The following is a 56,137-nucleotide window of genomic DNA, read 5'->3' as shown; positions in this document are numbered from 1 at the left end:
AGATCCGCCCAAGGCATACGACCTTGCTGCGCTCGGAAGGCCTTCCGCTCATTGGGCTGCCAGCGCTTTCTCTGTGATCTTGTCGAAATAATAGAGCCTCTCCGCTGGAGCATGGAGGGTCAGACGCTCGCCGATCTGGGGGATTTGCCGGCCCGGTGCGGAGCCGATGACGGTCTGTCCCGCGCTTTCGATATGGACGAGGGTTTCAGACCCCAGGGTCTCCACCACGGCAACCGTGCCCGACACTGTCAGACCCAGCGAGCCTGAAACAGTTGGAACGAGGTCCTGCGGGCGGATTCCGACCAGAATCTCGGAAGTCGTTGCCGACGAATACGGGACCTGAACCGAGCCGCCGGTCGGAAGATCCGCTCCGCCGTCCCTCAGGGAGGCCGGCAGCAGGTTCATGGTCGGGCTGCCGATGAAGCGTGCGGTAAAGACGTCAACCGGCTTGTCATAGAGTTCCAAGGGCGTGCCGACCTGAAGAATCCGCCCGTCGCGCATCACCACGATTCTGTCGGCCATGGTCATGGCCTCAACTTGATCGTGGGTAACGAAGACCGACGTGGTGCCAAGCCGGTGATGGAGCCGCTTGATCTCGATACGCATTTGCGTACGCAGCTGGGCGTCGAGATTGGAGAGCGGTTCGTCGAACAGAAACGCGGCTGGATCCCGGACCATCGCCCGGCCAATCGCGACGCGCTGTCGCTGGCCGCCCGAAAGTGCCGAGGGGCGGCGCTCCAGAAGTTGAGACAGGCCGAGCGTCGCAGCGACTTGCTCGACCCGTTGACGCTTCTCGCTTTTCGACAATTTGGAGCGATAGAGGCCGAAGGCAATGTTATCGGCCACGGTCATGTGCGGATAGATGGCGTAGTTCTGGAACACCATGGCGATGTTCCTGTCTTTCGGCTGTAGGTCGTTGACGACGCGTCCGTCGATCCGGATCGCGCCGCCGCTGATTTCTTCAAGTCCCGCGATCATCCGCAATGTCGTGGACTTGCCACACCCCGAAGGGCCGACCAGAACGACGAATTCGCCGTCCCGGATCGACAGATCGATCCCATGGACGACCGTTGTCTGCCCATAACGCTTGACGAGGCGATCAATTTCAATGGTCGCCATTAGCGATCTCCGAGAAGTGAGTTGAAGCGAGCCTGAAGATCCTGGGCGGACATCTCTTCTCGCTTCCGAGAGTCCTGCATCCGTTCGCGGATATTGCCGATGTCGTCGCGATATCCGGCAATTGCGTCAGACAACGCCCTTGGAGCAGGACCGCCGAGCCGGTCGCGAACGGCGACAAAGTGCTCCGGCGAGACGATCTCGGCGAATTGGGCTGTATCGATTGTCGTCTGGTGCCCCGTACAGCGTTCGAAGGCCTCCTGAAAAGCCTTGTAGCCATCAGCCGCGATCTCACCCTCAATCGCAACGACCGCACGCGAGACTTCGGCCGCGATCTCATGCGCTTCGCGGAAGGACAATCCCTCCCTGCGAACCAAGCTGTCGGCGAGTTCGGTGACTGTGATGCAGCTGCGGCGGATGTTGTGGCGTACCCGATCCGAGTTGATGCACAGAGCCGGGACAAGAGCCGTCAGCAAGTCGATGACGCGTCCGCCGCTCTCGAAGGCGCCATAACCGAAGCCTTGGCTTTCGCCCTCGCTGTCGTTCATGTCCGTGAAGGGCGTGTTGTGCATGATGGTGAGCATGGCCTGCGCACGCCCGACGGTCTGAGACGCCAAGTGCCGCATATGCTCGATGGGGACGGGGTTGCGCTTCTGTGGCATGATCGAGCTGATCTGCACGAAGGCGTTGGGGACGTAGACTTGGCCGACCTCAAAGCTCGTCCAGAACTGCAGATCCTGTATGAACCTGCCGAGATGCAGGAAGATCAGTTCGATCGCGGAATAGGTCGAGGTGATGTAGTCGATGGATGCGATGCATCCATAGGAATTCTGCAAGGGACGGCTGAAACCGAGCAGGGAAGCCATCAGCTCGCGATCGATGGGAAAACCGCTTGTGGTGATAGCTGCTGCTCCCATGGGGCTGCGATCGACGATATCGCGGGTTGCCTCGAGCCGGGCAATATCACGCAGCAGAGTCTCAAGAACAGCCGACAGATAATGGCCGAAGACGGTTGGCTGTGCCGGCTGACCATGGGTGTAGGCTACGATCAGGGTCTTGCTTTCCCGCTCTGCGACTGACGCCAGGGTCTCGGCCAAGTGGACCAAACGTCCCAGCAGAAGATCGATCCGAGCTTTCAGACCGATTTTGAACAAGGTGTGGTCGATATCGTTGCGTGACCGCGCCGTGTGAAGGCGCCCCGCAAGATCCGGCCCCAGGCGGGTGCGGAGCTCCTTCTCGATCAGGAAGAAGAAATCCTCGACTTCACCAGTGTAGGTAAGCGTGCTGACGTCGACGTCACGGTCGATGGCCTCGAGAGCCTGGGCAATGGGGCGAGCCTGCTCGATCGTCAAGATCCCGGTCTCGTGCAACATGACGAGATGGGCCCGATCGATAGCGCGAAACCCCGCTACGTGATGGTTCTTCGCTCCATCGAAGAGCGGGCGAAGAACGGTCTCCTTGTAGACCGAATCCGGGAAAATGGAGGTATCTTTGAAAGTGTCTGCGGTCATCGACTTTTAGCCTTTAAGTCCGGCCAGCATCACGCCTCGGACGATGTAGCGTTGAAGGAACAGGAAGATGACGAGTGTCGGAAGGGTCGCGATGCTCGCGCCCGTCATGATCTTTTCCCACTGGATCGACTGCTCGACCGCGAAGCTGGAGAGGCCGACAGGCAGCGTGTAGAGGTCGGCGCTCGTGGTTACGATGAGTGGCCAGAAGAAAGCCGTCCAGTTGCCTAGGAAGGTAAAGATCGCAAGCGCCGACAGGGCAGGGGTGACGAGCGGCATGGCGATTTTCCACCAGATGGTGAACTCGTTAAGCCCGTCGATCCGCGCGGCCTCCAGGAAGTCGTTCGGAACGCCTTCGAAAAACTGCTTCATCAGGAAGGTGCCGAAGGCGGTCATCATGCCCGGGAACATGATGCCCCAATAGCTGTCCAGCCAACCGAACTGGCTCGCCATGAGATACCAGGGCAGAACCAGCATCTCCGTTGGGATCATCAAGGTGGACAGGATCGCGATGAAGACGACATATCGGCCCCTGAAGCGGAACTTGGCCAGCGTATAGCCGACCAAACTGTCGAAGAAGACATTCGAAAGCGTGACGATCACTGCCACGACCATCGAATTGACGAACCACCGTGTGAAGCGCCCGTCGCCGAGAATCTCGATATAGTTGTCGAGCGTCGGCGTGGCTGGAATCACGCGCAGGTCATAAACCTGTGAGGCGTCCTTGAGAGACGTCGACAGCATGAACAGGAGGGGCGTCACCATGATGACGCCGCCGATGAACAGGAGCGTCCATGCGACGATCCGGCCGGGCCTCATCCGCGGCATGGTCAGTCCTTGAGGAGATGCGGCATTTGTCATCAGCGATCTCTCATGAGGCGCAGTTGGACGAGGGAGATGACGAGCAGGATCAGGAACAGGACGACCGTCTGAGCCGCTGCATAGCCCATCTCATAGGAGCTGAATGCCGTCTGATAGATCATCAGCACGAGGGGCTTGGTCGAATTCAAAGGTCCGCCGGGATCGTTCGTATTGATGTTGTAGACCTGGTCGAAGATGCGCAGGAAGCCGATCGACGAGAACACGACGAGGAAAACCAGAGTCGGCTTGAGCAGCGGAAGGGTAATCTTGCGGAGGATCGCGCCCTCCGAAAGTCCATCAATGCGCGCAGCTTCGTAATAGGTAACAGGGATGGCCCGCAAACCGGCGAGAAAGATGATGATCTGGAAGCCGAGGCCCGCCCAGACCGCGGGAGCCAGAACGGCAGGCAGCGCCTGTGTAGTCGAGCGCAGGAACGGCTGCTGAGCAATGCCGAAGCTCGAAAGGATGTCGTTGATTACGCCGATGGGAACCGGCTGATAGAACCAGCGCCAGACCCACGCCATCGCTGCCGCCGTCGTCAGGAACGGCAGGAAATACAGCGCGCGAATAAACGAATGCATGAAGCGCACGCGGTCGAGATAATAAGCCACGACGAACGAGATCAGCAGGCTGATCGGCGTGCCCAGGATCAGATACATGAAGGTGTTTCGGAACACCTGCCAGAAAAGGAGATCCCCAAACAGCCTCCTGTAGTTCTCAAGCCCGACAAAGGTGGCTGGCCGCGTGATGCTCCAGTCCGTGACCGACAGGTAGAATGCCTGGAAGGTCGGCCAGAAGCGGATCACCGCATAGAAGATCAGTGGAACCGCGAGGAAGCCCCACGCCCATATCACGTGTTTCTGGCCGAGGCTCATCCTCGACCAGAGGCCGCCTTGGGCGGCCTCCCGATGTGCGACAACGGACATTGGTTCGATCCTCGCGGATTTCGTCTTAGCGCTTGGCGCGGTCGATGATCGCCTGTTCGTCCTGGGCTGCCTTGGTGAGCGAGGCCTTTGGATCCTCGCCGCCGATCAGGACGCGATTGACCATGTCGATGGCCACCTGCCGTTGGGCCGCCTCGTCTTTGAACATGGTCGTATGAGCATATTCGAGACCCTTGAGGAAGGGACCATAGATCGGGTGAGCGGTGTTCTCGGGCGTGAGAGCTGCCGCACGGCGAGCCGGTAGTTCACCAACCACTTCCATCCAGATCTTCATGGCTTCGGGCGAGGAGACATAGGCGAGGAACTTCTCGGCCGCTGCGAGTTTCTCGCCCTCCGCCTTCGTGGTGATCGCGTTGGCGAAATAGCTGGCATAGTTGCTGCGCAGGCCCTGAGCGTTGGCAGGCAGCTCGGTCACGCCCCATTCGAAGCCCTTGATCGTGTTGAAGGAGCCTAGACGGAAGGTGCCGTCGATGGTCATGGCGGCAAGGCCAGCCCTGAAGGCCGCCTGTCCTTCGTCCATGAAGCCGACCTGGCCGACCTTATGCTTCTGCTGGAGATCCGTGTAGAAGGTCAGGGCCTTCAGGCCGGCCTCGTCGTTATAGGTGACCTTGGTATCGTTATCCGTATAGGGAGCGCCGTCGAACTGACGGATCAGCACTTCGCGCCACCATTGATGGTCCTGTCCGGCCATGTCGAGCGTCATGCCGGCGGAAACGATGTTGCCGCTGCCATCGCGCTTGGTGGTTTTCTCGGCCGCGGCGACGAGCTCGTCGAGCGTCTTGGGCGGATTGTTGGGATCGAGGCCCGCGTCCTTGAAAGCCTTCTTGTTGTAGAACAGCGCCAGCGAGCGCACCGCCGTCGGCAGGCCGTAATAGTCGTTTCCACGCTTCATCGCGCTTACGATCGGGAAGAAGTCGCGCTCAATATCAGCAGCCGGGAAAGCTTCCGCGCGCAGGGGACGGATCATCTTGCCCGCGATGAAATTGTCGGTCCACCCATAGAAGAGCTGCACCACGTCCGGCCCCTGACCAGCCAGGATCGCGGCCGCGACTTTCGTCTGGTAGTCCGCGTAGGGGAAGGTGGTCTGCTTGACCTTGATGTCCGGGTTCGCCTCCTGGAACTTGGTGATCAGCTGGTTCATCGCTTTGACGCGAGTGTCAAACACGTACTGCCAGTATTCGATCTCGACAGCCTTGGCGCCGAACGCCGTCAGGGTGGCGCAGCCCATAGCGACGCTCGCGAGCAGATGACGAAAACGCATATCCCTCTCCATTATTGCCCGGCGCTAAGCGCCGACTTTTCACCGGTGGCGGTTCAGGACCGTCCCCGTGTTCAGGCTCACCCAAGTGCCGGCGGCCTGTCAATAACATAATTCACTTGAGTTATTCTTTTCGGCGCGTCATCGTAATATGGTGGAGTGTCGGAGATGCCGAGAAAATCCAGCACCGGTTCGTCGTCGACGATCGGAAGCAATCCGGAGCGCAACCGCTCTCATAATCGCCGCGTGGTGTTGGATGTCGTGCGTCAGCTAGGTCCCGTCGGGCGGATGGAGATCTCGCGCCATGCGCATCTGAGCACGCAGGCGGTCTCGAACATCGTCGAGGATCTTGTCGCGGACGGCCTTCTCATCAAGACCGGTCGGCTTCGGGCAGGCCGTGGCCTCCCGCCGATCCAGTTCGCGGTCAATCCGAACGGCGCCATGACCGCAGGCGTTGAAATCGCCGCGGATCATATCTCCACTCTTCTGGTCGATCTCGGCGGTTGCGTTCGCGCTCAGCGGACCCTGCCGATCCAACGGAACGATCCCGATGCGGTGCTCCCCATCATCAAGGCTGAAATCGAGGCGGCTCGGGCGCAACTGAAGCCTCCCGTCCCGCAGCTTCTCGGGGTCGGGGTCGTCATGCCGGGCCCGTTCAATGTCGAGGGCATGACATCCGTTGGGCCGACGACCTTGTCGGGATGGCTGGACTTCGATGCCGTGAGCGGGATCGGGCAAGTGCTGGGATCGCCCATTACCCTTGAGAACGATGCCACCGCCGCGGCCGTCGGCGAGCGGCTTCACGGAGCCGCCAAGGACCTGAAGAATTTTGGCCTGATTTTCTTCGGCCAGGGCCTGGGGCTGGGGATCATGATCGATGGCCGCCCGTACCGGGGAGCCAACGGCAATGCGGGCGAGATCGGGCATGTGCTCGTCGAGAAAGGCGGGCGCCTCTGCTCGTGCGGCCAGCACGGATGTCTCGAGGCCTATGCCTCCATCCACGCCCTGACCGAACGGCTGAAGGCAGCCGGGCTCCAGGGGATCGATTATGCGCGCCTGGAGCAGCTTCATCGTGACAGGCACCCTGTCGTCGGTGCGTGGATCCAGGAGGCTGCCGGGTATCTCGCGCCGCAGATCGCCATGCTGGAAAACCTCTTCGATCCAGAGGCGGTCGTGATCGGCGGTGCTCTTCCGCCGAGTCTGCTGGAGGATCTCATTCAGGCCATGCAGCCGCTCCCCCTGTCGGTCGCGCGTCGCAGGAACCGGAGCGATGCACGCCTGGTTCAGGGGCGGACAGGCCGGTTCACGGCCGCGCTCGGCGCAGCTGCCTTGCCGCTCCTGGAAACAATGACGCCCCGGCTCGACACGGCTCAGGCAGCTCACCGGGAGCAATCGAACGAGGAGGCCTCTCGTGCTGAGTGACCACGATCGTCTTGCGCGTGCTGTCCATCAACCGGCGCTTGTCCGCCTGCATCGCGCTTTGAGCCGATTGCGGTCCACCGTCACGGTCATGAATACAGGGGCGCATCCGGACGACGAGATCAACGGCATGCTGGCAGCCTTGAGGTTTGCTTACGGCATGCGCATCGTCGTGGCCTGTTCCACAAGGGGGGAGGGTGGCCAGAATGCCCTCGGGCCGGAGCGGGCAGCCGCCTTGGGCGTGCTGAGAACTGCCGAAATGGAGGAGGCCGCCCGCCGCATGGATGCCGACGTGGCATGGCTCGGCCACGGACCGGAGGATCCGGTTCATGATTTCGGCTTCTCCAAGAACGGAGACGATACGCTCAAGCGATGGGGCGAGGAACGCATCGTCGAGCGGCTTGTCCGGGCTTATCGGCAGTACCGGCCGGATATCGTCATCCCAACCTTCCTGGATGTGCCGGGACAGCATGGCCACCACCGGGCCATGACGCGGGCAGCCGAAACGGCATGGGCCTTGGCCGCCGACCCGTCGGCCTTCCCGGAACACGCGAAACTGGGTCTTCTGCCCTGGCAGGTGTGCAAATTCTATCTCCCGGCGTGGTCAGGTGCGGGCTATGCGTACGATGATGAAGTGCCGCCACCACCCGCGACGCTCGACATCCAGGTTGCCGGGGGCGACGATGTCACCGGTCTGGCCTACCGGCAGCTCGGCGAGTGGTCCCGGGCCGCGCATGCGTCCCAGGGCATGGGCGTGTGGCGCGACAACCCGACCGATCGGTGGAGCCTTCATTTGAAGCTTCGGTCCGGTCATGCGCCGAAGTCTGAACGCGACATTCGCGATCACTTGCCTGCAACCCTTGCCGACCTTGCCGCAGCGCCGGGACTGTCACGCGCTGCGGCTGATGCTCTGCGGGACGCGCAGGAGGACATCGATGCGGGCATCGCCGCATTCCCGGAACGTACGCGGATCGGCGGAGCGCTCGCTCGGGCGGCGCGCCTGATCGAAACAGCCAAAAGCGACCTGGATCGGGAGATCGCGGACCGAATGGGACATCGTCTCGACCGCAAGCTGCGGGAGATCGATGCCGTCCTTTTTGCGGTCCACGCGCGTTCGGCACGTGCAGTCTTCAAGGGCGCAGGCCATCCGGGAGCACGGATGGCCTTCGACATCCGCATCGACGCCCCTGATCTTGCGAACCTTGCGGTCTCACCCCGTCTTCCCGAAGGAATGGACGTGATCGGGAGGAGCGAAGAGATGGCGCATGTCGAATACGCGCTCGCGGTTTCGGCTTCGGCATCTCATACGAGCAATTACCCTGAAGCCTTCGATCCCATGGGAGGCAATGGCGCGGCGGGAGCCGTCGTCTCGGGCGATATCGACGGACGCACCATCAGGGTCGATCTGGACCCCGAGGAGCCGCTGAGGATCGGCCCCTTGCAGTCCTTGTCTTTCGATCCGGACATGGCTGTCATCAGGGCTGGAGCTCGCCCATCCGGTATTCGGGTCCAAGCCATGGGGGCTCGTCCCACGGAATGGCGGACGCCGGACGGCTGGACCGTTCGAGCGGATGACAACGACTGGATCATCGATCCGCCGCAACGCGCGATCGCCGGGATCGCAAGGCTCATTCCGATCGTGGATGGCAGACCGGCGAGTCGAGTTCAGACGGTTGCCTATCCTCACATCCGGCCTTCCGCCTTCGTTGCTCCGGCGGAGGTCAAAGTCCTGACGCTCGATGTCGCTCTTCCGGCCGGTGCACGGATCGGATACGTGGGAGGCGGAAGCGACAATGTCGGCATCCATATGCGTCGCCTCGGCCTTGACGTGACGGATCTCACACAAGCCGATCTGACAGCGGGCTCTCTTTCCGAGTTTACGACCATCGTCATCGGCATCTTTGCGTTCGGACTTCGGCGGGACCTCCAGGCCGCGAGCGGGCGCCTTCATCGCTTCGTGGAGGAGGGCGGGCACCTGGTGACCCTCTACCACCGCCCGACGGACGGTTGGGATCCCGATCATACGCCGCCGCGCCGCCTCGTCATCGGTTCGCCATCGCTCCGCTGGCGCGTGACCGATCCTTCAGCTCCAGTGACGGTTCTGAATCCGAACAATCCCTTGCTGACATATCCGAACCGGATCGAGGCGGATGACTGGCAGGGCTGGGACAAGGAGAGGGGGCTCTACTTCGCGGCAGAATACGACACGTCCTATGAAGAGCTTCTCGCTCTCAATGATCCGGGAGAAACGCCTCTCAAGGGGTCGCTCATTTCGGCCCGCATCGGGCGGGGGCGCCATACCCATGTGGCGCTCGTGCTGCACCATCAGCTGGACAGGCTGGTTCCCGGCGCCTTCCGGCTGCTTGCGAATCTGACTCAGCCTGCATGACGACCCGTGAGAGGACATGGCGGCTCCCCCTGAACCCGACCCATCATCGCCTCCGATCCCACTGTGGCGGAGCGCGGGGTGGCTGTTGCTCGACATGGCGCTGGTCACGACCATGCAGGCCATCGTCAAGGCCGAAGGTGAAACCTATCCAGCCGTCCAACTCGTCTTTCTACGCTCACTTGTCGGGTTCATCGCGGTCGCGCCGCTGATATGGCGTCACCGCGCCAAGCTGACGAATCTGTCGAACATCCGCGGCCATCTCACACGGGTCGGATTCAATTCCATCGCGCTGACATTCAACTTCGCCGCTTTCGCGGCGCTGCCCCTCGCGCTGGTGACCGCGATCGGGTTCACCCGGCCGCTCGTGCTCCTGGGCATGGCCGCCCTCATGCTTGGGGAGAGTGTGAGCAGAACACGTTATGTCTTCACGGCCATCGGCTTTCTTGGCGTCGTCATCATGGTTCAGCCGGATGCGATCCCTTGGAACATGGGACTGGTCGCGGCTTTCGGATCGGTCTTCTTCGGATCTCTCGCGGTTGTTCAAACGAGGCGCCTCGCCGGCGAAAACACCGTCGTGCTCATGCTCTTCTACACGGTTGGCCTGACCGTGCTGACGTCGATCCCCGCAGCTATCGTGTGGGTGCCGATCCCCTGGACCGAGGCGCCGAACATCATCCTGGTCGGCGTCCTGGCGCAGTTGGGGCAATATTGCTGGCTTCAGGCTTACCAGAAGCAGGAGGCGCGGCTGCTGGCTCCGATCGGATATCTGTCGATCGTCTTCTCGGGACTGGCAGGTTGGCTCTACTTCGGTGAAGTGCCGTCGTTGGCGCTGTGCCTCGGCGCGGCCATCGTGGTTCTGACGACGATGCTGGCGACACCGGCGGAACGTTGGCTTCGGAGCAAGAGGAGGACGTGACGCTCAGGCCTCTCTTTCTTCAGGTTGAGGATGTCCTGATGGCCGATCGCCGTCAGGAGACGTTCTTTCAGGTCCCCTGATGCGTTCGTGGCTCTGCGAGGGCACCGTGAATCCTGCCTGCACGCCGGAGCGGTCTTGGCGGTTGCGCAGCACGAAGGCGGCTCCTGCGCGCTGGAGCGCGGCGTCGACGATGGCGAGTCCCAGCCCGCTGCCGACAGCGCTGCGATTGCGTCCTCGGAAGAACCGGTTCGTCACAAGGCCGATCTCGTCCTCCGGAATCCCGCACCCTTCGTCTTCGACGACGATGACCGGCGGCGTCGCCCTTGTGTCGAGACGCCATCGCACGAGGCCGCCTTCCGGCGAGTGCTGCACCGCGTTTTCATGAAGGTTGCGCACGACAAGATGGAACAGCTCGCGATTCATGGGAATGTTCATGCGGTCAAGGGCTGGATCGACCTCTACGGTGATGCCGGCCTTGCCCGTTCCGAGATCCGTCGTGATGTCCGAGACGGCACACCCGACCGGGATGCTCTCTACCTTCCCATCATCTGCCGTAGCATCGAGGGCCGACATGGCCAGGAGCTGGCGAACAAGGCGGCTGGTGCGATCAACGGCCACAAGCGTCTGCTGCAGAGCTCCCTGTCGTACTTCCGGATCCCGCGCCGCAAGCGCCACCTGAACCTGCGTTCGAAGACCGGCGAGAGGCGTCCGGAGCTCGTGCGCGGCAAAGGCCGTAAAGCTGCGCTCATGCTCGCGCGCCGCCACGACCTTGCCCAAGAGGCTGTTCAGGGCCTCAACGGCCGGTCGGATCTCCGAGGGCGGATTGCCGACGCTCACTGGGCTCAGATCCTCAGGCCCTCGCGCCTTGAGGCTCTGCGTCAGGCGGCGCAGAGGGTGCAGTCCACGCCCGACGCTGGCCCAGATGAGGAACGCCAGGACCGGAACGATCAAAGCCGCGGGCAGCAACAGGCCACGCACGAGATCCGTCACAAGGCGATCCCGTAAGCCGAGCCTGTCGCCGACGAGCACCCGAATGCCCTTGTCACTGTCGGCGACCGCATAGACGCGCCATGGTTCTCCGCCAACCTCCTGATCGGAGAATCCGCTGGTCTGATGCGAGAGCTCCGCCTCGGGCGCGCCGCTGGAGCGGCCGATCAGACGGCCATCGAACGACCAGATCTGGCACGACAGCTGACGCTCGTAGCCCTGATGGGCCACAATCGGCATGGGAACCGACACGGCCGGAGCGTCGGCCCGGCTTGCGAGCGATATATCACCGCTTGCGACCAGCGAGCCGACCATCCGGGCGGCCTCCATCAGGCGTGTGTCGAGAACATGTTCCAGCTGGCGTTTGGTATCGACGTAGATCCAACCCACCGCCGAGAGCCAGATCAGGCTCGTGGCCGAAATCAGAATGATGAAAAGGCGGGCGCGGATCGAGTTCACGTCAGACGCTCCGGAGGCGGTAGCCGAGGCCGCGCACCGTCTCGATGGTGTCGCGGCCGATCTTGTCGCGGAGGTGATGGATGTGGACCTCGACGGTGTTGCTCTCCACATCCTCCTGCCAACCATAGAGGCGCTCGGCAAGCTGGTCTTTGGACAGGACGATGCCGGAATGGCTCATCAGCGCCTCGAGAATCGAAAATTCACGCCGGGACAAACTCACGGGCTTGCCATCGACCTCGACGGTGCGGCGCCCCGGATCGAGCTCGATCCCGTTCCAGGACAAGGTCGGCGTCGCCCGCCCGCCAGCGCGACGCGAGATGGCCCGCAGGCGGGCGGCGACCTCGTCGAGATCGAACGGCTTGCCGAGATAGTCGTCTGCCCCGCTATCGAGGCCGTCGATCCGGTCCGCTACCGTGTCTCGGGCCGTGAGCAGAAGCACCGGGGTGGCATCCCGACGCTGGCGAAGCTCGCGCAGGATATCGAGGCCCGATCCGTCGGGCAGCATCAGGTCGAGGATGATGGCGTCGAACTCGGCTGTGGCAAGCGCCGCGCGGGCATCGCCGCAGGAGGCAACGCCATCAGCCGTCAATCCATGCAACCCGAGGCCGACCGTCAGGCCGTCGAGCAATACCGTATCGTCTTCAACCACGAGAACGCGCATTGGGAACCTCCTCGACTTCGCTGACCCGCTATCCTTAAGGCTGCCTTAAGGTCGATTGTAAGCTTGGGCGCGTGCCGTCCCAGCTGCGAGGGTTCGCTTGTCCTACAATCTTATCCGAATTGTGTTCTCCCTTGCGGCCGTCGCTCCGGGTTACAGCGGAGCTGAGGTCCAGCTCAAGATCCCGGCACCCGATGAGGCTTCCGGACTTGCCGTTGCGAAGAATGCTGACGGAGGCATCACGCTGGACTAGTCGATTGCTCCGGACATGTACCTTTGTTGCGATCAATTGATCGTCGCGTCGGCATCGAAGGTGGCGGGCCTGCGATGACCCTCCGGCTCCTTGCCGGGGTGAAGCCCAATGTCGTATACGGCCTGGCTGACTTGCGGCCGGGTTCACTACTGAGGGCACTGATCCATGAAACACGTTATCGAGGTTCCGGTCATATCGGACGCAATCCGCAGGCTTGGAGCGCCGACCTCGGCGATTGTGCGCATGGGCGATCTCCTCTTCACCTGCGGGATGCCGCCGATCGATGACCTGACCGGCGAGATCGTGACGGGCTCTATCGAGCAACAGACACGCGCCTCGCTCAACGCCCTCAAGATCGCGCTGGAATACGCCGGATCCTCGCTCTCGGATGTCGTCAAGGCGACGATCTATGTGACCGATCCTGCATTCATGGGCGACGTCAATGCGGTCTACCGGGAATTTTTTGGTGATGATTGGCCGGCCAGGACGTCGGCTGCGATCAGACCGTGGACATTGCCGTTCGACATCGAGATCGAGTGCATCGCCGCTGCAAAATGAACGCGTCGGGCTCGGCCCTTCGATCCATGAAGCTGTTTCCCTGGCGCGTCGTGCGGGCAGATGGATCAGCCGGTGGGTGGGACCTTAGGATCTGTGCCAGAAAAGGCGGAAGCTGTCAGGGTGGACTATGCGACTGCTCGATCGAACAGCAGGTCAACTGAACTGGAACCTGCTGCGAACCTTTCTGATCATTGTTGAAGAGCGCAGCATCACGCGTGCTGCCGACCGTCTCTCCCTTCGGCAACCATCGGTCAGTGCTGCGCTCCGGCGGCTTGAGGAGACGCTCGATTGCCAGCTCATCGAGCGGGACAGCCGTCGCTTCACCCTGACGGAACAAGGAGAGGTGCTCTATCGGGAATGCGATGAGATCTATCGGCGTGTCTGCAGACTCGGGGAGAAGCTCAATGGCATTCACAACGAGATCTCCGGCCTGGTCCGTCTGCTCCTCGTGACCCAGGTGATCTGGCCGGACCTCGACCGTGCCATTGCGGCGCTCCACAGGAAACATAAGAAGGTAACGTTCAAAATCGAGATCGCCAACAGCCAAGAGATCGTGCGGGCTGTGGCACAGCGCATTGCGCCCTTCGGCATCTGCCTTCTCGGAAAACCCGCCCCAGGGCTGGACTGCCGGTTGTTGTTCCGTGAGGAATTCGGCCTGTATTGCGGCGTGGACCACCCCCTGAGCCAACGGCTCGTCGTGACAATCGACGAGCTTCAGGCAGAGCCGTGGGTATCCTTCACCTGTGCGGAAAGTGGCGGTTCGCTCGAGCCGATGAATGCCCTTCGAGAGAGCGCGGGACTTGGTCACCACGTCATCGCCTCGAGCCCTCACCTGGAGGAATTGCAGCGCCTGATCGGGGCTGGAATTGGCATTGGCCTGCTCCCGTGCGCAGCCGTCGAGGCAAGTGTTTATGCAACGCGCTTAAAGCGCTTGCCGTTCGAACACCGCGCTCTTGGGGCTGACCTTTATCTCGTGACGAACCCAAGCCAGCCCCTTGAGAGAGCAGAAGCTGCTTTCCTTGAGACGCTCCTGGAAATAACGAGCAGCGGGACCCGGGAAACAGGCGATGCCCTTGCTGTGATCTCTCGAAGGATCCGTCAGACGAGATGAGGTCGCGCCCGTGCGCGACCTGCGCTCACGACAGGAGCCGCGGCAGGAAAAGCGCGATCTGGGGGACGAACAGCACCAGCAGCATGACCGCAATCATGACGCCGATAAAGGCCGTGAGGTAGCCGAAGGACGCCGACATCGGGATGCCTCCGACCCGGCAGGCCGCCATCAGGTCGATTCCGAGCGGAGGCGTATTGGCGCCGATGGCGAGATTGAGCGTCAGCAAGATCCCGAAATAGACCGGATCGATATGGTAGTGCTGCATGATCGGCAGAAACACCGGGGCGAGGATCAGGATGATCGCGATTGTTTCCATGAAGGTGCCGAGAATCAGCACGATCAGCATCATCAGCAGGAGCGCGACGGTGGTGCTGTTCGTGAAGGTGCTGATGAACTCCACCATGTGCTGAGGGACCTGTTCGGCGGATAGTATCCAGCCAAAGAGGCTCGCGGTCGCAATCACGAACAGGATGCCGCCGGTTGCTTCCGTCGTCTGTTTCACTTGATCGATGATGATGCGCCACGTGAGGGCGCGGTAGACCAGGCCGCCAACGATCAAGGCATAGGCGACGGCAACGCCGGCTGCTTCAGTCGGAGTGAAGAAACCGCCTCTGATGCCTCCGACGATGATGACGGGCGCCAGAAGCGCGAGCCAGGCACTTCCGAGCGCCTGCCTCAGTTCAGCCCACGAGAACGCCTTGCCGCCTCGCCAGTCGTTCTTCCTGGCGATGAAGTAGGCCACGATCATGAGCCCTATGCCGGTCAGAATTCCCGGCACGATGCCTGCCACGAAAAGCTGGCCAATGGATGTGTTCGTCGCCGTCCCATAGACGATCATGACGATGCTGGGCGGAATGACCGTGCCCAGCGATCCGGCGCAGCCGAGGAGCGCACAAGAGAATCCCTGATCGTAGCCCCGTTCACGCATGGCCGGAAGCATCATCGTGCCAATTGCCATCACGTCCGCCACACCGGACCCCGACAGGGCTCCGAACAACATCGCTCCCATGACGGTGACAAGGGCCAGGCCTCCCGTCGTGCGACCGACCAAGGCGCTGCAGAGACGAATGATCCGCGGGGTCAGATCCCCGTGAAGGAGCAGCAACCCCGCAAGAAGAAACAAGGGAATTGCCAACAAAGTGAACGAGTCGACGCCGGCGACCATCCGCTGGGCGACGATGATGAGGGGAGCAAGATCCGAAAACGCGAGATAGCCGGCGGAGGCCAGACCGAGCGCAACGGCGATCGGAACGTCGATGGCGACAAGAACGGCAAACAAGCCGAGAAGGAGAATAAGGCCGTTCATGGGATCAGCGTTTCAGAAAGGCGACGAGTGCGACGATAAAGGACAGGGCAGCGCACACAGGCAAGGCGAGATATGTCCATGCCACGGGGATCTGCAGTGCGGTCGACAGAGACGCCCAGGTGCGAGACGTCAGATCCCATCCGGTCCAAGCGACAATCGCCATGAACCCGATCGTGCAGAGGTCCGCGACCCGCGAAAGAACGGCTCGCGCGCGTTCATTCCGGACGATCAGCGGCATAATCCCCGCCGACAAATGCGACCGACATGCCGTGGAAACGGCAACACCAAGAAACGTGACCCAAATCAGGAGGAGACGCGGCACCTCCTCCGCCCAGTGCGGCGTGCGATTGAAGAGGAAACGCAGCGCGACTGTGTAAATGACCGACGCGGAGAATATGGCGACGCCGATCGAGCCCATCACAAGCGTGATGTGCTTGATGAACTCCTCCAGACGGGAGAGCTTACGGCTTGCGTCAGATAGAGCCATATCTGCCTCCAGCAAAGCGGGGTGAGCATTCGCCCATATGGTTCGAGAAAACAACCCGCTTTTTCATGTCCGCTGTCGCTGTGAGCGCAATAAAGCTCCAGCCTCCGGCGGCTGGCGATAAGATACCGGCCAGCCGGAGGCTGGAGGAAGCCCCTGAGGGATTCCCGTCGAGACGAACGGCTTCGTCTCGACGTCGGTTGAGCATTACTGGCGATATTTATTGAGCAGGGCCATGAACTCGGGGCCGTAGACAGCTTCCTGCGACTTCCAGACCGGCTGGACGGCGGCAACGAAAGGTGCCGTGTCGACCTTGTTGACGATCATGCCTTTTTCCTCGAGCTTCTTGATGAAGTCGGCGTCGGACTCGGTGATCATCTTACGCTGCTCGTCACGCCATTTCGCAGCGGCCGCCTTCACGATCTTCTGGTCGTCCTCGCCGATACGGTCCCAAACAGATTTGGAGACGGCGAGGCACGCCGCGCCCCATACGTGGCCGGTGAGGGACAGATGTTTCTGAACTTCGAAGAACGACGACCCGTAAATGATCGAGAGGGGGTTCTCCTGTGCGTCGAACACGCCTTGCTGCAGGGCCGAGTAGAGTTCGCCGAAGGCGAGAGGAGCAGGTTCGGCACCGAGGGCCGTGAAGGTATCAAGCCGGACCTTGTCCGGGGTCACGCGGATCTTCAGACCTTTCAGATCTTCAGGCTTGTTGATCGACCGCTTGCTGTTGGTCACATGGCGATAGCCGTTCTCCCACCAGCTGAGAACGACGATGTTCTTAGCCAGTAGGAGCTTATCCAGAGCAGCGCCGAGGTCGCCGTCGAAGGCCGCGAAGGCCTTCTCACGCGTCGGCCATGCATAGGGGAGCTCGACAATGCCCATCTTCGGTTCGATCGGCTGGAATGAGCCGCTGCCGATCACGCCTGCTTGGACAGTGCCGATCTGCAGTCCTTCGACGACCTCGCGCTCGCTGCCGAGCTGACCGCCAGAAAAGACCTGGATGTTCACGCGCCCTTGCGTCTCGCGTGCGACCTGCTCAGCAAAGCCTTTGCTCGCGACATGCCAGCTGTGGCTGTCCGTCAGCACATGACCGAGGCGGATCGTGACCGGTTTCGATTGAGCCGTGGCTTCTAGGCTGCAGAAAGACATGGAGAGTGCGCTCAGCGCACCGGCCACGAAGCAACGACGTAACATAATGGAATCCTCTGGGTTTGAGATGCTGTTTAATTTGTTGGATCGGCAGACAGCCGATGCTCTTTTAGCCAACTTCTGCTGCGTGGCCAGATCGGTCAAATAGAAACAGACTATGCCTCACATAGCTTCACTCGATCGGACCACCGGGCGCCACGTGAGCATGATCCTCTCCCGGATAGTGTTCTGGTCGCAGAGGGAAGGGCACGGAGGGGCATCCTTCAGGAGGATCAGGCCTCAGACGCCTTACGTCCAGCCACCAGACGCAAGGAACCGGCGGCTCCTGTCACCTTTGGCTGATCGAAGTTGAGGTTGCCGAGTTTCCAGGACTGGAGAACCACGGAGGTGTTCCCAATAGCCTTCGGCTTCACGCCGCCTTCCCTGGTGCGCTCGATGATCAGAGCCTTGCCGCTCCATTCCAGCAGGAGGCGGTCATCGGGGTCGAATCCGGCATTGTCCCACAATTCTCGCGGCAGACGGATGGAGGTGTAAAATCGGTCCGGACGTTTGGCGTCCGCGATAGACCTCACCGCGACGGGATGGGAGGTAGCCTGATCCGCTTCATGTTTGGCGCGCCGCACGCCCGGTCGCCGCCGCGGAGGCGTTTGCGCCTGGCTCTCTGCGGGCTCCGCCGGGTCGACATCGCTGCCACGCACGGGCTCTCCCATCGTCTCGGCCTCCTCCGGAGGCTGTCGGTCCATCGCGGGAAACGGCTCGTGCGGCCCGGTCCGAACCGCGCCGGCCACATGGCGAAGGCTGCCCGAGAGGCTCTCGGCGGATTGAATGAGGGCAGGGGCCAAACGCGCGACGGCATCGACCTGCCGATCACCAAGTGTCACTAACTGACCCACCTGCTCGGCGATCAGTTCCATGGCCGAACGCAGGCCTTTCAGGTCAGCAGCCATGCCAGCCAGAACCTGCTCGACCTCCGTGGACGGGATCGGCATGGGCGCTGATGGCTGCGGAGCCCTCGGAGCGGATGCCTGGGACTGCGGCGCCTCCTTGGGACGGAAAACCTCCGCCGCCAGAGCCTCGGGCTTACCGAGGTGCCGGGCCAGGATATCGGCTGTAGCCCGGTGGCGTTTATCGGCCGGTTCGGCCGTGCGTTGCGGCTGGCCTGACGATCTCGTCTCGGGCGAGCCCTGGGAGCGCGCCAAGCAGGCCGTGCAGATGTCGTCGGAGCGGCTTCGCCCGAGCAGCCATCCTCGATCGTTAAAGTAACGTTTTACAACATCATGACCGACGGACTTATTGGCCTCGTAGGCGTCTGTCCTGCCGCATTCGGAGCAGCGAATGCTAAAGCGGAACTTGGAGGGAGTGCCGCCGCTGCGCGTGATCTGCGGCTCGAACTGGCGTGCGATGCCGGGCATCTGGCTCATCCTGATCGTTAGAGAAGACAATGGATTTAAAAAAGACTGAGCGTCTCGAGCGTCTCGTTCTGAAATCGGTTGTTTGGATTCGATGGGGACCTAGCATCGAACCTGAAAAATTCCAACCGGAAGGTCGAGAGGCTATTATGGACCCGGCTCAAGGTCATATAGCCGTTGGGGCAAGTTGACCTCAACTCGCAAGCCTTACCCCGACGTCTTCGATGAAATATGGGCGTATGTCGCGCCGTACTTGGTGCTCCTGTCCGGAGAGCGGCGCTCGCGTCGGCTAAGATGGTGCCAAGCGCAAGGAGGGCTCCAAGCAGTTCACGTCACCCCCGCCACTGGCGAGAGGGCCGATTTGGCCTAAGTCGATCAGGGCTCTACGGGTGAGAGGGCCGCCGAAGCCAGTGCGCCGCACCCATTCGGATCTCAAGGTCTTGAAGACGGTCTCGACCACTCTGCATTGCCGAAGCCGTTGCCCTTCCCCGACATCAAGATCCGGGTGCCATGTATCTTCAGTTCCGTCTGGTCGGCCGGTGAGCGACATTGGCTGCCGGGTCCGCATGAGGGATCAGGCCAGCTGATGGTGGACTTGCCTGACCCGTCACATCGAAGCGCTTTCGTCGGCTTTGCCCCCAAAGACGCCGTTGATCGCCCGCAGGTTTCAGATCGAGCTGGTCATTAAAAGTTAACGCGATCGCCGCCCTTCAACGAAAGCATGGCTCGCGCGTCATCGGGCGTAGCGATTTCCAACCCAAGGCCCTCGATGATCTGCCGTGCCAATCTCACCTGCTGCGCGTTGGATTCAGCGAGTTTGCCTGGACCGATCCAGAGAGAATCCTCCAGTCCGACACGGACATTGCCTCCCATAGCGGCCGCTTGAGCCGCAATGGCGAGCTGGTTCTTGCCGGCCCCAAGGACCGACCATTGATATTGGTTCCCGAACAGCCGGTCGGCCGTCCGTTTCATGTGAGCAACGTCCTCCGGGTGCGGGCCGATGCCGCCCAGAAGGCCGAAGACGCTTTGGACAAAGAGAGGGGGCTTGATGAGACCCCGGTCCACGAAGTGAGCGAGGGTGTAGAGGTGGCCGATATCGTAGCACTCGATCTCGAAGCGGGTACCGTTCTCCGCACAGGTCGTCAGGATGTATTCTATATCGGAAAACGTGTTGCGGAAGATCCTGTCCCGCGATCCTTCGAGATATGGCTCCTCCCAGTCGTATTTGAATTCCTTGAAACGATTGAGCATCGGGTAGAGGCCGAAATTCATGGAGCCCATGTTGAGGGAGGCGACTTCAGGCTTGTAATGGGCCGCGGGGCGCACCCGCTCCTCCACCAGCATGGTCGGCGCGCCGCCTGTCGTGATGTTGATGACGCAGTTGCTGCGTTGCTTCACCACCTGCAGGAAGGGGGCGAAGGCTTCGGGTGACTGATCAGGCTTGCCGGTCTTCGGATCTCGCGCGTGCAGATGTACGATTGCGGCACCGGCCTCCGCAGCGCCGATAGCGGCTTCCGCGATCTCCTCAGGGCTGATCGGCAGGTGAGGGGACATGGACGGCGTATGGATTGCGCCGGTCACGGCGCATGTGATGATGACTTTGCGGGCCATGAGCTTGGTTCCTCTCAGGAGATCACTGATCCGTTTGTGACTGCTTGTGGGCTTTCAGGGCCGCCAGTCGTTTGTCCCGCCAGGCGGAGCGCCGCGCGAGCGCATCGGGACCCGGCGCTTCGCCCCAAGCCTCTAGGATGCGGTTCACATTCTCCTTGTCCCAGACATGGGGCTTGGCGGGATCCTCGGAGAGGCGACGGTAAAAACCGGTATAGCGGTTGCAGTAATCGGCGATGCCACCAGGCGCGTTGAGCTCGATGGTCTCGAAGGGTCCGAGGAAGGACCAGCGTAGGCCGAGACCGTCCCTGAGCGTCTTGTCGAGATCATGCGGGCTCACCACGCCCTCGCCCACGAGCCGGAACGCCTCTGCCAGAAGGGCCCCTTGGAGCCGGTTGAGGACGAAGCCCTCGACTTCGCGATTCACGACGATGGGCACTTGCCCGACGCTGTCATAGATCGCGCGCGCGCGGGCGATTGCCTCGGGTGCCGTCCAGGGCGCTCCGCAGAGTTCGACGAGCGGAACGAGGTGAGGAGGGTTCACGGGATGCGCCACGAGGCAGCGGGCGCGACCTTGCAGCCCTTCGGTGAAGCGGGACGCGACAATCGCGGACGTCGAAGAGGCGAGAATGCAGTCCGGGGGCGCGAGCCGGTCGAGTTCCGCGAAGATGAGCCGTTTGGTCTCGACGATCTCGGGACCGTTCTCCTGAACGAGGTCGGCACCGCTTACGGCTTCCGCCAGCGAAGGCACGGCGACAACGCGTCCGGATGCCTCATCAGGGTTGGCGACGAGGCCCTGCCTTGCAAGCTCGTCAAGCCCTTCGCGAATGAGGCCGGGGGCCTTCTCGAGCGCCTCGGGATGAGGATCCGTGATGCGCACGTCCCAGCCCGCCCGCGCGAAGACGATCGCCCAGGATCGGCCGATCAGCCCTGCACCAATGATCGCAGCACTCGGCATGGTGTCATCTCCCTCAAGGCTCACAGCCACAGGACCTTGCGGCGCAGCGCAAGATCATCCCGCAGGTCCTTCGACGGACCGGTATGAATCACCCGCCCGCGTTCGAGCGCCACCGTCCGGTCGGACAGGGCGAGCGCGAGATCCAGGTGATGGTCGACAATGATGATCGAAACTTCGTGGCGAAGCTTGTCGAAGCTCTCGAAGAGCTGCTCGACGATGGCCGGAGCAAGACCTTCGAAGGGCTCGTCGAGAAGCAGCACCTTCACGTCGCCCGAGAGGGCGCGTGCGACCGCCACCATCTGCTGTTCGCCGCCGGAGAGGAAATCGGCCGGGGTGTCGAGCCTCTCGCGGATGCGCGGGAAGTACTCGAAGATCTTCTCCAGGTCCCACCGGACCCCGTGGCCGGTCTCGCGCTTGAGTCGTCCGAGCTCGAGATTCTGAGCGACGGTCATTCCGGCGAAGAGCCCGCGTCCCTGCGGCACGTAGCCGATCCCCAGACGGGCGATCTCGGCGGAGGGCCGGCCCGCGATCTCCTGGCCGTCGAGCCTGATCGAGCCTGAACCGGGCGGCGCGATGCCGATCAGGGTCTTGAGCAGGGTCGACTTGCCGGCGCCGTTGCGGCCCAGCAGCGCTACGATCTCGTGTTGACGCACGTCGAAGGATACGTCCGCCAGCACATGACTCTTGCCGTAGAACGTGTTGACCCTCTCGGCCGCGAGCAGGGTCGCCGCCCCGGCGGCGCTCTGCCGGGCCTTCGCGGCAATGCTGGCCGCGCCGGAGCCGATGTAGATCTCCTGCACCTGCGGGCTGGAGCGCGCATCCTCCACGGTGCCGTCAACTAGCACTTGGCCCGCATTCATCACCGTGACGGCATCCGCGATCTGGAACACGCGGTCGATATCATGCTCGACCAGCAGCATCGGGACATCCGTGGAGATGCGCTTGATGATGTCGCCGATGCGCTGGCGCTCGGCAGCCGCAAGGCCCGCGAGCGGTTCGTCGAGCAGCAGCACCCGCGGTTTCGTGGCAAGCGCCAGGCCCATATCCAGGAGGCGCTGCCCGCCATACGAGAGCGCGCCCGCCTCGGCTTTCTCGATGCCGGCGACGCCGAGATAGCGGATCACCGCCGAGGTCTCGGCCTCGATCTGCTTGATTGATCGCGCGGCCGTCCAGGGATTGAAACGCTGCGGATGCCGGGCCTGTACCGCAAGGCGGACATTCTCTTCGACCGTCAGGGCCGGGAAGAGATTCGTGATCTGGAACGAGCGCCCGATTCCGGCCTGTGTGATCGCTTCGGGGGAAAGTCCAGCGATGGATCTGCCTTGAAGGAGGACATCGCCTTCATCGGGCGTGTAGAACCCGGAAATCAGGTTGAAGGCCGTGGTCTTTCCCGCGCCGTTCGGGCCGATCAGAGCATGGAGGCTGCGGTCGCGGACCGCGATGTCGACCGACTGAACGGCTTTGAGCGCACCAAAGCTCTTCGTGATGCCGCGAGCCTCGAGGATGATTCCGTCCACATGGTCGCGGGGCTTGAGAAACGGGGGAAGGGGCTCGTCGGTCAGGGTGCGGCCCGCCATGGCGGCCTCTTCCGTGACCCTGGCCCGGAAGGGGGCTGCGATCCGCTGCGCGATCCCGACCAGTCCCGTCGGCGAGAGGACGATGAATCCGACGAAGAGAAGGCCGAAATAGAGAAGCCAGTGCGGCGTCCAGATCGACAGGAACTCGCGGAACAGGATGTAGAAGAGAGCCCCCAGGGCCGGCCCGAGGAAGCTGCGCATTCCGCCGATCACCACCATCGCGATCAACTCACCAGAGAAGGCGACGGAGAGGGGCTCCGCCGACGCGAAGCGATGATTGAACACCGAGAGGATGCCGGCGATCCCCACGATCGTGGCGGACACCACGAACCCGAGAAGCTTGTAGCGATTGGTCGGATAGCCGAGGAAGCGGGCGCGCTGCTCGTTTTCCCGTGTGGCCACCAGCACGCTTCCGGCGGGAGAATTGTGAAAGCGCAGCAGGGCGAAGCACACGCCGAAAGCCACTGCCGCCACGAACCAGTAATAGGTCCAGTCCGGCTGCAGATCGAGGCCGAGCGCGCCTGTGCGGACGATGCCGCCGAGCCCGCTCTCGCCGCCCGTGAGCGCCGTCCAGCGGTAGGCGACGGCAAACAGCATGGCCGCCAGTGCCAGCGTCAGCAGCGAGAAGTAGACGCCGCGGCGCCGCAGAATGAGCGCGCCCAGGAGGCACGATGCGACGGCGATGAACGCGACGGCGAAGAGGGCCGGAAGGATGACGCCGCCGGGAAACCAGTGGAGCTGACTCAAGGCCGCCGCATAGGCTCCCATCCCGAACCAGACGCCGTGCCCGAACGAGACGAGACCCGTATAGCCGACAAGAACGTTCAGGCCGAGGCAGGCAATCGCGAACACCACCACGTCGATCGACGAGCGAAGCGGCAGCCCGACAGGATCGAGAACGAAGGGCAGCAGAATGAGCGCTGCCGCCGCAATGAGGAGAGACCCGTAATTCGTGCGCATCGACCTACTCGAATTTCTGGATGCGTTCGCCGAGCAACCCGCGCGGCCGCAGAAGCAGCACAAGGGCCATCAGCAGGTACATGGAGGCTTCGCCTGCGGGTGGAAAGAAATAGATCGTGAGGCCACGCACCACGCCTACGAGCGCTGCGGCCACGATCACGCCCCAGAACGATCCCAGCCCACCGATGACGACGACGACGAAAGCGGCGGTCAGGATCTCGGCCCCCATGGCGGGGTGTACCCCCGAGATCGGGGCCAGCAGGACTCCGGCAAGGCCTGCCAAGCCGATGCCGAGCGCGGCGACGGCCGTCATGTACGGCTGAAGCGAAATCCCGAGCGCTCCCACCATGTCCGGGTTCTGCACGCCCGCCCTGACCACGCGGCCGAAGGCGGTGCGGTAGACCAGGAACCAGGTCGCGATGACGGCTGCGAGCGCCACCCCGAAGATGATGAGGCGGTAACGCGGATAGAGGAAGTTGCCGAGAAAGACCTGACCGCGGAGCGCGGATGGAATCGAGAAGGGCAAGGGAGCCGCCCCGAAGATCATCCGCAGGCTCTGCTCGATGATCATTGCCAGTCCGAAGGTCAGAAGCAGGCTGAGAATAGGATCGGAGCGGTAGAACCTTCGAAAGAACAGGCGCTCAATGACCACGCCCAGCAGTGCGACGAGTACCGGGGATGCGATGAACGCGCCCGCAAATCCGATCCTGGGTGTCAGCGTCACGGCGAGATAGGCGCCGATCGCATAGAAGGCGCCGTGGGCGAGATTCACGATTCCGCCCAGAGAGAAGATCAAGGATAGTCCCAGCGCTATCAGAAGATAATAGGCTCCGACCAATAGGCCGTTCAGCACCTGCTCAAGGAGAAAGACGAACGCCAAGCGAGACTCCTCTTCCGTTCATAGAGAATCCTACGGCCAGAAGCCGGGCGTAGGAAAAACGGAATGCCGTATTCTCGGCGGCCGGAGCGGCTTTCGCCGCCCGGTCCAGCCGATGCGTGACTTGCTATGCCTGCATCTTGCAGGTGCCATCCTTCGGCGGCGCCAGAACCTCGAGGTCCTCGTTCGCTCCGGGCACGGCGCCGAGCGGGTCGTAGATATCCCACTGGTCTTTCATCTTGTCCGGGTCCTTGGCGCGGACGGCATACATCTCCTGCACCATCTGGTTATCGTAGGCGCGGAAGTAGCCCTCTCGGCTCTTCAGCACGTCGAACTTCGCGCCTTTGCGCAGGTGCTCGGCGAGCTTCTGCGGGTCAGGGGATTTCAGTTCGTCGAACGACTGGGCGACGATCTTTAGGGAGTTGTAGTCTCCCCAGCTCTGGTTCTCTGGCGGCTTGCCGAATTTTTTGGTGAAGGCCTCGACGTATTTCCGCGAGGAGGGCGTATCGACCATGTGGTGCCAGATCAGCGGCCAGATGCCCGAGAAATTACCCTGACCGGCGCCCCAGGCAACGGCCGTGTCGAATCCGAAGCCGGTGATCGGAAACTGAAGGCCGTATTCGGCATATTGCTTGATGAAGTTCGTGATCTGGTTTCCGGCAAGGTTGGAAGCCACGATATCGGGTTGAGCCTGCCTGATCTTGAGCAGGTAGGGGCTGAAATCGGTGGCGTCCGTGGGGACGAGTTCCTCGCCGATGAATTCGCCGCCGTTCTCCGACACGAATTTCTTTGCCACTTTGAAGAGATCATGACCAAAAGCGTAGTCGGCGGTCAGGGAGTACCACTTCTTTCCCTTGATCATGTTCTCATTCTTCAGGTACGTGCCCACCGCCCGGACCATCATCGAATTCGCTGCCTCGATATGGAACATGAACGGGTTGCAGCTTTCCCCGCGAAGAGCGTCGGAATTGGCGCCGGTGTTGATGAACACCGTCTTGGTGCGGTTGGCGACCTGACCGATGGCCAGGGCCGAGGCCGACGAGATCTCGCCGATGATCATGGCAACTTTGTCGCGCTCGATCAGGCGCTCGGCCTTGGCCGACGCGGTCTGCGGATTGACCGAGTCCTCCATCACGAGCTCGATCTTGCGGCCCAGCACACCGCCAGCCGCGTTGATCTCTTCGGCTGCGAGTTGCACACCCATCTGGGCGAACTCTCCGAGAGGGCCCAAGAAACCCGTGATCGGGGTGAGGTGCCCGATCCGGATCACGTCAGATTGGGCCTTGACGAGAGCAGGCATCCCGAGGCCTGCAAGAGCAGTCGCGCCAGCGGCTCCCTTCAGGAGCGTGCGACGGGTCAAGTCATCAGCGTGTGCCATGGCCGTTTCCTTCCTCCAGAATCGTGTCGCGGTGACTTGCCGCGATCTGTGATCACAGTTAGACTGTCGGAAAATGAGCAACTTGTCGAGCCCCCGCCCAACCCAGACGCCGTCGGCTATCGCCCAGATCGGCCGGCTGGAACGCGTCACCCTAGGCGAACGCGTCCATAACGAGCTGCGTGAGCTGCTGATGAGCGGCGAGCTTGCCCCCGGGCAGAAGATGTCCCTGCGCGGCGTCGCAGAAACCCTCGGCGTATCGATGATGCCGGTGCGGGAGGCGGTTGCGCGGCTTGTCGCCGATCAGTCCCTCGAGGTCCTGCCGAACCGTGCCGTGCGCGTTCCGCTGATGACTCGCGCACGCTTCCGGGAGCTGACGACCGTGAGACTTGCAGTCGAGGGCTTCGCGGCGGAGCAGGCCGCCAGGAGCCGTGCGGAATCCGACCTTGCTGCCATGAGGCAATTCGAAGAGGCGCTCCTTACCGAGGCCCGAAGCCCTGATCCGCATGCGGGCAGAGCCGTCCGGGCGAACAAGGAGTTCCACTTCGCCGTCTACCAGGCGACCGGCCTCCCAACCCTGGTGGGGATCATCGAGGGCCTCTGGCTGAAGATCGGGCCTGTTTTGAATTTCGACCTTAAAGCCTCTCCTGAGCGGTTGCGCACGGGTGGCGCAACCGAGCATCACCGCCGGCTCGTGGCTGCGGTGGATGCCGGTGATGCAGCTACAGCACGCAAGGCTCTCATCGATGACATCGAAGGCGCTGCCAGTTTCATCGAGAGTACCGGGCGGCTCTTGGATTAGGCCGATGCTCAGGCTTTCGGGCATCATAAAACGAGCGGGCGCGAAGTGCGACGATGCCCGGTCCAGGGATGGAGACGAAGATGGACCTCAACATCGCCGGGCTGCGTGTGCTGGTGACAGCTGGCGCAGGAGGCATCGGGCTTGAGATTGCCGGGGCCTTCCTGCGCGAAGGCGCACGCGTGCATGTCTGCGACGTCGACCGTGCTGCCCTTGATGCGGCGGCGGCAATCCATCCGGACCTGACCTCCTCCCATGGGGACGTGGCGGACCGCGGCGATGTTGCCCGGGTCTTCGAGGAGGTACTGGGCGCTCTCGGCGGCCTCGATGTTCTCGTCAACAATGCCGGCATCGCAGGGCCGACGGCACGGGTCGAAGAGATCAATCCCGAGGATTGGGACCGCTGTCTTGAGGTCTGCATTACCGGGCAGTTCAACTGCACGCGCCTGGCAGTGCCTCACCTGAGGAAAAGCAAGAACGCCTCGATCGTGAACCTGTCTTCTGCTGCGGGCCGGTTCGGCTTTCCCCTGCGCTCACCCTATGCTGCTGCCAAATGGGCCGTGATCGGGTTCACGAAATCGCTCTCCCGGGAGCTCGGTGAGGACGGCATCCGCGTGAACGCGATTCTGCCTGGAGTTGTCGCGGGTGACCGCCAGCGCCGGGTGCTCGAGGCCAAAGCCCAGCAGCTTGGCGTGTCGTACGAGGAGATGCAGCGCCGGGCGCTCGCGAACACATCCTTGCAGGAATTTGTAACGGCGCAGCAGCTTGCCGATCAGGTCGTCTTCCTGTGCTCCCCGCTGGGACGAACGATCTCGGGACAGGCCATTGCCATCGATGCAGATCTCCAGGCCCTTTTCTAAGGAATAACGATCGGCGACGTCCGGGCTTCTGTTTCCTTTAAATTCATCGTGGAGTTCCGCCATGACCTCTTCCGAGACCCACCCCATCATTCCCGACCTTGCCGGCAAGGTCATCCTGATCACCGGCGCGAGCACCGGCATCGGCGCTGCGGCCGCACTGGCCTTCGGGTACAACAAGGCGCGTGTGGCGATCCATTACAATGCCAGTGAGGACCCGGCGCGACAGGTTGCCGAGGAGGTGAGAGCGGCCGGTGGAGAGGCATTCCTGATCCAAGCGGACGTCACCCGCCCAGAGGCGGCGGCGAGGGTCGTAGCTGAGACCGTCGAGCATTTCGGCAAGCTCGATGTTCTCGTCAATAACGCCGGCGGCCTCGTCAAGCGGACGGCGATCAAGGATTATACGGACGACTACGTGGATGCCGTGCTTGCCTTGAATGTCGAGCAGGTGGTGCGCTTCGTTCATGAAGGCGCTTCGCACATGCGAAAGCAAGGCTGCGGTTCCATCATCAATGTATCGTCGATCGCGGCGCGCCACGGCGGTGGACCAGGCTCGGTCATCTATGCCGCCGCCAAGGGTTTCATCTCGGTGGCTACGCGGGGCTGGGCCAAGGAGCTGGTCAAGGACGGCATCCGGGTCAATGCGGTGTCTCCTGGCGTCATCATGACTCCTTTCCACGAACGCTATTCAACGCCGGAGCAGCTTGCCGCCATGCAGGCCACCATTCCGATGGATCGACTCGGCACGCCGGACGATTGCGTCGGCGCCTTTCTCTATCTCGCCTCCGAACGACTGAGCGGCTACGTTACGGGACAGGTGATGGAGGTGAATGGCGGCCAGTACATGCCCTAGAGGCGCCTTTGCTCGCAATGATGCCAGGGGAACCGCACAGATGAGCGCTTTTCTCTACCATGCAATTCTAATCGGCGTCGGCGCAACCGCCCTGCTCGACCTCTGGGCGCTGGTCCTGCATCGGTTCTTCAAGGTGCAGACACCAAACTGGGGGCTGGTCGGACGCTGGTTCTGCCACCTGACCAACGCCAAAGTCTTTCATGAGGATATCGCGCTCGCGCGTGCCTACCCCTTCGAGCGAGCCGTCGGCTGGATGGGTCACTACATGATCGGCGTCGTCTATGCCGGCGCTCTCCTGGCGTTCGCACACCCGGATTGGATATCGGCACCGACGCTGGCTCCCGCACTCGCCGTTGGCATCGTCACCGTGGGAGCCGGATGGTTACTGCTCCAGCCCGGCATGGGGGCGGGCATCGCTGCGTCGAAGCGGCCCAACGCCAAACAGATCAGGGCGCTTAACATCGCCGGTCACCTCGTCTTCGGCTTTGGGCTGTACGGGAGCGCGCTTCTCATCCGCTAGTATTAGCGCACAGAGATTTCACGGGACAGGAAGCAATTGTGGAGTGGAAAATAAGTCAGGCTGGCCAATAATCGTTTCGTGACACAACCTAAGCCAAAGACCGGCTCCAGGTAAACGAGGAGCCGGCGCATCGGGAGGAAAGAATGCTGCGTCGTGGTTTCCTGAAGACACTGGCCGTCGCTGCCATCACAACAATCTCGGCTGCCGGATATGCTTGGGCTGCCTATCCTGAGCGACCGATCACCATCATCGTTCCCTGGGCTGCGGGCGGCGGCACGGATGCGACCGCGCGCATCATCGGCTCTCTGCTTGAGAAGGAGTTGGGTCAGCCGGTCAACGTCGTCAACAGGACCGGGGGCAGCGGGGTCGTGGGACACGAGGCCATCGCGGCGGCAGCGCCGGATGGCTACACCCTCGGGCTCGCAACGGTCGAGATCGGCATGCTGCATTGGCAGGGTCTCACGCAGCGCGACTATAAGGACTACACGCCGATTGCCTTGATGAATCTCGATCCTGCGGGCGTTCAGGTGCGCACGGATGCACCTTACAAAACCGTGAGCGAACTGCTGGAGGACATCAAGAAGAACCCCGGCAAGTTCAAGGCATCGGGAACAGGGCAGGGCGGCATCTGGCACCTGGCGATCGCCGGTATGCTCGACAGCCTGAGCATCGATCCCAGCACCGTTCGCTGGGTGCCGAGCCAGGGTGCCGCGCCAGGGCTTCAGGATCTTGTCGCAGGCGGTGTCGAGGTCGTCCCCTGCTCCCTTCCGGAGGCGCGCTCCCTCATCGATGCTGGGCGCGTAAAGAGCATCGCCATCATGAACCCCGAGCGCAATCCGGCTTTTCCGAACGTTCCGACGCTCGCGGAGCAGTCCGGCAGCCAATGGGCGATCGGGGCGTGGCGCGGCATCGTCGGGCCGAAGGGCATGTCTGCGGACGTCACGAAGCGGCTCGCTGACGCCCTGGACAAGATCTACAAGGGCAAGGAGTACAACGATTTCATGAACCAGCGAGGCTTCGGCGTGAAGTTCGCGGCGGGCGAGGAGTTCCTCGCGTTCTGGAAGAAGAGCGACGAGGATCTCGGAGCGGTCATGAAAAAAGTCGGGCTGGCGAAGTAACCCGGCCGACCCCCATGCGCGTCAACGATGCCATCACTGGAACGGTGCTCCTCGCCTTCGCGATCGCGATGTTCGCTTATGCGAGGACACTTCCGGCCATTCCGGGGCAGGAATACGGCGCGGCCGTCTTCCCCATGCTCATCGCCACGGGCCTCGCGGGCTGTGGCATCCTGATGATCGCTTCGGGCCACCGGCACTGGCGGGGTGCTGTGGACTGGGACGATTGGGCTCGCACCCACCATGCCTGGGTGAAGCTCGCCATCATCTTCGCCTTGGTCTTAGCCTACATCCTGGCCGCGCCGGTAATCGGATTCGTGCCGATATCGATCGTAATCCTAGTGGTGTTTCTGCTGGTGATGGGTGTCCGCTGGTGGATCGCCGCAGCCGTGGCGGTCGCCGCAACGATGCTGATTCAGCAGACCTTCGTCGGATTGCTGCGCGTCCCCCTCCCACTCGGGCTCCTTGGGCCCTGACCCAGATGATGCCATGAGCGCGATCCAGACAGCTTTCGGCCTCGTGTTCCAGCCGTCGGTGCTGATGACGATCCTTCTTGCAGCCCTGTTCGGGCTCGTGGTCGGGGCGATCCCGGGCCTGACCGCCACGATGGCGATCGCGCTCCTGGTTCCGGTCACCTTCTTCATGGATCCTGTTCCAGCCGTGGGAGCCATGGTGACCTGCTCCGCCATGGCCATCTTCGCCGGTGACATTCCCGGCACGCTGCTGCGCATCCCGGGAACGCCAGCGTCCGCGGCGTATACGGACGAAGCGTACATGATGACCCGCAACGGCGAGGGAGAGATCGCGCTCGGCGCCAACCTCCTCTTCTCGGCCATCGGGGGAATGTTTGGAACGGTCGTGCTGATCATGTCGGCTCCTGCCCTCGCAGAGGTCGCCTTGCAGTTCAGCTCCTTCGAGTATTTCTGGATGGCGTTGCTCGGTTTGACCTGTGCCGTTTTCATCGGAACCGGATCGCCGGTGAAAGGCCTCGTGAGCCTGTTCATCGGCCTTTTTGTTTCGACCATCGGGCTCAACAATCCGGCTGGCGTGCCCCGCTTCACGTTCGGAAATGCGGAACTCACCGGCGGCGTGAACTTCGTTGCAGCGATGATCGGTCTGTTCGCCGTGTCCGAGATATTCCGTTTCGCCATCTCCCACAGCATCCAGGCCGTGCCGCAGGCCGTGATCGGCAATCTCTTCCGCGACTGGGGGCGGATGATGGTGAAGTACTGGCCCCAGCAGCTGCGCGGCAACGTGCTGGGCACGGTCATCGGCGCGCTGCCGGGAGCCGGCGCCGATATCGCCGCCTGGGTGAGTTATGCCGTCAGCAAGAAGATGTCCCGTACCCCTGAGAAATTCGGCAAGGGGCACGTGGAGGGGATCATCGAGAGCACGTCGTCCAACAATGCGGCGCTCGCGGGCGCATGGGTCCCGGCGCTGGTCTTCGGCATCCCCGGCGACAGCATCACGGCTATCGTCATCGGCGTGCTCTACCTGAAGAACATGAATCCAGGGCCGACGATCTTCCTGAACAATCCGCAATACATCTATGCGGTGTTCATCATCTTCATCCTGGCCAACCTGGTGATGCTGCCCTTGGGCTGGGCTGCCATCAGGGGAGCACGGACCATTCTTCGCATCCCGCGGGAGATCCTGATGCCGTGCATTCTCATGTTCTGCATCGTGGGAGCCTTCGCGATCAACAACTCCACCTTCGGCGTAGCCGTGATGCTGGCATTCGGCGTGCTCGGCTTCCTGATGGAGGAGAACGGGATTCCGGTCGCTCCCTGCATCCTCGGAATCGTGCTTGGGCCGATGCTCGAGGAGAACTTCGTGACTTCCATGATCAAGTCGGACGGCAGCTTTCTCGCATTCTTCGAACGGCCGATTGCCGGCGGGCTGGGTGTCGCGACGCTGCTCGTTTGGCTCGCGCCCGTGCTGATCATGGCCCTGCGTTCCAGGAGGGTGGCGCTCTAGGATCAGGGCTGATGATCAGGCGATCGAAACCGGCTTAGGCCGCGATCAGCGGATGAACTGATCGATGTAGTCGGCGCCGAGTCCGTTCTTCGCATAGTGCGACCGGCACTTCTCGATCCGGGTGAAGACGTCGTCGAAACCGGTCGCATTGCCGTCCGGGTCGACATAGATCATGGCGCCGTTCACCTGAAACAGGGTGATCATCTCTTCGACATGCGGATCGACGACCAGCGTATGTGTCTCGCCGGGAGCCTCGTACGCATAGGAGCCCTCGGTCGCAATCCAATCGTGTTCCAGATAGCGCCATTCCCCCTTCAGCACGAAGGCATGCACCGGTTGAGGATGGCGATGGCGCGAGAGCACGCCCGACTTCCGCACGCGCAGAAGGTTCATCCAGTACCCGCGTGATGCCGCAAGCAGTAGCGGGCGAAACCACACGTTCTCCTCCACGGGAACCCAGATCCGTTCGTCAGTGGGGATGGCGTTCGGGATCACGAGCTCCGGAGGAGAATCCTTCGGCTGTGAGTGCTTGTAAGGCACCCACTTGTCGTTCATGGCTGCGACCGGGGAAGTGGATTCTGGACCGGACATGCGATCTGCTCCTGTTCGCTCTTTTGCATTACATCGTCAGATAACCGCCATCGATGGCCAGGATGGCGCCTGTCACGAAACGGGCCGCGGGCGAGGCCAGGAAGACGACGCCGCCAGCCACTTCTTCGGGTGTGCCCCACCGGCCCATGGGGGTGCGGGAGAGGATAGGGCGGCTGCGCTCAGGATCATCCTGAAGGGCTTGCGTCAGCGGCGTTGCGATCCAGCCCGGTGCGACGGCATTGACGCGGATTCCATCGGTCGCCCATGCGGCGGCAAGGCTCTTCGTCAGTTGACCGACGCCGCCTTTCGAGGCGCTGTAGGCTGGAACCCGGGGACCGCCGAAGAAGGTGAGCATGGATGCAATGTTGACGACGGACCCCTTGGTCTCACGCAGCCTTGCTTGGGCGGCGGAGCAGACCCGCATGGCTCCGGTCAGATTGACGGCGACGACGTCGGCAAAGACCTCCGGATCGTGCTCCATGTCGCGGCGGATCACGCCTGCGGCGTTGACCAGGACATCCAAGCGGTCGAAAGGCGCAAGCAAATGGTCGATCGACGAGCTGTCACGCACGTCGAGGACCGCAAACGAGATCCCCGCATTGTTCACCTCGTCCTCCGCGCGCATCCGCTCGGCCTTGCTCGCTCCCGTCGCCGTTACATGGGCTCCCAGATCTCGAAAGGCCCTGGCGCAGGCAAGCCCGATTCCGCTCGTTCCGCCGGTGATCAGAACAGTCCGGCCCTTGAACAGATCAGGGGCAAAAGCGTCTATGGTCGACATGCTGTCGTTGTTTCCAGAATGTTGATCGAATGCTTGGCGCGAAACAAAGATAGCGTTTTGACGAGAGTGATCAAACTCAATCTGCCATGAGCTGTCCGGCCGGCTGACGGCATCAGACGCCCCACACCGGAGGGATCGCGGGATCGCTGCTTTCCGGACCTGTTGGTGGCGATGGTCGAGACATTCTTCACGACCTTGAGATTCGCCACCTGCGGGAGCACGGCTGCATGATCGAGGTGGGACCGACATCATGGCATGTCAGGCCTCGTGAATCTGGTGGCACGAAAGCCGGTTGAGGCGACGTTGGCTACTCGGCCAGCAATTTGCTGATTGCGTTGGTCAAAGCCTCACGGGAAATCTCGCCGACATGAACGGACCGGAGCTTTCCGTCCGCCCCGATGAAGAGTGTCACAGGTAGGCCCGGGGTGGCGTAATGACGGGGTAGGTCCATCCGAGCATCTAATAGCACGTTGGACAATGTGAGCTTTTCGCTGTCCAGGTAGCCCTCGATGGTCGTGCGCTTCTCGCCCTGGTTCGCAAACAGGAACGTCACGTCGCTTCTGGTGGCAGCCACCTCCGCCATCATCGGCATCTCACGCCGGCAGGGCGGACACCAGCTCGCCCACAGGTTCACGACGACCGGCTTGCCGACGAAGGACGTAAGAGCTGTTGAACCTCCCTCGAATTTCTCCAGTGCGAGATTGGGTATCGGCGTCGAGGGTGTGGCATTGGTCAGCTGCCAAATCACGTTCCAGGCAAACAGCGCCGTGGCGAGACCAACAACCGCCCCGATGGCCGCCCGGTGCGTCCTCACCAGAGCCGCGGAAACGAGCGCAACCCCGGCGGCGCCCCATTGCCAGGCGAAGCCACCCTGCCAGACTGCAGGAATCCGCCATGGCTCGTCGGCGAAGCTGGATGCATTTTCTACGACGTGACCGAGACGGGCCGCAGTCAGCCCTACGATCAGAGCCCAGGTCGACCACCGCCCGATGCGGTGATCCAGTCGGGAGGACATGATCGATGTTACGACCATGAAGACGCCGATGCCGACAATGGCGGCGAAGCGATCACCGGCGAAGACGAGAGGACCAATGGAAATTGCTTGCATGTCGTGGCTGGTCCAGGCTCCACCTTAAGGCTGCCTTAAGGTTGGCCGGGCGGATGGGGAGGCAATCATTCCAGATTCGAGGTTCTCCCTTGTCTCACACACTCGTCAGACTTTGTCTTACGCTGTTTGCCTTGTTTCTCGGATCGGTCAGTGCCGGAGCGCAGTTCCAGATCCCGTCTCCCGACGAAGTCTTCCGCCTCAGCGTTGCAAAGGAGGAGGATGGGGGTGTCAGGCTGAATTGGGCGATTGCCCCGGATACTTACCTTTATCGCGATAAAGTGATTGTCACGGCTTCTGCGAGCGACGCCGCCCCGCTTCTGATCGAGACCAGCCCCGGCAAACCGAAGGACGATCCGACTTTCGGGGCGACGGAGGTGTATTACGATACCGCGCAGGCAACCGTTCCAGCCAAGGCCCTCACGGCCGCGGGCTCGCCGCCGTCGCTCCAGGTGACTTATCAGGGCTGCGCCGACAAGCTCGGAATCTGCTATCCGCCTGTGACCAAGTCCGTCGACCTCGTGAGGCTCGCAGTCACGGATGCCAACGCCTTGGAGATGAAGGCCAGCAGTGCCGGCGCGAACGCCCCATCGGAATCAGCCGATGCTTCACTCCCAGGTGAAACGTCGGAAACAGCGCAGGCGCAGCAAGCTGCCCCGCAGGACAATGCCTGGATGACCGGCAGCCTCGTCTCGGTCCTGGCGACTTTCCTCGGCTTCGGTCTGCTGCTGACCTTCACGCCCTGCGTGCTGCCCATGATCCCGATCCTGTCGGGCATGCTCGCCCGCAGCGGAGGCCAGCTTTCCGCGGGGAGGGGCTTCGCGCTCTCGACGACCTACGTGCTGGCCATGGCGGTGGCTTACGGCCTGCTCGGCATCGCCGCGGCCTGGTCCGGTCAGAACCTGCAGGCGGCCCTGCAAACGCCATGGGCGCTCGGTGCCATGAGCGTGCTGTTCGTGGTTCTGGCCCTGTCGATGTTTGGGCTGTTCGAACTTCAGCTTCCCGCATCGTGGACCAGCCTTATCGCGGGCCGGACCTCCGGCCTGGGGGGCTCGTTCTCCGGCGCGGCTGCTCTCGGATTCACGTCGGCGCTGATCGTCGGTCCCTGCGTGACGCCGCCGCTGGCGGGAGCGCTGCTCTATGTCTCTCAAACCGGTGACATGACGCGTGGAGCGGCAGCCCTGTTCATGCTCGGCCTCGGCATGGGTCTGCCGCTGATCGTCTACGGCACGGTGGGGGCCAGGGCCCTGCCGAAGTCGGGCCTGTGGCTGGTCCGCATCAAGCAGGCCTTCGGCGTCGTCTTCCTCGGCGTCGCCATCGCGATGATCTCCCGGATCGCACCGCCGCAGGTATCGCTGGCACTGTGGGCCTTGCTCGCCATCGGAGCCGGTGTGTTCCTCGGCGCCTTCGACGCTGCGGTCACCTGTCCCGTTCGCCGACTGGCGAAGGCGGCGGGGATTGCCGCTGTGCTCTATGGCGGCACCTTGGTCGTGGGCACGGCAGGTGGGGCTACCGATCCATTGCAGCCGCTTGCCTTCCTGGCGCGCGGTTCGGCGCCGGCCGCTGAGAACGAGCTTGCCTCCACTCGCGTGACCACTCCCGAACAATTCGATGCGGCGGTTCAAACGGCGCAGGCACAAGGCAAGCCGATCCTGGTCGACTTCACCGCCGAGTGGTGCGTGAGCTGCAAGGAGATCGAACGCAACGTCTTCGGCCATCCGGCCGTGCAGGCGCGGCTCAGAGACGTGGCGTTCATCCGCGCTGACGTGACGGATTATAACGAGTCCAGCCGTGCGATGATGCAGCGCTTCAGCGTCATGGGGCCTCCGACGATCCTGTTCCTCGACCCGAAGACGGGGCAGGAGGTCGTCCCAGCTCGGACCATCGGCACGATCGATGCGGACGGCTTCCTCCAGAAGCTCACGGCGGCGGGGGCGTGATGACGGTCGATTCATCTCGTTCCCCTGGGAATCTATGGCCTCGGCGGACATTCCTGACATTCGCGGCCCTTTCTTCGGGCCTGGCGCTCCTGCCTCGGCCCACGCACGCACAGTCTGTGGAACTGGCCTTCGCCACTGTCACCAACCGAAAGGGGTTCGATGCGGCGGTCAGGCGCGCCCACACCCTGAGAAAACCGGTGCTGACGTACTTTACGGCGGAGTGGTGCCCGATCTGCAAGAGCATCGATGCCCGCGTCTTCTCCAATCCCGTGATCAAGCGGCGGCTCGAGAGCATCGCTCTCGTGCGTGCGGACGTGACCGCCGTCGATGCAGGCAACCGGGCGCTCATGGAGCACCTTCGGGTTCCCGGGCCACCGGCCATGGTCTTTCTCCATCCGAAGGACGGCCGCGAGATCCCCAGGACCCGCCTGACGGGAGCCGTCGACGCCAATCTCTTTCTCGACACGATCAATCTCGCCGGCCTCTAGACCCGCACCGTCTTTCCACAAGATCAAGGAGCCGATCATGCCTCGCCTCACGCAATCTCTCTTCGCGGCCGTTCTGACGGCGCTGTCCTTCGCCTTCATCCTGCCCACCGCTCCGGCTCAGGCCCAGGACAAAGCCATCTCGGTCGATGCGATCCTGAACGATCCGCAGGCGCCCGTCGGCGGCAATCCCAAGGGCGACGTCACCATCGTGGCCTTCCTCGATTACAACTGTCCCTTCTGCAAGCAGTCGGCGCCGGACCTGGAGAAGCTCGTCAAGGCCGACGGCAACATCCGCCTGGTCTACAAGGATTGGCCGATCCTCACGCCAGCATCCCTCCACGGTGCCCAACTCGCCTTGGCCGCCAAGCAGCAGGGCAAGTACGAGCAGGTGCACCATGCCCTCATGGGCATCCCGGGCCGCAGGATCAGTGCGGAGACGATGACGGAAGCAGTCCGGAAGACCGGCGTCGACATGGAGCGACTGAACGCGGACCTGAAGCAGCATGGCGCCGAGATCCAGGCGCTGCTCCAGCGCAACCTCGACCAGGCCGATGCGCTCGGGCTGACGGGAACGCCGGTCTACCTGATCGGTCCGTTCAAGGCATCCGGAGCGCTCACCTACGCGCAGTTCCGAAAAGCGGTCGCCGACGCCCGCGCGCAGAGCAAGCAGTAGCCCTCCTGGCTTTTCCTCCGCCGTTTTCTCCCTCACCGATAGGACTTTCATGTTCAAGCTCTTCAAGCCGGCAGGTCTCATCCGGAGTTTCGTCCTGATCCTGCCGGCCGCTCTGGCCGCCTGCAACACGACGTCTCCTGCGTCCCCTCCGGTCGCTGCGGCGCCCATGGTCGATCCCGTCACGGCTCAGCGCTATGCCGCCGTGAGCACCGACAAGCACCCGGTTCCCGGCGTCGATCCGGCCAGCCTCAAGCCGCGCAACGTACGCCAGCTCGTGGACTACGCCACCAATGAGAAGCCGGGGACCGTCGTCATCGATACCGATGCCCGCTTCATCTATCTCGTGCAGGAGGGCGGCAAGGCGCTGCGCTATGGCGTCGGCGTCGGCAAGGAGGGCCTGGAGTTCAAGGGTACGGCAACCGTGAACCGCAAGGCGCAATGGCCGCGCTGGACACCCACACCCGACATGATCAAGCGCGAGCCGAACCGCTACAGGAAATGGGCTGGCGGCATGGAGGGCGGCACCGACAACCCGCTTGGTGCGCGTGCCCTGTATCTGTTCAAGGACGGCAAGGACACGCTCTACCGCATCCATGGCACCAACGAGCCGGAGACCATCGGACAGGCCGTGTCCTCGGGCTGCATCCGGATGATGAACCAGGATGTCATCGATCTCTACAGCCGCGTGCCGACCGGCGCCAAAGTCGTCGTCCTGTGACGGCCGTCGCTGCATTTCCGCGACATGAATTTGGATTGGAATGACATGATGACCTTCGACCGACGCCGACTTATCCAGGGCGCTGCGCTCACCCTTCTGATGGCGCCTTCGTTCAACACTGCCCAAGCCCAGAGCGGGGAGGGCTGGCACCCGCTGAAGGGTGACGATGGCAAGCCCGTCCCCAACACGCGCCTGCCCGTCGAACTGACGGGCGAGATCGAGAATCTGCCCGGCGTAATCTGGGTCGGCTCGAAGAGCACCGCCGTCACGCTCTACGAGTTCTACGACTACAACTGCCCCTATTGCCGCGTGGCGGCGAAGGACCTGCATGCTCTCGTGAAGAAGAGGCCGGTACTGCGCGTCGGACTGATCAACAACGCCATCCTGTCACTCGGATCGATGCAGGCCGCCAAGGTGGAGTTGGCGCTTCTCATGCTGAAGGGCCCGGCCGTGGCCTACGAGTTCCACCAGCGGCTGTTCGCGATGTCGGGCACCAACGACGGCGCGCGGGCGCTCAAGGTCGCCGAGGCTCTCGGTGTCTCCCGGCGCCAGATCGAGCCCGCGGCCGACGGCGAGAAGGTTGGAGGGATGCTGCGCGAGCAGATCCAGCTCGCGGCCAACCTGGGTCTCGCAGCAACGCCCTCCTTCGTGGCGGCCGGGGTCGGAGTTCTGGGCTATCCTGGCCCCAAGACCATAGGCAGGATCGTCGCCGCGATGGACACATGCGGCGAGGCCGTCTGCCCTTCTTAAGCGAGCAAGCCGTCGTTCTTTACGCGGCCTCGCCCTTAAGACTGCCTTAAGGTTGGGCTGAGCGTCTGCGAGGAGCGGCCTGGCGAAGCATAAGCCACGCCAGAATATTCGCGGAGGACGAACATGGATTGGAAGCTGCTGATCAGTTATGGCGTGGCGGGGATTGCAGTCCTTTCTTATGCAGGCCTAACCAGTGGCTCCGAGAGGCGGTCAAACCAACACTCGGCCGCTCGGCAGATCGCCGCGAGCGGCAGCGCATCAACCCCGACAGCTGCGTCCGGCAAGCCGCAGGCTACCGCCGCTGCGGCTAAAGCTGCGGAACAGACGAAGCCATCGGCCAATGATGCATGGATTGTGCCCGACGTGGACACATTGCCGGACGACGCATGGGGCAAGGCGGTGCGTCTGGGGCGGGATCTGACGGTTGCGACCTACGCCCATCTCGGGCCCGAGGTCGCCGACGCCACCAAGCGCTACGCCGGCAACAACCTCTCCTGTCAGAGCTGCCATCTCGACGCCGGTACCAAGAAGTTCGGCCTGCCCTTCGTGGGCGTGTTTGGCGATTTTCCCCAATACCGCTCCAGGGAAGGGGAGGTCGGCACCATCGAGGATCGCGTCAACGGCTGCATGACACGCAGCATGAACGGCAAGCCGCTGCCTGTCGACTCCGCCGAGATGAAGGCATTCGTCGCCTACATCAAGTTCGTATCCACGGACCGTCCCATCGGAGGCAAGACCGAGGGACGCGGCTCAGGCAGCATCCCCGAGCTCACCCGGGCGGCCGATATCGAGCATGGCCGAGAGGTCTATGCGCAGGCGTGCGCCGCCTGCCACCAGGCGGACGGGCAGGGCGTCAGGAAGGGCACCGCAGGCGATGCCCAGGGCTATCAGTTTCCACCGTTGTGGGGACCGGACAGCTTCAACGACGGCGCGGGCATGAACCGGCTGATCTCGGCGGCCAACTTCATCCACAGCAACATGCCGCTGGGCACGACCTATGATGCGCCTGTCGTGTCAGCGGAGGATGCGTGGGATGTCGCCGCATTCATCCAATCCCAGCCGCGCCCCACCAAAGCCGATCTCGACAAAGACTTCCCGAACCGGCTGCAGAAGCCGGTCGATGCGGGCTACGGTCCCTACGTGGACGGCTTCAGCCAGGAGCAGCATCGGCTCGGGCCATTCCAACCCATCCGGGAGAAGCTGAAAGAGTTGAAGAAGTCGGATGCGGGGAAGGCGGCGTCCCCCGCCAACTGAGCCGGGCGTCCGCTGATCGGAACGTCACAATTCGATTCTGAATGAAAGATTCTGGATATGCGGATGAACTCGGCGCGTAGCGTTTTGAGCGGAGTGATCCTTGCCGCAGCCTTGGCGGGCTGCGTGACCATCGGCGATCAGAGGCACCTGAAACCGGTGCCTCCGAAGTTGGTCGCCAGCATGCAGGCGAAGGGGATGACGGTCTCCGACCCCATCCTCATCCGCGTCTTCAAGAAGGAAGCGGAACTGGAGGTCTGGAAACGTGATCGGACCGGGCAATACGGTCTTCTCAAGACATACCCGGTCTGCCGATGGTCGGGGCAACTCGGACCGAAGATGCAGGAGGGCGACCGGCAGACGCCGGAGGGGTTCTACACGGTGCGGGCGGGCCAGATGAACCCGAACTCCGCCTACTATCTCTCCTTCGACCTCGGTTTCCCGAACGAGTTGGACCAAGCCCTCGGCCGCACGGGCTCGGCGCTGATGATCCATGGTGCCTGTTCATCCTCGGGCTGCTTTGCCATGACGGATGACGGCGCCGCGGAACTTTTCGCCCTGGCGCGGGAGGCCATCAGGGGTGGGCAGGAGGGCTTCCCGATTCACTCCTTTCCCTTCCGCATGACGCCGAAGAACTTGGCGGAGCACCGGGCCAGCCCGCACATCGCGTTCTGGCGCAACCTCAAGGAGGGTTCGGACCATTTCGAGACGACGCGCCGGCCGCCGAAGGTCGCCAGCTGCGGACGCCGCTACGTGTTCAACGCCAGCCCGACCGAGCCTGGCGCGCGGTTCGATGGCGGGGCTGCCTGCCCCGCATACACGGTCGAGGCAGGGGCCGCCATGATGGTGGCGGCCAAGCAAGCGAGAGATGAGGCTCGGGTCAGGGAGATCGTCGCCTCGGGGCTGACAGCGGTCTCCTACACCTATCTCGACGGGTCGATGCACCCTTCGTTCCAGGAGATCCTGCGGCACTTGGGACCAGCGCGCCTGCAGGCGCTGACGTCGGGCTCGGTGGCGGTAAGCCGTCCTGAGACTGCCTTGGCAGAGCCCAGGATAGAGCCCGCACTTTGAAATATACCCGAGTCTGAATCGAAGAAGTGGCTCGCACCGCTCGGGAGACCAATCCAAGCGACCACGTGCGTAACGCTGCGCGGGCCTTTCGGCAGTTCAGAACTCCAGTTTCTCACGCACGGCATCAATCCCTGCCTTGGCACAGGCTTCATCGTCGTCGCCACTGGGGCCACCGGAGACCCCCACCGCACCAACCAGGGATCCGCCCGCCTCGATCATGACGCCACCGCCGAGGAGGACCACATTGGGCAGATTGCGCAGGCCAGCCTGTGGCTGGTCCGGCCGGCTGATGCCGATGAGGTCCCTTGTGTTGGTTCGAAAGCTCGCAGCCGTCCAGGCCTTGCCTGTGGCGGTCGGTGGCGTATGGGGCCCGGCAAAGCGGTCGCGCAGCATCACCTGTGGTTGGCCGAAGCGATCGACCACGGCAACCGCCACCTGGAACCCCTTCGCGCGGCACGCTTCCAGAGCCGCTGTGGCGAGATCGACTGCGACCTCCGGCGACAGGGACTTATAGGAAACAAGCGGTTCCTCGGCGAAACCTGCTCCGGGATGGCCGGAAACAAGGCATGCTCCCAAAATCAACGCGGCGCGCTTCATCTCACCTCTCCGGGATACCAGGACCAATGGGACTTCGAATCCATCAGGGGCGTATGTAACTCCAGCCTTGCTCCTGAAGCTCCATCAGGCGCACGACGCCGGAGGGCACAATGCTCGCCTGCGGCAGGATCGTAATCGGCTTGCCCTCTCGCTTTTCCATAGCCGCCTTCGTATTGCCGCACGCCGAAAAGGTGACGGCGGGCATGCTGTCTTCCTTCATCCGCTTGATGCGGTCCTTGACCGGTGAGCTATCGTCCCGAAGCATGTTGAGTCCCGGGCCGAAAGCCACGACCTCGACCTGAACCTCCTGGCCGAGGTGGTTGTAGTAGTCGATCGCGTTCTCAGCATTGTTCAGGGCCAGCTCCATCACCGCCGGATCGCTCTGATCCACCTGTATGGCGAGGCGATGGCCTTGCGCGCCTTCAGCGCCATCGGCACGACCGGGCCCGATACCCAGCACCATAAGCAACGCCGCGATGAGCGAGATCCGGCTCAGCATGATCACCTCCTGTGTCTCTAGGGGCGCACCAACGTGTATCCCTTCTCGGCCAGCGTGAGGATCTGGGCCACCCCAGCCTCGACGCGGACAGCTTTCGGATTGAGGTCAGGAGCCTTGCCCGAGCGACGCTCAATCGTGTCGATCGTGTTCATGCAGACGTCGAACTGGACGCCCTGGGCAATGAGGCTATCGACACGGTCTCGACGCGGACTGTCCGCTTCCAGCAGATGGACCCCGGGGCCGAAGGCCACGACCTCGATGGCGATTTGGTCAGGGCCGTAGAATTTCAGAAGGTTGTTGGCCACGCTGATGACAAGATCCGCCTTCTCTGGCGCTGCGTCGGACAACTGCAGAACGAGATGATGCTCGGCAAAGGGCTTCTCTGCGGGCAAGGCTTCCTGAGCGGTCGCGGGTTCGACCGAACCCTGCCATGCGAGAGCCGCCAACCCCGCGGCGAATATCGTTCGAAGGATTGCGTGTCCGAGCCTCATAGGTTCGCCATGCCGGGATTTCCGGACACGCCCCTGATCTCGACGCGACTGGGTCTTTCGACGTGCGCCGTCTTCTCGGCCTGAAGATAGGCTGCAATGACATCCCACACCGGCTTGCCGTCCTGCGGGTTTACGGAAGCCCATCCTGCGACCTTATAGGTCTTGTCCGGTTCGATCGCTCGACCGTCCTCAAGCTTCAGATCCGAAATTCTTCGCCCGATGCCTTCTGAAGGTGTGCAGGCGTAGTTCAAACCGCCGACGCGGACCATGTCGCCGCCCTGCTGGTAATAGGGATCGGCATTGAAAAGATTGTCGCAGACATCCTCCATGATGTCCTTGATCTGCGCACCTTTCATCTCCTGGGCATACACTTCCGGGTAGCTGATGGCCGTCTCGGCGAGAACATCTTTCATGGTGACCGACTGCTGCGGCAGGATCGTCGGTCCCCAGCGGAAGCCGGGCGAGAGTGCGATCTGCGCATCAAGTTCGCGCCGCAGGGCGTCGCAGATCACCTGATCCATGCTCCCGCTGAAGTTGCCTCGGCGGTATAGAAGTTCGCTGGCTGTCGCCAAGCGCCGGTCGAAATGTTCTGCGCGGGAGGTCTGCAGCCGTGATACGAGATCCTGCATCTCACGATCGGGTTTGATCAGATCGGCATAGACCGGCAGCAGGTTGTAGCGAACGTCCTTGATGGCTCCCTTCGCCAGGTCGAGATCAAGCACAGCCAGGAATTTCCCGTTCGATCCCGCATTGGTCACCAAGGTTCGCCCACCGGGATTCAAAACGACGCTCGGGCGCGGAATGGCATCGTGGGTATGTCCACCGAGAATGACGTCGATGCCTGTCACGCGGCTGGCGAGCTTCAGATCGACATCCATGCCGTTGTGGGAAAGAAGCAGCACAGCGTCCACCTTGTCCTCGGCCCGGAGACGATTCACGAGGACCTGCAGATCCCCTTCGCGAATGCCGAACGTCCAGTTGGGGACGAAGCGCTTCGGATGCGCAATCGGGACATAGGGAAACGCCTGGCCTATGATGCCGACCCGATATCCTCCGATTTCCTTGATCATGGACGGCTTGAAGACCCGTCCGCTCGCGGGATCGAAGGCTGGCGCGTCGCTGAACGCCGCTTCCTCGGTCAGAAACACGTTCTGGGCCAGGAACTCGCCCTTGAACTGATCGAGATTGCGCCGCAAGGCTTCTTCGCCATAGGTGAATTCCCAATGGCCCGTCATTGCCTCGATGCCGAGGAGGTTCGCCGCCTCGACCATATCGGCCCCTTGCATTTCGTTCGAGAGGCCCGTTCCCTGCCAGAGATCGCCGCCATCGAGCAGAAGAACCGAGTTGCCGGGACCGGCATCGGCTCTCAACCGATCGATCAGCGTCTTCAGATGCGCGAAGCCGCCGAGCTGGCCGTACCGGCGCGCGGCCTCCTCATAATCGAGGAACGTGAAGGCATGGGACAGCCGGCCGCCCGGCTGGATGTCGAAATGTTTGAGGAACGCCTGGCCGACGAGATGCGGCGGCACCCCCTGGGTCGGCCCGATCCCGAGATTGATGCTCGGCTCGCGGAAGTAACCCGGCTCGAGCTGCCCATGCGTATCCGTCATGTGCAGAATTCTGGCATTGCCGAACCGGCCGACATCATAAAGGTTTTCGTCCGAAGCCGCTGCACAGATGCGAGGCGCCATGCCCGACAGCGCGGTGGCTGTGAGGAGCCTCAGCACATCCCGGCGGTCTGGACGCATGACAGGTCTCCTATCGGTTGTCGGCGGGGCTTTCAGCGAATTTCTGCTGCCTTCCAGGCCTTCTCCTGTTCCTTCACCTGGGCAATGGAGGCCACCGCGAGGGCTTCTGCGTGTTTCGCGAGACGCACGGCTTCGTCATAATTTCCAGACCCAGCCTTCTGCTGAGCATCGTTCAGGGTCGCATCGGTGGTGGTCCACTGGTTCTTGAGCTTGCCTGCTTCCGCGTTCTTGGCCTGCGCCGACGCATAGGCCGTCTTGAAGTCCTCTTCGGTTGCGGCAGTGACGGCCTGGGGCAGGATTGCGGCCAGGGTGATCAGCGTGAGCGCCCACAATGATCTGTTCATGACGTGTCCCATCTTCGGTCTGTGCCTCCCGCCCTCCGTGTGAGCGGCGGCACGCGAATGAAATCCTTTTCTCAAGGCCGTGCACCCGGACCCGCGATCGGCAGCCCGTTGCTCATGTATGAAAGGTAATATTCGACGTCGCGATACAGCTCGTCCTGTGGCTTCAGCGGCGTGGCGCGCACCTGACTGTTGCAGGTTGTAAAGCGGCGGCTGATCGTGCCCATTCCGCCCCATTCGGAGCGGTAGATCGGCATGGCGGCGAGGATCCCGAGCGCGGGAGCGAGGACCTCGGCGCGGATGCGCTCGCCTGGGCTTTGGACGTGGCAGCTCGCACAGGAGAAGTTCAGCTGGCCGCGTCGGGTGTAAAAGTATTCCTTGCCCTTTTCGTAGGCTTGCAACGCCCGCGGATCATTCGAGATTTTGATGTCGAACGGCTTCCCCCGGGACGTGTAGGCCATATAGGCCGTCAGTGCCGCCATCTGGTCACCCGTATAGGATAAAGGCTCTTCGCCATTTGCCTCACGGCATCGATTAAGAGCCAGTTCAAGCGTGATGACTTCGCCCGATTTGTCGTCGAAATAGGGATAATTCTGGCGAATGCCGATGCCTTGGTTCTGGAAGCAATCGGCATAGGTCTTCTTGTTTTTGAATGGTGTTTCGAACAGCTGCTTTCCTTCTTCGAGAGCGAACTCATACGGTGGAAACTGCTCCTTCTCCTCCCATTGCTTGCGCATGCTCTCGTCCATCGAATATGGACCGTTGACATAATCATCGAGCTGGACGTTCGGGAATTTCTGCTGGAAGTAGGCTCGGAAGGCTTTGAAGTCCGCCTGCGGGTCGACGTTGTCCGCCGCCATGGCAGATCCGGCAGCCCCCAGTGCCATGGCGATCACGAATAGAGAACTCCGAACCATGGTTGGCTCCTCCCTGTCTCGTCTCGGACGCGGCCGGCCCGTTGGTGGCCCTTTCCGCTCACATGATCTTGGCCACCGTCGAATCCGACTGCCCCTTGTTGTCGACCCAGCTCACTTTCAACTCGTCACCCTTCTGGGCCCCCTTGAAGCTGAACTTGAGATAGGGATCCTTTGCCACCGCCGGTCCCCAATAGGCCGTGAAAACGGTCTTGTCCTTGTGCTCGAAACGCACGACCTCGATGTAGTGCGGAGGGATCAGCTCACCCTTGGAATCCTTGACGAAGCCGGAATCCATTGGGTGCTGGATCAGGGATTGGACCTCGGTCGTATCGCCGCTCGCGACGGCACGGATGCGAATGGTGGATGGCATGAGATCTTCCTCCGGGCTTGTCGCCTGCCGATCAGCCGCCGCAGCCGCCGACCGTGACCTTGACTTCCTTGCTGGCGCTGTAAACTTTGCCGTCCGCTTCGACGAGCGCGACGACCTGGCTGGTTTTGGCCATCTTGAGCCGGTTGGATACGGACGGCAGCGTCCCTTCGGAGATCTTGTAGGAGGCCGCGAGCGTGAACGGGTTCTCAAGGACGAGAATTGAGATCGACGTGGTGTTGGGGAGCGAGCTCGTCACCGAAATCGGAACGACGGCGCCGTTTTCCGCAATTTCGGGAGCCTCGAGCTTCACCTGGTCCGAAGGCTCCGCGCTCTTGTCGTAGAGCGCTTTTACAGTATCGGCTTGGCTCTTCTGCTTGAAAGCGTTCTCCGGCCACTCGGACGCCTCGGCCGCAGCCCAGGCTTCAAGGGTCCCATCGGTCAATCCCAGCATCGCGAGACTGCCGATGGCGGCTCCCTTCAGAAAGATTCTGCGTGTTCCGCCAACTATCAAAAGCTCTTCGATCGATGCCATGAGTTCTCCTCCACGGCGTTCGCTGAACTTAGAGACTGTAGAGGAAATCAACCACTGCGCTGATTTCCTGGTCGGTGAGAATGAGGTTGCGCCCAAAAGGCGGCATGACGGTTTGAGGGTTGCGCCTGGTTTCGTCATGGATGATGTCGACGACATCCTGGCGGTTGGGATATTTGCTCTTCAGGTCCGCCAGTGCGGGACCGATGGTTCCGGGAAGGTCGCCGCCCGGGATGTTGTGACAGGAGAGGCAATTGCCCTTGGAGCGATCGAAAGCGATAGCCTTTCCATCGAGATTCTGAGCCTGTGCAATCGTTCTACCACTAAGGAGCACCAGACAGGCGCTGAATACCGCCGGCGTCATCGTTCGGATCAGGCTACGCGCAGGCTTCATGTACGCCTCCTCCCGTTAGCCACGGCGAGTGCTATTGCGGCTCCATTTCATCTAAGGGTCCGGTTGTCCGCGGCGTTAGCGTGCTTCCTTCGGCCGTGGATACGATCTTCACGTCGCCGGGGTCGCGGCAATGTTCCATGCAGGCCTTCGCGGCCGTATCGGGCCGTGGATCGCTCCAGGTGAAACGGTCACGGTTGGGCATCTTAACCGTGGGAAGGCTGTTCCGGTCGGCGACGAAATCGCTGCCGACGATATTGTTAAGGTTCAGGACATAGGCGCTCACCGCATAGACCTCGTCCGCCGAAAGGCTGCGCGGTGCCTGAAACGGCATCGCACGGTTGACGTAGTCCCACAGGGTCGAGGCATAAGGCCAATAGCTGCCGACAGTGGGCTCCGGGCGGTCGCCTTTGAGTGTTCCCTCGCCGCCGGAGAGTTTCGGGTACCTGCCGGCGCCCTCGCCGAATGTTCCGTGGCACTGAGCGCATTGCTGCTGGAAGATCTCCTCTCCCTGGCTGACGGAACCGTGGCCAGGGGGGAGGCCTGCTCCGTCAGGGCGAACGTCGATATCCCATCCGGCGATTTGCTCCGGCGACGCCGGAGCACCATATTCAAAGCGCCCAGACTCGGAGCCCCACACGGGGAGGGGGCCGAGGAATGCCCCGGCTATCGTCAGTGCGAGTATGCCGGTACGGAGTTCAGGACAGCTGGACATCGGCGACGCTCCCGTCGGCTTTGAGCTGCCATGTCTGAATCGCGTTGTTGTGGTAGACCGAGTTCGTGCCTCGCACGCGCCGCAGGTCGGCGATCGTGGGCTGCACGTAGCCGGTCTCGTCCAGGGCCCGCGATTCCAGCAGGGCAGGGGCTCCGTTCCAGCGCCATTCGAGTGAGAACCGCGTCAGGGCCTTCGGGAGAACGGGATCGTGCAGCCTCGCGCGTTGCCAGTTGACGCCGCCGTCCATGGAGATGTCGACCTGCCTGATTTGCCCCCGGCCACTCCAGGCGAGACCTCTGACCTCATAGAGTCCGGGCCCTTGCAACGGCTTTTCAGGGCAGGGAAGGGTGATGACGGATTTCGCATCGAGAACCCAGGTGAACCCACGCGCCGTGCCGTCCGGCATAAGGTCCGTGTACTTGGACGTTTCCTCGCGGGTCATCCAGGGCTGGTCGCCAAGCTTGAGGCGACGCAACCACTTGACGTTTACATTGCCTTCCCACCCGGGCACGACGAGGCGCAGCGGATAGCCCTGTTCCGGCCGGAGGGCTTCTCCATTCTGGGCGTAAACGACGAGGCAATCGTCTAGGCACTTTTCGATGGGCAGGCTGCGGGTCATGTGCGCGCCGTCCGCCCCCTCGGCGAGAAGCCATTTGGCCTCGGGCTTCAGGCCCACGTCCTGGAGCAGCGTCGAGAGCTTGACGCCTGTCCATTCGGCGCAGCTGACCATCCCGTGAGTGAATTGCAGCGAGTTGAGTTGCGCCGAGCGCCACTCCATGCCGCCATTGGCCGGGCACTCGATGAAATGGATCCGTGATACGGCCGGGAAGCGCTCGATGTCTTCCATCGTCAGCACGAGAGGGCGTTCGACAAGGCCGTGAATTAGGAGGCGATGTTCGCCTGGATTGACGGTCGGTACGCCCGCATGGTGACGCTCGAAGAAGAGGCCGTTCGGCGTGATGATCCCGTGCAGATCCTGGAGAGGCGAGAAACTGACTGAGGACTCACGAGTAGCCGTGAGCCACGGAACGTTTCGGCGGATGACGTCCTTCTCGAACTCGGAGGGTTGGCCGTAGGGGTGGTCGACGACGCCTGGACCAAGCATTCTTGACCAATCCGGGTCCTCCTGTGTGGAGAAAGCCGCTTCGCCCGTGGCCATAGCCGATGAGGTTGAGCCGATGAGAGTGCTGCCGGTCGAGGCTGCCGCCCACTTCAGGAACGTGCGTCTTCCGGCGACATTGCCGCCCGGGGGATCGCTCCGAAGGGGCCAGTTCGGCACCGATCGGAATCTCCGGATCATGATCGTGCCTCCCAAGTTACGCTCGGACCATGAATTCTGCACATGCAGACGGATGGGCCGCCAACAACGTTACTATGGGCGTGACCAAGACTGTAGGTTCGATACCTAGTTTAGTCAACGCGGATAAACGGAGAGTTTGTTGCCCGGCCCGTGCATCCGCGTTTCGATGAGTGACCGGGTGCGGCATGGCTTGTCCACCTAGTCGCGCCCGGCCGGATGACGTCAAGCCGGACCTGAGCAGGAATTCCATCTTCCGGCGCTTGGCGTTTGGCTTCATGATAGGCGCCTAGCGCGTGCGTCCGAATACACTGGGCAGCCTATTCAGCACGGGACGGAGATGGGAACGTGTCTCGCAATGAACTGAACGCTCGAAATGTTGTCGCCACTCCCCGATGCGTTGCCTTCATCGGGGGCGTGATGGTTTGGATTGCCACGGTCTTGGGTGCACCCGCTACCCGTGCCGCCGACCAGCCCCCCTACCCACCGCTCACGAAGCCGATTGCTATTCAGCAGGCGCCAGGAACGTCCGTATATTACGCCGTAGGCCAGCCTGGAATCCCTGACAAAGCGAATGAGGGATTCACCTCGAACGCCGGCTTCGTCGTCACGGAGGATGGAGTCGTTGTGTTCGATGCTCTAGGGACGCCGAGCCTCGGATGGGACCTGCTGCAACGGATTCGCGACAAGACAAATAAACCTGTTCGCTACGTCGTGGTCAGCCACTATCACGCGGATCACATCTACGGTCTCCAGGCCTTCAAGGATCACAGTCAGGCGGTGATCATCGCACAGGAACGTGCAGCCGAGTACAAAGAGAACGAAGATACAGCTGATGAGAAAGCCAACCAGCGGCTCGATCAGCGTCGGCAGGCGCTTTTTCCATGGGTCGACGAGAACACGCGCGTCGTTTCTCCCGAGATCACCTTCCTGGATCGAGCGACCGTCTCCCTGGGCGGGAAGCGCTTTGTTCTGCTGTATGCCGGCCCGGCCCATTCATCGAGCGACATGATGATGATGGTGGAGCCGGACCGGGTGCTATTTGCCGGTGACATCGTTCAGAGCGGCCGCATCCCTTTCATGAACAGCGATGACGTCAGTACCACAACATGGCTGAAGGCTCTCGACGAGGTCGGAAAGCTGGACCCGACATTCATTATCCCTGGGCATGGGCGAGCATCTGATAATGCGCAGGAAGCTATCGCGTTCACGCGCGACTACATTGTGTTCGTTCGCGCTGCCATGCGCAAGGCAGTGGAGAATTGGGTCGATTTCGGCATGGCTTATGCGCAGACGGACTGGGCGAAGTACAAGGACCTGCCTGCCTTTGAAAGCAACAACCGCGGGAACGCCTACCGTATCTATCTGGAAATGGAGCAGTCCCAGTTCAAATCAGGCAATCCTTGAATCCTGTCGGCAGATGAAGGTCAACGACCTAGGACGCGGGAGAGCCTTTCATCTCCGTCGGTCCGCCCGAGCCATCGTTGCGGCTCAGATAGTCGATGATGGTCTTCGCTCCAACCTCGTCGACTGGCGCGATGCCGTAGCCGGTGTCCTGGGCGACGCCTTTGACGATGACCGGAAATTTTCCGATGGGGAAGCGGTAGGCTGCCTTCATCCAGTCGGTTGCGGTCTATCCCGGTGCGATCACCCGCGCCGGGGCGCCGCTGAAGTGGGGCAGGGTTGCTCGTTCATTCCGTAGGTCATGAACATATCGGGGTGCCGGGGAACACGGTACCTGATCCAGCGGCCTAGTTGCCGCACTCAGGACAGCATGCCTTTCGGATGGGGCGGAGGGCGTGTCAGCACGAGCGGGCAGATCAGCGACTTTGAAAGCGGTGAGTCTTGATCTTCCTCAAATTGCTCCAGCGGCACTGGGATAGGCTCACCATTGCCTGCGGCAGGATGGGAGAGACCCGTCATGAGTTTCCAGAAGGTCCTGATCGCCGTGGACGATAACCCGATTGCCGCCCATGCGGCTGACGTCGGTGCCGAACTGGCGCGTGTGCTGACGGCCGAGGTGGCGCTGATCCACGTGATCGACCTGGCCGCTGCACCGGACGCCGGCATTCCCGCCGAGGAGTTGGCCATCCTCGCCCGGCAGGACAGCGCAAGAGTGATCGCCGATTTCCGCGCACGGCTGCCGGCGGGACTGTCGGTGCTGCAGTTCACTCCGCAAGGAGCGCCCGGGGAGGAGATCGTGAAGGCCGCGCGGGACTGGCCCGCGGACATCATTGTGATCGGCAGCCACGGACGCGGCGGCCTCACGCGCGCCCTCGCGGGCAGCGTCGCCGAAACCGTGATGCGCCACGCACCTTGTCCGGTCCTCTCTGTCCGGGCCAAGGCATGATCGATCCTCGGAAAGAGGTGACCAGGGAGGCGCTCGGCCGGTCGGGTCAGTCGACGCCCTCGGGCATCGTAACGAGCCGTGATCGGGGTCTTTCGGTGGACGAGGCGACCAAGCGGCTGGCGCAAGAGGGGCCTAACGATGTTCCCGACAGAAAGGCTCACCCCCTTCTTGGCTTCGCTGCCAAGTTCTGGAACCTCTCGGCCTGGATGATCGAGCTGATCGCCATCGTTTCCCTCATCCTCCACAAATGGGCCGATGTCTGGATTGCCCTCCTGCTCCTGGCGGTGAATGCCGTTTTGAGCTTCCTGCAGGAGCAGCGAGCCTCCACGGCCGTGGCAGCCCTGCGGAGCAGGCTGCAGGTCAGTGCGCGCGCCTTGCGCGACGGAGCGTGGCAGGCGATCCCCGCGAGAGAGTTGGTCCATGGCGATGTCATTCGGCTGCGGTCCGGAGACTTCGTTCCGGCCGACGTGCGGGTCATCGAGGGAACCGTGCAGGTTGATCAGTCGGCCCTCACAGGGGAGTCTCGGGACATCACCGGAACCAGCAGCGACGTGCTCTATTCGGGTGCGGTCGTCCGGGAGGGCGAGGCCACTGCGGTTGTGGTTGCGACTGGGCCACGGACGTATTTCGGCCGGACCACTCAGCTCGTCGCGAGCGCCCATCCAAAGCTGCATGTCGAGGAGGTCATCGCCAGGGTCGTCAAGTGGCTCTCCGCCATTGTCGGGATCCTCGTGGCGGTGACGGTGGTCACCGCGATCGCCGAGGGATTGCCCTTTTCCGAGATTCTGCTGTTGTCATTGGTCCTGCTGATCAGCGCCGTGCCGGTTGCCCTTCCCGTGATGTTTATAGTCAGCATGGCTGTCGGGTCGATGGAGCTCGGCCGTCACGGCGTCCTCGTCACCCGGCTCAGCGCGGCGGAGGACGCCGCGAACATGGACGTCGTCTGCGCCGACAAGACCGGAACCCTTACGATGAACCGGCTTTCGTTCGCGGGCGCTCGGCCTCAGCCAGGCTTCTCCGAGGCGGATGTCCTGCGCTGGGGCGCGTCAGCCTCGAACGAGGCCGATCAGGATCCGATCGACCTCGCCTTCCTGAGAGCGGCCCGCGACAGGAAATTGCTTGATGAAACGGCCCGGATCCTGTCGTTCACGCCGTTCTCGCCCAAGACCCGCCGGACCGAGGCCACCGTCGCGCATGGCGGCCGTCAGGTTCGCGTCATGAAAGGCGCGCTGCGGACCGTAGCGGAGCAGGCCGGACTCGATCCCACGACCTTGAGCATGCTGGAGGCCTGCGCGACTGCGGAGGCGCAGAACGGTTTTCGCGTCCTCGCCGTTGCGCAGGCCGAGGGCGAGGGAGCATGGCAGTTCGCCGGCCTGGCATTGCTGCGAGACTCCCCCCGACCCGACTCGCGCCAACTCATCGACGAACTCCATTCGCTAGGGGTCAGGGTCAAGATGCTGACGGGTGACGCCTTGCCCGTTGCGCGTGGCGTTGCACGCGAGCTGGGTCTCGGCGACGTCATCCGCGCCCCGGAATTGCGGGCGGCGGGAGACGCTTCTGAGGCCATGGTCAGGAAGCTCGTAGAAGCCTCGAGCGGTTTCGCCGAGGTGTTCCCGGAGGACAAGTTCCTCGTCGTCAGGGGGCTTCAGAGTGCCCATCATATCGTCGGCATGACAGGCGACGGCGTGAACGACGCCCCGGCTCTCCGCCAGGCCGAGGTCGGCATCGCCGTCAACAGCGCTACGGACGTGGCCAAGCGGGCTGCGAGCGTCGTGCTGACGACCGAGGGGCTCGAAGGCATTGTGGACCTCGTCAGGAACGGCCGGGCCATCTACCAGCGTGTTCTCACATGGATCATCAACAAGATCGGCAGCACGATTCTCAAGGCGGGTTTCGTCGTCATCGCATTCCTCCTGACAGGTCAGTTCGTCATCTCCGCCTTAGGGATGGTGCTGCTGCTGTTCATGACGGACTTCGTCAAAATCGCTCTCTCGACGGATCGGGTCCGGCCATCGCAGAAGCCCGAGACGTGGAACATCGGTTCGCTGGTGACGCTTGCCGTGATCCTCGGCCTGGCCATGCTCGCCGAAGCCCTGGTGCTGCTGGCGCTGGGGTGGCGCCAATTCGATCTCGGTCACCATCCGGGCCAGCTTCAGACGTTCACGTTTCAGGCGCTCTTGTTCTTTTCCGTATTCTCGATCGTATCGATCCGCGAACGCAGGGCATTCTGGGCCTCCTGGCCGGGAGGCATTCTCGTGGCAGCCTTGGCGGCCGATGCGCTCGCAGGGATATTGATCGGCATGTATGGACTGGCCGGACTGCGGCCCCTGGCGTTCACCCAGACCGCCTGGATCATCGGGTTTGCGCTCGTTTGCTGTCTCGGCTTCAACGAAGCCATCAAAGGCTTGTACTTCGCACACATCGATCCGAAAATCACTGACAGATAACGTGCGGCAGGCCGTCTGGCCCGCCGCCAAAGAACGCGTGGATAGAAGCAGCAATAGATTTTACGTTTCGCTGGTATTTCAGCCCGTAGCTGGCATGGTGATGGCCACGAAGCGTGTCCCGTCCTGGTTCCTGATCCGCATAAGGATCGCCTTCTTCCCGTCTTGCCGTGCTCGTTGTACGTCTGCCTTGACATCTGCCGGCGTGGCGACAGCTTGGCCAGCAACCTCAAGGATAACGTCGCCCTCCTTGATTCCTTTCGCCGCGGCGGCGCTGGATGGGTCGACGCTCAACACGGCAACGCCCTCGCTCCCGGCCCCGGGTACCGATGGGGCCGGCGCCAGACGAAGCCCGAGCTGCGCGCCGCTCTCCGGATTTGTCTCGGCGCTGACCGTCTTTTCATCCGGCAGGCTTCCGAGTCGCACACTCGATGTCTGCTCCTTGCCTTGGCGCAGATAGGTCAGCTGGACCGTGGTCCCGGGTTTGAATGCTGCGATCTTGCGGGACAGTTCGCGCGCATTGGAGATGGCCTCGCCGTTCACCGCCGTGATCACGTCGCCAGCCTTGAGGCCTGCATCGGCAGCCGGTGTGCCGTCCTCCGCACGGTCGATCAGGGCACCCTTATGGGAGGAAAGCCCGAGGCCGTCGGCGAGATCCTTCGTGAGCGGTTGAATCTGCACGCCAAGATAGCCGCGGATGACTTTTCCGTCCTTTTCAAGCTGGGAGACGATCGACTGAACCGTATCCGACGGGATCGCAAAGGCGAGACCGACGCTGCCGCCGGAGGGCGAGTAGATGGCGGTGTTCACGCCGACAACCTCACCGGCGAGATTGAAGGTGGGGCCACCCGAATTGCCCTTATTGATGGGAGCGTCGATCTGCAGGAAGTCGTCGTACTGGCTTTCCCCGATGTCGCGGCCTCGCGCCGAGACGATCCCGGCCGTGACGGTGCCGCCCAAGCCGAAGGGATTGCCGATCGCCACGACCCAGTCACCCACGCGGGGCTCGGACTTGGCGAGATGTACGAACGGGAAGTTGCCGCCCTCGGTCACCTTCACCAGCGCAAGATCCGTCTTCGGATCGGTGCCGATGACCTTCGCCGGCAGGGTTCGGCCGTCGTCGGTCGTAACCTGGACACTTCCGGCATGTTCGACGACGTGATTGTTCGTGACGACATAGCCGTCGGCCGAGATGAAGAAGCCTGATCCCAGAACTTGACCCGAATGCGATTGCGGCTGGCGGTTCTCGTTGAAGAAGCGGAAGAGGTTTCGCAACTGCGGAGGGATCTGATCGAGATCTCGTGAGGAGAACGGAAGATTGTCGGAAGTGGTGCTTTCGAGCTTCACACGCACCGCGACGACAGCCGGTTTGACCTTTCCGATCACGTCGGCGAACGAGAACGCGCCTGGGTTGTCATTGACCACGGGAGAGGCTGGCGATGTGCTTTGTGCGAAAGCAGGTGTTGCAGATTGGAGGGCTGCCGTGCCCAGCACGCCTGATACGAGAAAAGCAACGGCGGCAACGGAGGCGAGCGCACGCTTGGCGTGCGCACGGGTCCGGACAGAGATCTGGTCTGACATAGTGTCAACTCCCTGAACGAATTCAGCCGCGTTAGCGGCATCTCTGTCCATATCGGCTGCCACCATGAACGTGTCCTGGCCTGCAGATTAAGAATTGTTCATGCAGGCAACAGCGTCATTGAACGCTTTGGAGACGGTGATCGTGGGAAGCAGGTCACGGGGTTCCCTGGTGCCCGGCATCCGTGGACCGGTTGCGGGAGGCGGCCTCGATCTGAGGGCGCAGAGCATCGAGGTTGTA

55 protein-coding genes (1 of these 55 cut by a window edge) are annotated in these 56,137 nt (G+C 62.3%); 22 read left to right on the top strand and 33 right to left on the bottom strand.

The window, feature by feature from the left end:
* From ACS5Q0_RS21210 to ACS5Q0_RS21185, 6 genes are all read right to left on the bottom strand, one after another.
* Positions 1-52, bottom strand: the 5' portion of a protein-coding gene (locus ACS5Q0_RS21210; RefSeq protein WP_473128640.1) for a carbohydrate kinase family protein. 845 nt of this gene lie to the left of the window's left edge; 52 of the gene's 897 nt are visible here — the first part of the coding sequence; the start codon lies at positions 50-52; the stop codon falls past the left edge of the window.
* Complete coding sequence (locus tag ACS5Q0_RS21205; protein WP_473128639.1) at positions 49-1,119, bottom strand: ABC transporter ATP-binding protein; 1,071 nt, start codon at positions 1,117-1,119, stop codon at positions 49-51. Before ACS5Q0_RS21205 ends, ACS5Q0_RS21210 begins: the two co-directional genes overlap by 4 nt.
* Positions 1,119-2,627: an argininosuccinate lyase gene (gene argH / locus ACS5Q0_RS21200; RefSeq protein ID WP_473128638.1), complete on the bottom strand. Its 1,509-nt coding sequence runs from the start codon at positions 2,625-2,627 to the stop codon at positions 1,119-1,121. The genes ACS5Q0_RS21205 and argH overlap by 1 nt, the downstream gene beginning before the upstream one ends.
* Before the next feature lie 6 nt (positions 2,628-2,633).
* The gene (locus ACS5Q0_RS21195) at positions 2,634-3,485 is read right to left on the bottom strand and encodes a carbohydrate ABC transporter permease (protein ID WP_473128637.1); all 852 of its coding nucleotides are present in this window, start codon (positions 3,483-3,485) and stop codon (positions 2,634-2,636) included.
* Positions 3,485-4,360 (bottom strand): carbohydrate ABC transporter permease, encoded by an 876-nt coding sequence (locus tag ACS5Q0_RS21190; protein WP_473128650.1) that lies wholly within the window; start codon positions 4,358-4,360, stop codon positions 3,485-3,487. Before ACS5Q0_RS21190 ends, ACS5Q0_RS21195 begins: the two co-directional genes overlap by 1 nt.
* 76 nt (positions 4,361-4,436) lie before the next feature.
* Positions 4,437-5,702, bottom strand: coding sequence for an extracellular solute-binding protein (locus ACS5Q0_RS21185; protein ID WP_473128636.1), 1,266 nt, complete (start codon positions 5,700-5,702; stop codon positions 4,437-4,439).
* 153 nt (positions 5,703-5,855) lie between these two features.
* On the opposite strand from ACS5Q0_RS21185, the gene ACS5Q0_RS21180 reads away from it, so the two are divergent.
* Genes ACS5Q0_RS21180 through ACS5Q0_RS21170 form a run of 3 tightly spaced genes read left to right on the top strand, consistent with a single transcriptional unit; the run spans position 5,856 to position 10,411 of the window.
* The gene (locus ACS5Q0_RS21180) at positions 5,856-7,109 is read left to right on the top strand and encodes an ROK family transcriptional regulator (RefSeq protein ID WP_473128635.1); all 1,254 of its coding nucleotides are present in this window, start codon (positions 5,856-5,858) and stop codon (positions 7,107-7,109) included.
* Positions 7,099-9,495 (top strand): PIG-L family deacetylase, encoded by a 2,397-nt coding sequence (locus ACS5Q0_RS21175; protein WP_473128634.1) that lies wholly within the window; start codon positions 7,099-7,101, stop codon positions 9,493-9,495. Before ACS5Q0_RS21180 ends, ACS5Q0_RS21175 begins: the two co-directional genes overlap by 11 nt.
* 16 nt (positions 9,496-9,511) lie before the next feature.
* On the top strand, positions 9,512-10,411 hold the full coding sequence (locus ACS5Q0_RS21170; RefSeq protein ID WP_473128633.1) for a DMT family transporter: 900 nt from the start codon (positions 9,512-9,514) through the stop codon (positions 10,409-10,411).
* Between the two features lie 3 nt (positions 10,412-10,414).
* On the opposite strand, the gene ACS5Q0_RS21165 is transcribed toward ACS5Q0_RS21170, so the two are convergent.
* Both ACS5Q0_RS21165 and ACS5Q0_RS21160 read right to left on the bottom strand, forming a co-directional pair.
* A complete protein-coding gene (locus tag ACS5Q0_RS21165; protein ID WP_473128632.1) occupies positions 10,415-11,857 on the bottom strand; it encodes an ATP-binding protein in 1,443 nt (480 codons plus the stop codon).
* A gap of 1 nt (position 11,858) precedes the next feature.
* Entirely contained in the window at positions 11,859-12,518 is a 660-nt protein-coding gene (locus tag ACS5Q0_RS21160) for a winged helix-turn-helix domain-containing protein (RefSeq protein ID WP_473128631.1), read from the bottom strand.
* Positions 12,519-12,933: 415 nt separating this feature from the next.
* Here ACS5Q0_RS21160 and ACS5Q0_RS21155 point away from each other — a divergent pair, with 415 nt between their 5' ends.
* Both ACS5Q0_RS21155 and ACS5Q0_RS21150 read left to right on the top strand, forming a co-directional pair.
* Positions 12,934-13,326 carry a RidA family protein gene (locus tag ACS5Q0_RS21155; protein ID WP_473128630.1) on the top strand — a complete coding sequence of 131 codons (393 nt, stop codon included), beginning with the start codon at positions 12,934-12,936 and terminating at the stop codon, positions 13,324-13,326.
* 127 nt (positions 13,327-13,453) lie between these two features.
* Complete coding sequence (locus tag ACS5Q0_RS21150; protein WP_473128629.1) at positions 13,454-14,437, top strand: LysR family transcriptional regulator; 984 nt, start codon at positions 13,454-13,456, stop codon at positions 14,435-14,437.
* A gap of 25 nt (positions 14,438-14,462) precedes the next feature.
* Here the strand turns inward: ACS5Q0_RS21150 and ACS5Q0_RS21145 are convergent, their stop codons facing one another.
* From ACS5Q0_RS21145 to ACS5Q0_RS21105, 9 genes are all read right to left on the bottom strand, one after another.
* The gene (locus ACS5Q0_RS21145; protein ID WP_473128628.1) at positions 14,463-15,743 is read right to left on the bottom strand and encodes a TRAP transporter large permease; all 1,281 of its coding nucleotides are present in this window, start codon (positions 15,741-15,743) and stop codon (positions 14,463-14,465) included.
* Between the two features lie 4 nt (positions 15,744-15,747).
* The gene (locus ACS5Q0_RS21140; RefSeq protein ID WP_473128627.1) at positions 15,748-16,284 is read right to left on the bottom strand and encodes a TRAP transporter small permease; all 537 of its coding nucleotides are present in this window, start codon (positions 16,282-16,284) and stop codon (positions 15,748-15,750) included.
* Between the two features lie 150 nt (positions 16,285-16,434).
* Positions 16,435-17,523, bottom strand: coding sequence for a TRAP transporter substrate-binding protein (locus ACS5Q0_RS21135; RefSeq protein WP_473128626.1), 1,089 nt, complete (start codon positions 17,521-17,523; stop codon positions 16,435-16,437).
* Positions 17,524-17,651: 128 nt separating this feature from the next.
* The gene (locus ACS5Q0_RS21130) at positions 17,652-18,791 is read right to left on the bottom strand and encodes a hypothetical protein (RefSeq protein WP_473128625.1); all 1,140 of its coding nucleotides are present in this window, start codon (positions 18,789-18,791) and stop codon (positions 17,652-17,654) included.
* 681 nt (positions 18,792-19,472) lie between these two features.
* Complete coding sequence (gene kce, locus ACS5Q0_RS21125; protein ID WP_473128624.1) at positions 19,473-20,399, bottom strand: 3,5-dioxohexanoate:acetyl-CoA acetone transferase; 927 nt, start codon at positions 20,397-20,399, stop codon at positions 19,473-19,475.
* A gap of 22 nt (positions 20,400-20,421) precedes the next feature.
* Complete coding sequence (locus ACS5Q0_RS21120) at positions 20,422-21,354, bottom strand: 3-hydroxyacyl-CoA dehydrogenase (RefSeq protein ID WP_473128623.1); 933 nt, start codon at positions 21,352-21,354, stop codon at positions 20,422-20,424.
* A 20-nt stretch (positions 21,355-21,374) separates the two neighbouring features.
* A complete protein-coding gene (locus tag ACS5Q0_RS21115; protein ID WP_473128622.1) occupies positions 21,375-23,891 on the bottom strand; it encodes a branched-chain amino acid ABC transporter ATP-binding protein/permease in 2,517 nt (838 codons plus the stop codon).
* 4 nt (positions 23,892-23,895) lie between these two features.
* Positions 23,896-24,771, bottom strand: coding sequence for a branched-chain amino acid ABC transporter permease (locus ACS5Q0_RS21110; protein ID WP_473128621.1), 876 nt, complete (start codon positions 24,769-24,771; stop codon positions 23,896-23,898).
* A gap of 124 nt (positions 24,772-24,895) precedes the next feature.
* Positions 24,896-26,146, bottom strand: a complete 1,251-nt coding sequence (locus tag ACS5Q0_RS21105) for an ABC transporter substrate-binding protein (protein ID WP_473128620.1) — start codon at positions 26,144-26,146, stop codon at positions 24,896-24,898.
* Positions 26,147-26,228: 82 nt separating this feature from the next.
* Between ACS5Q0_RS21105 and ACS5Q0_RS21100 the strand changes: the two genes are divergently transcribed.
* From ACS5Q0_RS21100 to ACS5Q0_RS21070, 7 genes are all read left to right on the top strand, one after another.
* Entirely contained in the window at positions 26,229-26,945 is a 717-nt protein-coding gene (locus ACS5Q0_RS21100) for a GntR family transcriptional regulator (RefSeq protein ID WP_473128619.1), read from the top strand.
* 80 nt (positions 26,946-27,025) lie between these two features.
* Positions 27,026-27,802, top strand: coding sequence for an SDR family oxidoreductase (locus tag ACS5Q0_RS21095; RefSeq protein ID WP_473128618.1), 777 nt, complete (start codon positions 27,026-27,028; stop codon positions 27,800-27,802).
* Between the two features lie 61 nt (positions 27,803-27,863).
* Positions 27,864-28,652, top strand: coding sequence for an SDR family NAD(P)-dependent oxidoreductase (locus ACS5Q0_RS21090; RefSeq protein WP_473128617.1), 789 nt, complete (start codon positions 27,864-27,866; stop codon positions 28,650-28,652).
* Positions 28,653-28,692: 40 nt separating this feature from the next.
* Positions 28,693-29,172 carry a DUF2938 domain-containing protein gene (locus tag ACS5Q0_RS21085; protein WP_473128616.1) on the top strand — a complete coding sequence of 160 codons (480 nt, stop codon included), beginning with the start codon at positions 28,693-28,695 and terminating at the stop codon, positions 29,170-29,172.
* 143 nt (positions 29,173-29,315) lie between these two features.
* Positions 29,316-30,290 carry a Bug family tripartite tricarboxylate transporter substrate binding protein gene (locus ACS5Q0_RS21080; protein WP_473128615.1) on the top strand — a complete coding sequence of 325 codons (975 nt, stop codon included), beginning with the start codon at positions 29,316-29,318 and terminating at the stop codon, positions 30,288-30,290.
* 14 nt (positions 30,291-30,304) lie between these two features.
* Complete coding sequence (locus ACS5Q0_RS21075) at positions 30,305-30,763, top strand: tripartite tricarboxylate transporter TctB family protein (protein WP_473128614.1); 459 nt, start codon at positions 30,305-30,307, stop codon at positions 30,761-30,763.
* Positions 30,764-30,776: 13 nt separating this feature from the next.
* Positions 30,777-32,264 carry a tripartite tricarboxylate transporter permease gene (locus tag ACS5Q0_RS21070; protein WP_473128613.1) on the top strand — a complete coding sequence of 496 codons (1,488 nt, stop codon included), beginning with the start codon at positions 30,777-30,779 and terminating at the stop codon, positions 32,262-32,264.
* Between the two features lie 45 nt (positions 32,265-32,309).
* Here ACS5Q0_RS21070 and ACS5Q0_RS21065 read toward each other — a convergent pair whose 3' ends face one another.
* From ACS5Q0_RS21065 to ACS5Q0_RS21055, 3 genes are all read right to left on the bottom strand, one after another.
* Positions 32,310-32,819 (bottom strand): 2,4'-dihydroxyacetophenone dioxygenase family protein, encoded by a 510-nt coding sequence (locus tag ACS5Q0_RS21065; RefSeq protein ID WP_473128649.1) that lies wholly within the window; start codon positions 32,817-32,819, stop codon positions 32,310-32,312.
* A gap of 64 nt (positions 32,820-32,883) precedes the next feature.
* Positions 32,884-33,633, bottom strand: coding sequence for an SDR family NAD(P)-dependent oxidoreductase (locus ACS5Q0_RS21060; RefSeq protein WP_473128612.1), 750 nt, complete (start codon positions 33,631-33,633; stop codon positions 32,884-32,886).
* A 307-nt stretch (positions 33,634-33,940) separates the two neighbouring features.
* Positions 33,941-34,741: a prolipoprotein diacylglyceryl transferase family protein gene (locus ACS5Q0_RS21055; protein WP_473128611.1), complete on the bottom strand. Its 801-nt coding sequence runs from the start codon at positions 34,739-34,741 to the stop codon at positions 33,941-33,943.
* 89 nt (positions 34,742-34,830) lie between these two features.
* On the opposite strand from ACS5Q0_RS21055, the gene dsbD reads away from it, so the two are divergent.
* The 7 genes from dsbD to ACS5Q0_RS21020 all read left to right on the top strand — a co-directional run bounded on the left by dsbD (position 34,831) and on the right by ACS5Q0_RS21020 (position 41,629).
* Positions 34,831-36,678: a protein-disulfide reductase DsbD gene (dsbD, locus tag ACS5Q0_RS21050; protein WP_473128610.1), complete on the top strand. Its 1,848-nt coding sequence runs from the start codon at positions 34,831-34,833 to the stop codon at positions 36,676-36,678.
* 116 nt (positions 36,679-36,794) lie between these two features.
* Positions 36,795-37,166, top strand: coding sequence for a thioredoxin family protein (locus ACS5Q0_RS21045; protein ID WP_473128609.1), 372 nt, complete (start codon positions 36,795-36,797; stop codon positions 37,164-37,166).
* Positions 37,167-37,203: 37 nt separating this feature from the next.
* Positions 37,204-37,839 (top strand): DsbA family protein, encoded by a 636-nt coding sequence (locus ACS5Q0_RS21040; protein WP_473128608.1) that lies wholly within the window; start codon positions 37,204-37,206, stop codon positions 37,837-37,839.
* A 49-nt stretch (positions 37,840-37,888) separates the two neighbouring features.
* Entirely contained in the window at positions 37,889-38,557 is a 669-nt protein-coding gene (locus ACS5Q0_RS21035; RefSeq protein ID WP_473128607.1) for a L,D-transpeptidase, read from the top strand.
* 45 nt (positions 38,558-38,602) lie between these two features.
* A complete protein-coding gene (locus ACS5Q0_RS21030; RefSeq protein ID WP_473128606.1) occupies positions 38,603-39,307 on the top strand; it encodes a DsbA family protein in 705 nt (234 codons plus the stop codon).
* A 123-nt stretch (positions 39,308-39,430) separates the two neighbouring features.
* Positions 39,431-40,561, top strand: coding sequence for a c-type cytochrome (locus ACS5Q0_RS21025; protein ID WP_473128605.1), 1,131 nt, complete (start codon positions 39,431-39,433; stop codon positions 40,559-40,561).
* A gap of 63 nt (positions 40,562-40,624) precedes the next feature.
* Complete coding sequence (locus ACS5Q0_RS21020) at positions 40,625-41,629, top strand: L,D-transpeptidase family protein (RefSeq protein ID WP_473128604.1); 1,005 nt, start codon at positions 40,625-40,627, stop codon at positions 41,627-41,629.
* A gap of 96 nt (positions 41,630-41,725) precedes the next feature.
* Here ACS5Q0_RS21020 and ACS5Q0_RS21015 read toward each other — a convergent pair whose 3' ends face one another.
* The 11 genes from ACS5Q0_RS21015 to soxC all read right to left on the bottom strand — a co-directional run bounded on the left by ACS5Q0_RS21015 (position 41,726) and on the right by soxC (position 49,527).
* A complete protein-coding gene (locus ACS5Q0_RS21015; protein ID WP_473128603.1) occupies positions 41,726-42,226 on the bottom strand; it encodes a GlcG/HbpS family heme-binding protein in 501 nt (166 codons plus the stop codon).
* Positions 42,227-42,269: 43 nt separating this feature from the next.
* On the bottom strand, positions 42,270-42,725 hold the full coding sequence (locus ACS5Q0_RS21010) for a DsrE family protein (RefSeq protein WP_473128602.1): 456 nt from the start codon (positions 42,723-42,725) through the stop codon (positions 42,270-42,272).
* 17 nt (positions 42,726-42,742) lie between these two features.
* The gene (locus ACS5Q0_RS21005; RefSeq protein WP_473128601.1) at positions 42,743-43,216 is read right to left on the bottom strand and encodes a DsrE family protein; all 474 of its coding nucleotides are present in this window, start codon (positions 43,214-43,216) and stop codon (positions 42,743-42,745) included.
* Complete coding sequence (gene soxB / locus ACS5Q0_RS21000) at positions 43,213-44,964, bottom strand: thiosulfohydrolase SoxB (RefSeq protein WP_473128600.1); 1,752 nt, start codon at positions 44,962-44,964, stop codon at positions 43,213-43,215. The genes ACS5Q0_RS21005 and soxB overlap by 4 nt, the downstream gene beginning before the upstream one ends.
* 32 nt (positions 44,965-44,996) lie before the next feature.
* Positions 44,997-45,308, bottom strand: a complete 312-nt coding sequence (locus tag ACS5Q0_RS20995) for a hypothetical protein (protein ID WP_473128599.1) — start codon at positions 45,306-45,308, stop codon at positions 44,997-44,999.
* A gap of 71 nt (positions 45,309-45,379) precedes the next feature.
* Complete coding sequence (soxA, locus tag ACS5Q0_RS20990; protein WP_473128648.1) at positions 45,380-46,192, bottom strand: sulfur oxidation c-type cytochrome SoxA; 813 nt, start codon at positions 46,190-46,192, stop codon at positions 45,380-45,382.
* 88 nt (positions 46,193-46,280) lie between these two features.
* Positions 46,281-46,592, bottom strand: a complete 312-nt coding sequence (gene soxZ / locus ACS5Q0_RS20985; RefSeq protein ID WP_473128598.1) for a thiosulfate oxidation carrier complex protein SoxZ — start codon at positions 46,590-46,592, stop codon at positions 46,281-46,283.
* Positions 46,593-46,623: 31 nt separating this feature from the next.
* Positions 46,624-47,124, bottom strand: a complete 501-nt coding sequence (gene soxY, locus ACS5Q0_RS20980; RefSeq protein WP_473128597.1) for a thiosulfate oxidation carrier protein SoxY — start codon at positions 47,122-47,124, stop codon at positions 46,624-46,626.
* A 28-nt stretch (positions 47,125-47,152) separates the two neighbouring features.
* Positions 47,153-47,515: a sulfur oxidation c-type cytochrome SoxX gene (gene soxX, locus ACS5Q0_RS20975; protein WP_473128596.1), complete on the bottom strand. Its 363-nt coding sequence runs from the start codon at positions 47,513-47,515 to the stop codon at positions 47,153-47,155.
* Positions 47,516-47,546: 31 nt separating this feature from the next.
* On the bottom strand, positions 47,547-48,227 hold the full coding sequence (locus tag ACS5Q0_RS20970; protein ID WP_473128595.1) for a c-type cytochrome: 681 nt from the start codon (positions 48,225-48,227) through the stop codon (positions 47,547-47,549).
* Positions 48,211-49,527 carry a sulfite dehydrogenase gene (gene soxC, locus ACS5Q0_RS20965; protein ID WP_473128594.1) on the bottom strand — a complete coding sequence of 439 codons (1,317 nt, stop codon included), beginning with the start codon at positions 49,525-49,527 and terminating at the stop codon, positions 48,211-48,213. Before soxC ends, ACS5Q0_RS20970 begins: the two co-directional genes overlap by 17 nt.
* A 345-nt stretch (positions 49,528-49,872) precedes the next feature.
* Between soxC and ACS5Q0_RS20960 the strand changes: the two genes are divergently transcribed.
* Positions 49,873-50,931 carry an MBL fold metallo-hydrolase gene (locus tag ACS5Q0_RS20960; protein ID WP_473128593.1) on the top strand — a complete coding sequence of 353 codons (1,059 nt, stop codon included), beginning with the start codon at positions 49,873-49,875 and terminating at the stop codon, positions 50,929-50,931.
* A 28-nt stretch (positions 50,932-50,959) separates the two neighbouring features.
* On the opposite strand, the gene ACS5Q0_RS20955 is transcribed toward ACS5Q0_RS20960, so the two are convergent.
* A complete protein-coding gene (locus ACS5Q0_RS20955; RefSeq protein WP_473128592.1) occupies positions 50,960-51,142 on the bottom strand; it encodes a hypothetical protein in 183 nt (60 codons plus the stop codon).
* Positions 51,143-51,445: 303 nt separating this feature from the next.
* Here ACS5Q0_RS20955 and ACS5Q0_RS20950 point away from each other — a divergent pair, with 303 nt between their 5' ends.
* Entirely contained in the window at positions 51,446-51,874 is a 429-nt protein-coding gene (locus ACS5Q0_RS20950; protein ID WP_473128591.1) for a universal stress protein, read from the top strand.
* On the top strand, positions 51,871-54,321 hold the full coding sequence (locus tag ACS5Q0_RS20945; protein WP_473128590.1) for a plasma-membrane proton-efflux P-type ATPase: 2,451 nt from the start codon (positions 51,871-51,873) through the stop codon (positions 54,319-54,321). The genes ACS5Q0_RS20950 and ACS5Q0_RS20945 overlap by 4 nt, the downstream gene beginning before the upstream one ends.
* Positions 54,322-54,399: 78 nt before the next feature.
* Here ACS5Q0_RS20945 and ACS5Q0_RS20940 read toward each other — a convergent pair whose 3' ends face one another.
* Complete coding sequence (locus ACS5Q0_RS20940; protein ID WP_473128589.1) at positions 54,400-55,899, bottom strand: Do family serine endopeptidase; 1,500 nt, start codon at positions 55,897-55,899, stop codon at positions 54,400-54,402.
* Positions 55,900-56,137: the final 238 nt, after the last annotated feature.

The organism is Microvirga sp. HS2 (assembly GCF_055792805.1).
Note: the sequence above shows the minus strand (reverse complement) of the source record. Positions and strands in the feature narration are given on the sequence as shown.

What these genes read in the sequence shown, in the direction of transcription:
- ACS5Q0_RS20970 (WP_473128595.1), bottom strand. Translation starts at nt 48,227, where the DNA reads ATGTCCAGCTGTCCTGAACTCCGTACCGGCATACTCGCACTGACGATA.
- ACS5Q0_RS21060 (WP_473128612.1), bottom strand. Translation starts at nt 33,633, where the DNA reads ATGTCGACCATAGACGCTTTTGCCCCTGATCTGTTCAAGGGCCGGACT.
- ACS5Q0_RS21020 (WP_473128604.1), top strand. Translation starts at nt 40,625, where the DNA reads ATGAACTCGGCGCGTAGCGTTTTGAGCGGAGTGATCCTTGCCGCAGCC.
- soxB (WP_473128600.1), bottom strand. Translation starts at nt 44,964, where the DNA reads ATGCGTCCAGACCGCCGGGATGTGCTGAGGCTCCTCACAGCCACCGCG.
- soxY (WP_473128597.1), bottom strand. Translation starts at nt 47,124, where the DNA reads ATGGCATCGATCGAAGAGCTTTTGATAGTTGGCGGAACACGCAGAATC.
- ACS5Q0_RS21040 (WP_473128608.1), top strand. Translation starts at nt 37,204, where the DNA reads ATGCCTCGCCTCACGCAATCTCTCTTCGCGGCCGTTCTGACGGCGCTG.
- soxX (WP_473128596.1), bottom strand. Translation starts at nt 47,515, where the DNA reads ATGAAGCCTGCGCGTAGCCTGATCCGAACGATGACGCCGGCGGTATTC.
- ACS5Q0_RS21075 (WP_473128614.1), top strand. Translation starts at nt 30,305, where the DNA reads ATGCGCGTCAACGATGCCATCACTGGAACGGTGCTCCTCGCCTTCGCG.
- ACS5Q0_RS20940 (WP_473128589.1), bottom strand. Translation starts at nt 55,899, where the DNA reads ATGTCAGACCAGATCTCTGTCCGGACCCGTGCGCACGCCAAGCGTGCG.
- ACS5Q0_RS21205 (WP_473128639.1), bottom strand. Translation starts at nt 1,119, where the DNA reads ATGGCGACCATTGAAATTGATCGCCTCGTCAAGCGTTATGGGCAGACA.
- ACS5Q0_RS21180 (WP_473128635.1), top strand. Translation starts at nt 5,856, where the DNA reads ATGCCGAGAAAATCCAGCACCGGTTCGTCGTCGACGATCGGAAGCAAT.
- ACS5Q0_RS21120 (WP_473128623.1), bottom strand. Translation starts at nt 21,354, where the DNA reads ATGCCGAGTGCTGCGATCATTGGTGCAGGGCTGATCGGCCGATCCTGG.
- ACS5Q0_RS21070 (WP_473128613.1), top strand. Translation starts at nt 30,777, where the DNA reads ATGAGCGCGATCCAGACAGCTTTCGGCCTCGTGTTCCAGCCGTCGGTG.
- ACS5Q0_RS21185 (WP_473128636.1), bottom strand. Translation starts at nt 5,702, where the DNA reads ATGGAGAGGGATATGCGTTTTCGTCATCTGCTCGCGAGCGTCGCTATG.
- soxZ (WP_473128598.1), bottom strand. Translation starts at nt 46,592, where the DNA reads ATGCCATCCACCATTCGCATCCGTGCCGTCGCGAGCGGCGATACGACC.
- ACS5Q0_RS20950 (WP_473128591.1), top strand. Translation starts at nt 51,446, where the DNA reads ATGAGTTTCCAGAAGGTCCTGATCGCCGTGGACGATAACCCGATTGCC.
- soxC (WP_473128594.1), bottom strand. Translation starts at nt 49,527, where the DNA reads ATGATCCGGAGATTCCGATCGGTGCCGAACTGGCCCCTTCGGAGCGAT.
- ACS5Q0_RS20995 (WP_473128599.1), bottom strand. Translation starts at nt 45,308, where the DNA reads ATGAACAGATCATTGTGGGCGCTCACGCTGATCACCCTGGCCGCAATC.
- ACS5Q0_RS20945 (WP_473128590.1), top strand. Translation starts at nt 51,871, where the DNA reads ATGATCGATCCTCGGAAAGAGGTGACCAGGGAGGCGCTCGGCCGGTCG.
- ACS5Q0_RS21145 (WP_473128628.1), bottom strand. Translation starts at nt 15,743, where the DNA reads ATGAACGGCCTTATTCTCCTTCTCGGCTTGTTTGCCGTTCTTGTCGCC.
- ACS5Q0_RS21035 (WP_473128607.1), top strand. Translation starts at nt 37,889, where the DNA reads ATGTTCAAGCTCTTCAAGCCGGCAGGTCTCATCCGGAGTTTCGTCCTG.
- ACS5Q0_RS21190 (WP_473128650.1), bottom strand. Translation starts at nt 4,360, where the DNA reads ATGAGCCTCGGCCAGAAACACGTGATATGGGCGTGGGGCTTCCTCGCG.
- ACS5Q0_RS21080 (WP_473128615.1), top strand. Translation starts at nt 29,316, where the DNA reads ATGCTGCGTCGTGGTTTCCTGAAGACACTGGCCGTCGCTGCCATCACA.
- ACS5Q0_RS20955 (WP_473128592.1), bottom strand. Translation starts at nt 51,142, where the DNA reads ATGAAGGCAGCCTACCGCTTCCCCATCGGAAAATTTCCGGTCATCGTC.
- ACS5Q0_RS21105 (WP_473128620.1), bottom strand. Translation starts at nt 26,146, where the DNA reads ATGGCACACGCTGATGACTTGACCCGTCGCACGCTCCTGAAGGGAGCC.
- ACS5Q0_RS21195 (WP_473128637.1), bottom strand. Translation starts at nt 3,485, where the DNA reads ATGACAAATGCCGCATCTCCTCAAGGACTGACCATGCCGCGGATGAGG.
- ACS5Q0_RS21090 (WP_473128617.1), top strand. Translation starts at nt 27,864, where the DNA reads ATGACCTCTTCCGAGACCCACCCCATCATTCCCGACCTTGCCGGCAAG.
- ACS5Q0_RS21095 (WP_473128618.1), top strand. Translation starts at nt 27,026, where the DNA reads ATGGACCTCAACATCGCCGGGCTGCGTGTGCTGGTGACAGCTGGCGCA.
- soxA (WP_473128648.1), bottom strand. Translation starts at nt 46,192, where the DNA reads ATGGCACTGGGGGCTGCCGGATCTGCCATGGCGGCGGACAACGTCGAC.
- kce (WP_473128624.1), bottom strand. Translation starts at nt 20,399, where the DNA reads ATGGCCCGCAAAGTCATCATCACATGCGCCGTGACCGGCGCAATCCAT.
- argH (WP_473128638.1), bottom strand. Translation starts at nt 2,627, where the DNA reads ATGACCGCAGACACTTTCAAAGATACCTCCATTTTCCCGGATTCGGTC.
- ACS5Q0_RS21010 (WP_473128602.1), bottom strand. Translation starts at nt 42,725, where the DNA reads ATGCTGAGCCGGATCTCGCTCATCGCGGCGTTGCTTATGGTGCTGGGT.
- ACS5Q0_RS21030 (WP_473128606.1), top strand. Translation starts at nt 38,603, where the DNA reads ATGATGACCTTCGACCGACGCCGACTTATCCAGGGCGCTGCGCTCACC.
- ACS5Q0_RS21115 (WP_473128622.1), bottom strand. Translation starts at nt 23,891, where the DNA reads ATGCGCACGAATTACGGGTCTCTCCTCATTGCGGCGGCAGCGCTCATT.
- ACS5Q0_RS21160 (WP_473128631.1), bottom strand. Translation starts at nt 12,518, where the DNA reads ATGCGCGTTCTCGTGGTTGAAGACGATACGGTATTGCTCGACGGCCTG.
- ACS5Q0_RS21085 (WP_473128616.1), top strand. Translation starts at nt 28,693, where the DNA reads ATGAGCGCTTTTCTCTACCATGCAATTCTAATCGGCGTCGGCGCAACC.
- ACS5Q0_RS21005 (WP_473128601.1), bottom strand. Translation starts at nt 43,216, where the DNA reads ATGAGGCTCGGACACGCAATCCTTCGAACGATATTCGCCGCGGGGTTG.
- ACS5Q0_RS21150 (WP_473128629.1), top strand. Translation starts at nt 13,454, where the DNA reads ATGCGACTGCTCGATCGAACAGCAGGTCAACTGAACTGGAACCTGCTG.
- ACS5Q0_RS21025 (WP_473128605.1), top strand. Translation starts at nt 39,431, where the DNA reads ATGGATTGGAAGCTGCTGATCAGTTATGGCGTGGCGGGGATTGCAGTC.
- ACS5Q0_RS21015 (WP_473128603.1), bottom strand. Translation starts at nt 42,226, where the DNA reads ATGAAGCGCGCCGCGTTGATTTTGGGAGCATGCCTTGTTTCCGGCCAT.
- ACS5Q0_RS21055 (WP_473128611.1), bottom strand. Translation starts at nt 34,741, where the DNA reads ATGCAAGCAATTTCCATTGGTCCTCTCGTCTTCGCCGGTGATCGCTTC.
- ACS5Q0_RS21065 (WP_473128649.1), bottom strand. Translation starts at nt 32,819, where the DNA reads ATGAACGACAAGTGGGTGCCTTACAAGCACTCACAGCCGAAGGATTCT.
- ACS5Q0_RS21170 (WP_473128633.1), top strand. Translation starts at nt 9,512, where the DNA reads ATGGCGGCTCCCCCTGAACCCGACCCATCATCGCCTCCGATCCCACTG.
- ACS5Q0_RS21130 (WP_473128625.1), bottom strand. Translation starts at nt 18,791, where the DNA reads ATGCCCGGCATCGCACGCCAGTTCGAGCCGCAGATCACGCGCAGCGGC.
- ACS5Q0_RS21155 (WP_473128630.1), top strand. Translation starts at nt 12,934, where the DNA reads ATGAAACACGTTATCGAGGTTCCGGTCATATCGGACGCAATCCGCAGG.